43 protein-coding genes, 3 tRNA genes and 2 pseudogenes (1 of these 48 running past the window's edge) are annotated in these 57,671 nt (G+C 61.4%); 21 read left to right on the forward strand and 27 right to left on the reverse strand.

Going from position 1 to position 57,671, the window contains the following annotated elements; all coding sequences use genetic code 11:
* Positions 1–100: pseudogene (locus ACQ4WP_RS07495) on the reverse strand (IS481 family transposase); the annotation flags it as partial.
* A gap of 108 nt (positions 101–208) precedes the next feature.
* Between ACQ4WP_RS07495 and ACQ4WP_RS07500 the strand changes: the two are divergent.
* The gene (locus ACQ4WP_RS07500) at positions 209–1,138 is read left to right on the forward strand and encodes a toll/interleukin-1 receptor domain-containing protein (protein WP_436519391.1); all 930 of its coding nucleotides are present in this window, start codon (positions 209–211) and stop codon (positions 1,136–1,138) included.
* A 152-nt stretch (positions 1,139–1,290) separates the two neighbouring features.
* On the opposite strand, the gene purL is transcribed toward ACQ4WP_RS07500, so the two are convergent.
* Both purL and ACQ4WP_RS07510 read right to left on the reverse strand, forming a co-directional pair.
* Positions 1,291–5,340, reverse strand: a complete 4,050-nt coding sequence (gene purL, locus ACQ4WP_RS07505) for a phosphoribosylformylglycinamidine synthase (protein WP_436519392.1) — start codon at positions 5,338–5,340, stop codon at positions 1,291–1,293.
* A 193-nt stretch (positions 5,341–5,533) separates the two neighbouring features.
* On the reverse strand, positions 5,534–6,598 hold the full coding sequence (locus tag ACQ4WP_RS07510; protein ID WP_436519393.1) for a GGDEF domain-containing protein: 1,065 nt from the start codon (positions 6,596–6,598) through the stop codon (positions 5,534–5,536).
* A gap of 351 nt (positions 6,599–6,949) precedes the next feature.
* On the opposite strand from ACQ4WP_RS07510, the gene ACQ4WP_RS07515 reads away from it, so the two are divergent.
* The 3 genes from ACQ4WP_RS07515 (at position 6,950) to ACQ4WP_RS07525 (ending at position 10,195) form a co-directional block, all read left to right on the forward strand.
* Positions 6,950–8,575 (forward strand): response regulator, encoded by a 1,626-nt coding sequence (locus ACQ4WP_RS07515; RefSeq protein WP_436519394.1) that lies wholly within the window; start codon positions 6,950–6,952, stop codon positions 8,573–8,575.
* Between the two features lie 548 nt (positions 8,576–9,123).
* Entirely contained in the window at positions 9,124–9,660 is a 537-nt protein-coding gene (locus tag ACQ4WP_RS07520; RefSeq protein WP_436519633.1) for a GNAT family N-acetyltransferase, read from the forward strand.
* A 157-nt stretch (positions 9,661–9,817) separates the two neighbouring features.
* Positions 9,818–10,195 carry a hypothetical protein gene (locus ACQ4WP_RS07525; protein WP_436519395.1) on the forward strand — a complete coding sequence of 126 codons (378 nt, stop codon included), beginning with the start codon at positions 9,818–9,820 and terminating at the stop codon, positions 10,193–10,195.
* 262 nt (positions 10,196–10,457) lie between these two features.
* Here the strand turns inward: ACQ4WP_RS07525 and ACQ4WP_RS07530 are convergent, their stop codons facing one another.
* From ACQ4WP_RS07530 to ACQ4WP_RS07540, 3 genes are all read right to left on the reverse strand, one after another.
* The gene (locus tag ACQ4WP_RS07530; RefSeq protein ID WP_436519396.1) at positions 10,458–11,099 is read right to left on the reverse strand and encodes a TetR/AcrR family transcriptional regulator; all 642 of its coding nucleotides are present in this window, start codon (positions 11,097–11,099) and stop codon (positions 10,458–10,460) included.
* Positions 11,100–11,110: 11 nt separating this feature from the next.
* Positions 11,111–13,537, reverse strand: coding sequence for a membrane-bound PQQ-dependent dehydrogenase, glucose/quinate/shikimate family (locus ACQ4WP_RS07535; protein ID WP_436519397.1), 2,427 nt, complete (start codon positions 13,535–13,537; stop codon positions 11,111–11,113).
* Positions 13,538–13,845: 308 nt separating this feature from the next.
* A complete protein-coding gene (locus ACQ4WP_RS07540) occupies positions 13,846–14,892 on the reverse strand; it encodes an NAD(P)-dependent alcohol dehydrogenase (protein ID WP_436519398.1) in 1,047 nt (348 codons plus the stop codon).
* Between the two features lie 177 nt (positions 14,893–15,069).
* On the opposite strand from ACQ4WP_RS07540, the gene ACQ4WP_RS07545 reads away from it, so the two are divergent.
* Positions 15,070–16,023 (forward strand): AraC family transcriptional regulator, encoded by a 954-nt coding sequence (locus ACQ4WP_RS07545; protein WP_436519399.1) that lies wholly within the window; start codon positions 15,070–15,072, stop codon positions 16,021–16,023.
* On the opposite strand, the gene ACQ4WP_RS07550 is transcribed toward ACQ4WP_RS07545, so the two are convergent.
* On the reverse strand, positions 16,005–19,589 hold the full coding sequence (locus tag ACQ4WP_RS07550) for a hydantoinase B/oxoprolinase family protein (protein WP_436519400.1): 3,585 nt from the start codon (positions 19,587–19,589) through the stop codon (positions 16,005–16,007). The two genes, ACQ4WP_RS07545 and ACQ4WP_RS07550, sit on opposite strands and share 19 nt — an antisense overlap.
* Positions 19,590–19,721: 132 nt before the next feature.
* On the opposite strand from ACQ4WP_RS07550, the gene ACQ4WP_RS07555 reads away from it, so the two are divergent.
* On the forward strand, positions 19,722–21,263 hold the full coding sequence (locus ACQ4WP_RS07555) for an NAD(P)H-hydrate dehydratase (protein ID WP_436519401.1): 1,542 nt from the start codon (positions 19,722–19,724) through the stop codon (positions 21,261–21,263).
* Positions 21,264–21,271: 8 nt separating this feature from the next.
* Here ACQ4WP_RS07555 and ACQ4WP_RS07560 read toward each other — a convergent pair whose 3' ends face one another.
* Positions 21,272–22,024: an ABC transporter ATP-binding protein gene (locus ACQ4WP_RS07560; protein ID WP_436519402.1), complete on the reverse strand. Its 753-nt coding sequence runs from the start codon at positions 22,022–22,024 to the stop codon at positions 21,272–21,274.
* On the opposite strand from ACQ4WP_RS07560, the gene ACQ4WP_RS07565 reads away from it, so the two are divergent.
* Positions 22,023–22,712, forward strand: coding sequence for an arylesterase (locus tag ACQ4WP_RS07565; protein WP_436519403.1), 690 nt, complete (start codon positions 22,023–22,025; stop codon positions 22,710–22,712). The genes ACQ4WP_RS07560 and ACQ4WP_RS07565 overlap by 2 nt on opposite strands.
* Before the next feature lie 67 nt (positions 22,713–22,779).
* Here ACQ4WP_RS07565 and ACQ4WP_RS07570 read toward each other — a convergent pair whose 3' ends face one another.
* From ACQ4WP_RS07570 to ACQ4WP_RS07625, 12 genes and pseudogenes are all read right to left on the reverse strand, one after another.
* On the reverse strand, positions 22,780–24,705 hold the full coding sequence (locus ACQ4WP_RS07570) for a SurA N-terminal domain-containing protein (RefSeq protein WP_436519404.1): 1,926 nt from the start codon (positions 24,703–24,705) through the stop codon (positions 22,780–22,782).
* A gap of 422 nt (positions 24,706–25,127) precedes the next feature.
* Positions 25,128–25,204 (reverse strand) — tRNA-Asp (locus tag ACQ4WP_RS07575).
* Positions 25,205–25,221: 17 nt separating this feature from the next.
* A tRNA-Asp gene (locus ACQ4WP_RS07580) sits at positions 25,222–25,298 on the reverse strand.
* Positions 25,299–25,423: 125 nt separating this feature from the next.
* Complete coding sequence (locus tag ACQ4WP_RS07585) at positions 25,424–25,696, reverse strand: HU family DNA-binding protein (protein WP_010398442.1); 273 nt, start codon at positions 25,694–25,696, stop codon at positions 25,424–25,426.
* Positions 25,697–25,900: 204 nt separating this feature from the next.
* A complete protein-coding gene (lon, locus tag ACQ4WP_RS07590; RefSeq protein WP_436519405.1) occupies positions 25,901–28,312 on the reverse strand; it encodes an endopeptidase La in 2,412 nt (803 codons plus the stop codon).
* A 273-nt stretch (positions 28,313–28,585) separates the two neighbouring features.
* Positions 28,586–29,854: an ATP-dependent Clp protease ATP-binding subunit ClpX gene (gene clpX, locus ACQ4WP_RS07595; RefSeq protein WP_010398446.1), complete on the reverse strand. Its 1,269-nt coding sequence runs from the start codon at positions 29,852–29,854 to the stop codon at positions 28,586–28,588.
* A 199-nt stretch (positions 29,855–30,053) separates the two neighbouring features.
* On the reverse strand, positions 30,054–30,671 hold the full coding sequence (clpP, locus tag ACQ4WP_RS07600) for an ATP-dependent Clp endopeptidase proteolytic subunit ClpP (RefSeq protein ID WP_373629889.1): 618 nt from the start codon (positions 30,669–30,671) through the stop codon (positions 30,054–30,056).
* A 206-nt stretch (positions 30,672–30,877) separates the two neighbouring features.
* The gene (tig, locus tag ACQ4WP_RS07605) at positions 30,878–32,218 is read right to left on the reverse strand and encodes a trigger factor (RefSeq protein ID WP_436519406.1); all 1,341 of its coding nucleotides are present in this window, start codon (positions 32,216–32,218) and stop codon (positions 30,878–30,880) included.
* 715 nt (positions 32,219–32,933) lie between these two features.
* Positions 32,934–33,016: transfer RNA gene (locus ACQ4WP_RS07610), tRNA-Leu, on the reverse strand.
* 175 nt (positions 33,017–33,191) lie between these two features.
* Positions 33,192–33,374: pseudogene (locus ACQ4WP_RS07615) on the reverse strand (hypothetical protein); the annotation flags it as partial.
* A gap of 9 nt (positions 33,375–33,383) precedes the next feature.
* Complete coding sequence (locus ACQ4WP_RS07620; RefSeq protein WP_436519407.1) at positions 33,384–36,482, reverse strand: efflux RND transporter permease subunit; 3,099 nt, start codon at positions 36,480–36,482, stop codon at positions 33,384–33,386.
* Positions 36,479–37,642 (reverse strand): efflux RND transporter periplasmic adaptor subunit, encoded by a 1,164-nt coding sequence (locus tag ACQ4WP_RS07625; protein ID WP_436519408.1) that lies wholly within the window; start codon positions 37,640–37,642, stop codon positions 36,479–36,481. Before ACQ4WP_RS07625 ends, ACQ4WP_RS07620 begins: the two co-directional genes overlap by 4 nt.
* A gap of 292 nt (positions 37,643–37,934) precedes the next feature.
* Here ACQ4WP_RS07625 and hpnC point away from each other — a divergent pair, with 292 nt between their 5' ends.
* The 6 genes from hpnC to ACQ4WP_RS07655 all read left to right on the forward strand — a co-directional run bounded on the left by hpnC (position 37,935) and on the right by ACQ4WP_RS07655 (position 42,963).
* On the forward strand, positions 37,935–38,816 hold the full coding sequence (gene hpnC, locus ACQ4WP_RS07630) for a squalene synthase HpnC (RefSeq protein WP_436519409.1): 882 nt from the start codon (positions 37,935–37,937) through the stop codon (positions 38,814–38,816).
* A gap of 46 nt (positions 38,817–38,862) precedes the next feature.
* Positions 38,863–39,696, forward strand: a complete 834-nt coding sequence (hpnD, locus tag ACQ4WP_RS07635; protein ID WP_436519635.1) for a presqualene diphosphate synthase HpnD — start codon at positions 38,863–38,865, stop codon at positions 39,694–39,696.
* Positions 39,689–41,056 (forward strand): hydroxysqualene dehydroxylase HpnE, encoded by a 1,368-nt coding sequence (gene hpnE / locus ACQ4WP_RS07640; protein ID WP_436519410.1) that lies wholly within the window; start codon positions 39,689–39,691, stop codon positions 41,054–41,056. Before hpnD ends, hpnE begins: the two co-directional genes overlap by 8 nt.
* 130 nt (positions 41,057–41,186) lie before the next feature.
* Entirely contained in the window at positions 41,187–41,342 is a 156-nt protein-coding gene (locus ACQ4WP_RS07645) for a hypothetical protein (RefSeq protein ID WP_436519411.1), read from the forward strand.
* A 24-nt stretch (positions 41,343–41,366) separates the two neighbouring features.
* Positions 41,367–42,146 (forward strand): DUF1700 domain-containing protein, encoded by a 780-nt coding sequence (locus ACQ4WP_RS07650; RefSeq protein ID WP_436519412.1) that lies wholly within the window; start codon positions 41,367–41,369, stop codon positions 42,144–42,146.
* 10 nt (positions 42,147–42,156) lie between these two features.
* Positions 42,157–42,963, forward strand: coding sequence for a head GIN domain-containing protein (locus ACQ4WP_RS07655; protein WP_436519413.1), 807 nt, complete (start codon positions 42,157–42,159; stop codon positions 42,961–42,963).
* Positions 42,964–42,979: 16 nt separating this feature from the next.
* Here the strand turns inward: ACQ4WP_RS07655 and ACQ4WP_RS07660 are convergent, their stop codons facing one another.
* Positions 42,980–44,221 (reverse strand): TIGR03862 family flavoprotein, encoded by a 1,242-nt coding sequence (locus ACQ4WP_RS07660; RefSeq protein WP_436519414.1) that lies wholly within the window; start codon positions 44,219–44,221, stop codon positions 42,980–42,982.
* A 154-nt stretch (positions 44,222–44,375) separates the two neighbouring features.
* On the opposite strand from ACQ4WP_RS07660, the gene ACQ4WP_RS07665 reads away from it, so the two are divergent.
* Positions 44,376–44,618, forward strand: a complete 243-nt coding sequence (locus tag ACQ4WP_RS07665) for a hypothetical protein (protein ID WP_436519415.1) — start codon at positions 44,376–44,378, stop codon at positions 44,616–44,618.
* 48 nt (positions 44,619–44,666) lie between these two features.
* On the opposite strand, the gene moaD is transcribed toward ACQ4WP_RS07665, so the two are convergent.
* The 3 genes from moaD to thrC are packed head-to-tail and all read right to left on the reverse strand — an operon-like array spanning position 44,667 to position 47,687.
* Positions 44,667–44,924: a molybdopterin converting factor subunit 1 gene (gene moaD / locus ACQ4WP_RS07670; RefSeq protein ID WP_436519416.1), complete on the reverse strand. Its 258-nt coding sequence runs from the start codon at positions 44,922–44,924 to the stop codon at positions 44,667–44,669.
* A 10-nt stretch (positions 44,925–44,934) separates the two neighbouring features.
* Positions 44,935–46,161 carry a molybdopterin molybdotransferase MoeA gene (locus ACQ4WP_RS07675; protein WP_436519417.1) on the reverse strand — a complete coding sequence of 409 codons (1,227 nt, stop codon included), beginning with the start codon at positions 46,159–46,161 and terminating at the stop codon, positions 44,935–44,937.
* A gap of 29 nt (positions 46,162–46,190) precedes the next feature.
* On the reverse strand, positions 46,191–47,687 hold the full coding sequence (gene thrC / locus ACQ4WP_RS07680; RefSeq protein WP_436519418.1) for a threonine synthase: 1,497 nt from the start codon (positions 47,685–47,687) through the stop codon (positions 46,191–46,193).
* A gap of 287 nt (positions 47,688–47,974) precedes the next feature.
* Here thrC and ACQ4WP_RS07685 point away from each other — a divergent pair, with 287 nt between their 5' ends.
* The gene (locus ACQ4WP_RS07685) at positions 47,975–48,715 is read left to right on the forward strand and encodes an AAA family ATPase (protein ID WP_436519419.1); all 741 of its coding nucleotides are present in this window, start codon (positions 47,975–47,977) and stop codon (positions 48,713–48,715) included.
* A 59-nt stretch (positions 48,716–48,774) separates the two neighbouring features.
* On the opposite strand, the gene ACQ4WP_RS07690 is transcribed toward ACQ4WP_RS07685, so the two are convergent.
* Genes ACQ4WP_RS07690 through kbl form a run of 3 tightly spaced genes read right to left on the reverse strand, consistent with a single transcriptional unit; the run spans position 48,775 to position 52,433 of the window.
* Positions 48,775–50,175 (reverse strand): L-serine ammonia-lyase, encoded by a 1,401-nt coding sequence (locus ACQ4WP_RS07690; RefSeq protein ID WP_436519420.1) that lies wholly within the window; start codon positions 50,173–50,175, stop codon positions 48,775–48,777.
* 48 nt (positions 50,176–50,223) lie between these two features.
* Complete coding sequence (locus ACQ4WP_RS07695; RefSeq protein ID WP_436519421.1) at positions 50,224–51,189, reverse strand: NAD-dependent epimerase/dehydratase family protein; 966 nt, start codon at positions 51,187–51,189, stop codon at positions 50,224–50,226.
* 20 nt (positions 51,190–51,209) lie between these two features.
* Positions 51,210–52,433 (reverse strand): glycine C-acetyltransferase, encoded by a 1,224-nt coding sequence (gene kbl, locus ACQ4WP_RS07700; RefSeq protein ID WP_436519422.1) that lies wholly within the window; start codon positions 52,431–52,433, stop codon positions 51,210–51,212.
* A 220-nt stretch (positions 52,434–52,653) separates the two neighbouring features.
* On the opposite strand from kbl, the gene ACQ4WP_RS07705 reads away from it, so the two are divergent.
* The 6 genes from ACQ4WP_RS07705 to ACQ4WP_RS07730 form a co-directional block, all read left to right on the forward strand.
* Positions 52,654–53,229 carry a helix-turn-helix domain-containing protein gene (locus ACQ4WP_RS07705; protein WP_034751403.1) on the forward strand — a complete coding sequence of 192 codons (576 nt, stop codon included), beginning with the start codon at positions 52,654–52,656 and terminating at the stop codon, positions 53,227–53,229.
* Positions 53,230–53,401: 172 nt separating this feature from the next.
* Positions 53,402–54,328, forward strand: coding sequence for an STM4015 family protein (locus ACQ4WP_RS07710; RefSeq protein WP_436519423.1), 927 nt, complete (start codon positions 53,402–53,404; stop codon positions 54,326–54,328).
* Positions 54,329–54,343: 15 nt separating this feature from the next.
* Positions 54,344–55,432 (forward strand): STM4014 family protein, encoded by a 1,089-nt coding sequence (locus ACQ4WP_RS07715; protein WP_436519424.1) that lies wholly within the window; start codon positions 54,344–54,346, stop codon positions 55,430–55,432.
* Positions 55,425–56,273 (forward strand): STM4013/SEN3800 family hydrolase, encoded by an 849-nt coding sequence (locus ACQ4WP_RS07720; protein ID WP_436519425.1) that lies wholly within the window; start codon positions 55,425–55,427, stop codon positions 56,271–56,273. Before ACQ4WP_RS07715 ends, ACQ4WP_RS07720 begins: the two co-directional genes overlap by 8 nt.
* Entirely contained in the window at positions 56,270–57,649 is a 1,380-nt protein-coding gene (locus ACQ4WP_RS07725; protein ID WP_436519426.1) for an STM4012 family radical SAM protein, read from the forward strand. The genes ACQ4WP_RS07720 and ACQ4WP_RS07725 overlap by 4 nt, the downstream gene beginning before the upstream one ends.
* A protein-coding gene (locus ACQ4WP_RS07730; protein WP_436519427.1) for an STM4011 family radical SAM protein crosses the window boundary here: on the forward strand, positions 57,643–57,671 show its 5' portion. Its footprint extends 850 nt past the window's final position; the window shows 29 of its 879 coding nt (coding positions 1–29); the start codon lies at positions 57,643–57,645; its stop codon lies beyond the right edge, outside the window. The genes ACQ4WP_RS07725 and ACQ4WP_RS07730 overlap by 7 nt, the downstream gene beginning before the upstream one ends.

The raw sequence follows: 57,671 nt of genomic DNA on the forward strand, positions 1-57,671 counted from the left end.
TGTACAGCCTGGCCAGCTCGGCCTGGGACAAGGTGGAATTCTTGATTTCTTCCCGGATCAGGTGCGTGGTCCTGGCGCGGCTATGCAGGGCTTGAGTCATGAGATGGCGGCTGATTAAGGTTGTGCAACAGTGTACGCAAAACGTGTCTGGCTTTGAATAGCGGCCAGCTACGAAAGGGTACATAATCACACGACTCCAGACACTTACGTGTCCTCTGAAGATATTGACAAAGGCGCAAGATGGAGCACTGACATCGCTCAAGAACTAGAGGATTCTAGCTTCGGAATATTATGTGTAACCAAAGAGAATGTACATGCTCCTTGGTTAACGTTTGAAGCTGGTGCGCTATCAAAAACAATGGAAAAGGCTTCTGTCAGCCCTTTTTTATTCGACATAAAGCGGTCAGAAGTCAGCGGCCCGATTTTGCAATTCCAATCAACAATTTTCGAAAAAGAAGATATTAGAAAACTAATATCTTCTTTAAATAGAGCATGCGCTGCAGAAAATCTAAGCGAAGAAAGGTTAGAAAAAGCATTCTCCGTTTGGTATCCAACACTTGAGGAACAACTTAATTCCCTACACAAAAGCAACATAGAATCGTCATTCAATGAAGAGAAAGAAGAAATCATTGATACGACAGGGAAAATACTAGAAGAAATATTGGATTTAACAAGAAGCAATCAAAAACTCTTAAGAAATCCCGATGGAGAATTCACTAAGGAAGTGGAATCCATAAGAATGGCTGTAGAAAAAGTGGCGAAACGAATAGATTTTGATGGAGAACCTCGTAGAATAAGGAAAAATCGAAGATTTCATCCCATGCTCTTTGAGGAACTACTGAACAACAACCATTCATTCCTTGATAAATTTACTGGTTTTCAAATTGCAATAAGCTTATTGAAAGAGGATTTTCCTTGGCTTTATGATTCAGGAATGGAAACCGTAAAAAACCTTCGCATGCCAACCTTATCAAGAGACAAAAGAGAAAGAGCAATAGAAAAATTCTCACAGCTAGTCAGCTTCACCTTTGAAAATTCAATGATGAGAGATGTGTACTTTCCGGACAAGGATGTATGGATGATGGGCCGAGAACTCCCATACTTTTTACGTACATTAATTGAAAAAGATATTTACTAAAGAAGCAATACAAAAAATATACTTTTCTCAATAAATTCAATTAACTCATCGAATTGATCGATACTAAAAAGCCGCTGTCTCTCGACAGCGGCTTTCTCATCCCCCCCAGCAGCCGCGCCTTGAACTCCAGCGCTGCCCTGCAAGCGAACTAATTACCCCACAAACTTCCGAGCATTCCTGAACATGCGCATCCACGGCGAATCCTCGCCCCATGCTTCAGGATGGTAAGACTGCTGCACCGAACGGAAGACGCGTTCTGCATGCGGCATCAGCACCGTGAAGCGGCCGTCTGGCGTGGTCACGGAGGTGATGCCTTCCGGCGAGCCGTTCGGGTTGTATGGGTACGCTTCCGTTGCCGCGCCCTTGTTGTCGACGAAGCGCATGGCTTTGGTGACTTGGGTGATGTCGCCCGTTTGCGAGAAGTCGGCGTAGCCTTCGCCGTGGGCGATGGCGATGCCGGCCTGGGTGCCGGCCATGCCGTTGAAGAAGATCGACGGGGATGCCATCACTTCGACCATGGCAAAGCGGCCTTCGAATTTCTCCGACTTGTTGCGCGTGAACTTGGGCCAGGCGTGGGCGCCGGGGATGATGGATTTCAAATTGCTCATCATCTGGCAGCCGTTGCAGATACCCAGGCCGAAGCTGTCCGTGCGGTTGAAGAAGCGCGCGAACTGTTCCGCCAGGCTGGCGTTGAACAGGATGGTTTTCGCCCAGCCTTCGCCCGCGCCCAGCACGTCGCCGTACGAGAAGCCGCCCACAGCGATGACGCCCTGCAAGTCGTCCAGCTTGACTCTGCCCGCAATCAGGTCGCTCATGTGCACGTCGACAGCGGTGAAGCCTGCCTGGTGCATCACGTAAGCCGTCTCGATGTGCGAGTTGACGCCCTGCTCGCGCAGGATGGCGACGCGTGGACGCACGCCGGTGGCGATGAATGGCGCGGCGATGTTCTCGTTCTGGTCAAAGGTGACGATCGGCGACATGCCCGGGTCTTGCACATCCAGCAGGCGGTCGTATTCGGCGTCCGCGCAGGCCGGATTATCGCGCAAGCGGGCGATGCGCCAGCTCGTTTCGCTCCACAGGCGGTGCAGGGCTGCACGCGGCTGGGTGTAAATCAGCTTGGCGTCGCGCGTGAATTCGATCACGTCGCGGTCGTTCAATTTGCCGATGATATGGCTGCAGGCGCCCAGGTTGAAGGTGCGCAGCACGTCCATGACGAGCGACTTTTCTTCCGCGCGCACCTGGATGACGGCGCCCAGCTCTTCGCTGAACAAGGCGCGCAGGGTCAGTTCGTTGCGGCGTTCCGCCACCTGGCCCGTCCAGTTCTTGGCGTCGCCCCAGTCGCTCGAGTGCTCGCCTTCCATGGTCAGCATGTCCAGGTTGACGGACATGCCTGTGTGGCCGGCGAAGGCCATTTCCGTCAGGGTGGCGTACAGGCCGCCGTCCGAACGGTCATGGTAGGCCAGCAGCTTGTCGTCGCTGTTCAATTTCTGGATGGCGGCGAAGAAGCCTTTCAGGTCTTCCGCGCTGTCCACGTCCGGTGTTTCATTGCCCAGCTGGCCCATGACTTGCGCCAGGGCGGAAGCGCCCAGGCGGTTCTTGCCGCGGCCCAGGTCGATCAAGATGAGCGACGTGTCGCCCTTGTCCGTTTTCATTTGCGGCGTGAGCGACTTGCGCACGTCGGTGACTGGCGCGAACGAGGATACGATCAGCGAGACCGGCGACGTGACGGATTTCGCCGCGCCCGTGCTCTCGTCTTTCCACGTCGTGCGCATCGACAGCGAATCCTTGCCGACGGGGATGCTGATACCCAGAGCGGGGCACAGGTCCATGCCGATGGCTTTCACCGTGTCGTACAGGGCCGCGTCCTGGCCAGGCTGGCCGCAGGCGGCCATCCAGTTGGCGGACAGTTTGATGTCGGAAATGTCGGAAATCGCTGCGGCGGCGATGTTGGTGACGGCTTCGCCCACGGCCATGCGGCCCGAGGCGGCGGCATCGATGACGGCCAGCGGCGTGCGTTCGCCCATGGCCATCGCTTCGCCCAGATAACCTTCAAAGCTCATGGTGGTGACGGCGCAATCGGCCACCGGCACTTGCCATGGTCCCACCATCTGGTCGCGCACGGTCATGCCGCCCACGCTGCGGTCGCCGATGGTGATCAGGAAGGATTTGTCGGCCACGGTAGGCAGCAGCAGCACTTTTTGCGCCACGTCCACCAGGTCCATGCCCGTCAGGTCAATCGCCGGGAAATCGTTGGCCACGTGGACCACGTCGCGCTGCATCTTAGGCGGCTTGCCCAGCAAGACGTCCATCGGCATGTCGACCGGTTCGTTGCCCAGTTCCGGGTCGATCAGTTTCAGTTGACGCTCTTCAGTGGCCACGCCCACGGCGGCGAACAGGCAGCGTTCGCGTTCGCACATGGCTTTGAACAGGGGCAGGCTTTCCGGCGCGATGGCGAGAACGTAGCGTTCCTGCGACTCATTGCTCCAGATTTCCTTCGGCGCCATGCCCGATTCTTCCAGCGGGATCTTGCGCAGGTCGAAAATCGCACCGCGCTTGGCGTCGTTGGTGATTTCCGGGAAAGCGTTCGACAGGCCGCCCGCACCCACGTCGTGGATGGAGATGATCGGATTGTCCGCGCCCATTTGCCAGCAGGCGTTGATGACTTCCTGGGCGCGGCGTTCCATTTCCGGATTGCCGCGCTGGACGGAATCGAAGTCCAGGTCGGCCGTATTGCTGCCGGTGGTCATCGACGAGGCAGCGCTGCCGCCCATGCCGATGCGCATGCCCGGACCACCCAGCTGCACCAGCAGGCTGCCGACGGGGATGTCGTTCTTGTGCGTGTGCTGCGCCGAGATATTGCCGATGCCGCCAGCGATCATGATCGGCTTGTGGTAGCCAAACACGGCGTCAGGGGCGCCCGCTTCTTTCGCGCCGACGTTCTGCTCATACGTGCGGAAATAGCCGCCCAATACAGGACGGCCGAATTCGTTCGAGAACGCGGCGCCGCCCAATGGGCCTTCCATCATGATTTGCAATGGCGAAGCGATGCGTTCCGGCTTGCCGTATTGATCTGCATCAGTGCGCGATGCCAATGGCGCCGTCACGGAAGCGGCCGTTTCCCAGCTGCGCACGGCGTCTGGCAGGGACAGGTTCGATACCGTAAAACCCGTCAGGCCAGCTTTTGGCTTGGCGCCGCGACCGGTTGCGCCTTCGTCGCGGATCTCGCCGCCCGCGCCCGTGGAGGCGCCTGGGAATGGAGAAATCGCCGTCGGGTGGTTATGCGTTTCCACCTTCATCAGGGTGTGCGTCAGTTCCGTCGACGCCGCATATTCGTGGCTGGCACCGCGCGGGTAGAAGCGCGACACGGTGGCGCCTTCCATGATCGAGGAATTGTCGCTGTAGGCGACAACGGTGCCCTTCGGCTGCAGTTCGTGCGTGTTCTTGATCATGCCGAACAAGGACTTGGGCTGCGCCACGCCGTCGATGGTCCAGTCGGCGTTGAAGATCTTGTGGCGGCAATGCTCGCTGTTCGCCTGAGCGAACATCATCAGTTCCACGTCCGTCGGGTTGCGACCGGCCTTGGTGAAGGCGGCGTCCAGGTAGTCGATTTCGTCTTCCGACATCGCCAGGCCCAGTTCCGTGTTCGCCGTTTCCAGCGCGCGCTTGCCCTGCCCCAGCAAGTCGATCGATTCGAGCGGACGCGCTTCCAGGGTGCGGAACAAGTCCTTGGCGTCGTCTGCGCTGCGCAGCACGGATTCCGTCATGCGGTCGTGCAGCAGGTCGGCCACAGAGTTCAACTGCGACTCAGTCAATTTGCCGGCGCCGATGGCGCTGCCCAGGATGCCCGATTTCAGGTTGATGCGGAAAGCGATGCCGCGTTCGACGCGCTTGATGTGCGCCATGCCGCAGTTGTGCGCGATGTCGGTGGCTTTCGAGGCCCACGGCGAAATCGTGCCGAAACGGGGGATGACGAAGAATTCTTCGGCAACGCCTTCCGTATTGTCAGCGTGGGCCGGCTCGCCGTACGTCAGCAAGGCGCCAAGGCGCGTGCTGTCGTCGTTGGTGAGAGGCGCGCTGGCATCGATGAAATGGACATAACGTGCTTGTACGGCAACAATCGCAGGCGAGACGGCTTGCATTTGGCTTAACAGACGGTGGCTACGGAAATGGGACAGGGCATTGGAACCCGGCAGTATCAACATGATTGGAAGGTGGTTGATGCAGCGTGGCTGCGGGTTAAAGGTAGGTATGACAATATCTTTCGTACGGCAAATTTCCTTTGCGCGCATTATACCCGTTTTACCCCTGCCTTATGACCGGAACTTGGGGCTTTGCCACCCTTTTGCCCCGCAAAGCGGCAGTTTTTGACACGGCAACAACACCCTCAGGCAAGCATCAAGCGATCACATAGCGGTTCTTGCCTTGCCGCTTGGCCAGGTACAGCGCCTCGTCGGCCAGCCGGTAGCTGTGGCCCAGCTCCTTGCCCCGGTCAAGCTCTGCCACGCCCACGCTGATCGAAACAAACTGTGCGGCATGGAAAGCCTGGCTGACAGCCTCGACCAGGGCGCCGGCAAAGGCGCGCGCGTCCTCGTGGTCACCCGCATAGACGACGCCGAATTCCTCGCCGCCCAGGCGTCCGCACAAATGGCCTTGCGCCTTGTCCGCAATGATGGCGGCCGTGCGCATCAGTACCTCGTCGCCCGCATCGTGGCCCTGCTGGTCGTTGATGATCTTGAAATCGTCGATATCGATCATCAGGAAATGCAGCATGCCGCCGTGGGCCGCGCCATGCATCTGCTGCGCGCGCTGCGTGAACATGCGGCGGTTATTCAGACCCGTCAGGCTGTCCTGGAAGGCCAGCCGCGTCAATTCCACCTTGGAGTGATAGTTTCGCAAACGCAATAAGCTGAAGCTGACATTCAGCGCCAGCCCGAACAGTACGCTGACGGCAATCATCAATGGCGCCCAGGACTGGTCGGGCAAACCCGCGTTCACGGGATACAGGCCGTGACCCACGTTCCACCACACGCCCGCCACCACAGCAAGGTAGCTGAGACCGCCATTGAAGATGGAGGCAATCGCCAGGGTCATGAAGACGCCCACGGGCAAGACCCAGAAGCTGGCGTGCTGGACGGCGTCGGCCATGGTGCGCAGGCCGAAGGTCAGGGCCAGCACGGCGCAGGCACCGGTAATGGTCAGCACCGGCAAGGTGGTGCAGCGGTAGCGCACCACCAGGCTCGTCAACATGCCCAGCAGCGCCAGCACGGCGTGCGCCAGGTTCGGATGATAGGGATCTGGCATCAGCAGCCAGGTCATGCTGTAGGCAATGATGCCCAGCAGCTGCGTGACCATGCCGACCCGGTGCAGCTCCGCAAAATAGGTATGCTGCTGTTCGCTGTTGCCGCCAAATGCAAGGGGAACGGCAACGCGCCGCAAGGTAGACAGATCAGGTACGCGCATGACGGGTATCGACACCAGAGAGGGATAAAGCGCCCGGTAAAGCCTTGCGCATGCCTTGCCGCGACATGGCGCGGCATGCAACAAGTGTTGCATTTTTAAAATACTATCACGCTAGTCAAGAAATGGTCAAAAAAACAGGTGCCGGCACCGCCGCAAGGGGCCGGCGTGGCATGAAATACAACGTTGGACGGCGCCGGGCGTCCTTGCCCTCGCGCAGCGCGCCCGATTGCATGCATTTTGCTGGCAGTGTCGGGCGGCTTTGCAGTATGCTGATAAAAAACAATACTGCCAGGCAGATACCTATAAGAAGAGTTCCCGCAAATGACCGAACAGATGAACGAGAGCTGAACCATGCCAGAAACTAGCGACTTATCTGTCCTGATCGTCGACCCGAACCCCAGCATGCGGGGCAATCTGCACAATATGCTGAACCAGGCGGCCATCACCAAGGTGGAATATGCCGTCAATTCCGGCACGGCCATCCGCTTGCTGACGAAGAAACCGTTCGACATCATCCTGTGCGAATACGATCTTGGTAGTGGCACGGACGGCCAGGATGGCCAGCAATTGCTGGAAGACTTGCGCCATCACAAGCTGATCGGCCTGTGGACGATCTTCATCATGCTGACCTCCGAAGCCATCCACAGCAAGGTGATCAGCGCGGCCGAACTGACGCCGTCCGACTACATATTAAAACCGTTCACAGTCGACGTGCTGAGCGGACGCATCGCGCGCGCCATCGAGCGGCGCGCCATTTTCCTGCCCACCTATCAGCTGATCGACAAGTGCGACTTGCGCGAAGCCGTGAAAAGCTGCCGCGCGGCCGAACTGCAGCACCCGCGCCTGGCGGCCGATTTCAGCCGCCTGCGCGCCGAGCTGCACATCGCCCTCGATGAATGGAAGGAAGCGGAACAGCTGTACGCCGACATGCTGGCCTTGCGGCCCATGGCCTGGGCCCATCTGGGCCTGGCGCGCACGCTGTTCGAACAGCAGCGCCATGAAGATGCGCAGGAGGCGCTGCTGGAACTGGTGGAGACCTATCCCCGCTTCATGGCCGCCTACGACCTGCTGGCGCAAAACCATGAAGCCATGGGCCAGCAGATGCAGGCGAAGAAAATCCTCGAAGACGCGGTGGCCATCTCGCCGCACATGGTGCGCCGCTTGCGCCACCTGGGCGGCATCGCGTTTGACACGGGCGATATCGGCGCGGCCGAACGGGCCTACAAGCAGGTAGTCACGAAAGCGAAGTACTCCGAATTCCGCGACCCGGAAGACCACGTCAACCTGGTGAAAACGCTGGTCAAGAAGGGCGATGGGCCGCAAGCCAGCGGCGTGCTGCGCGACATGGAGCGCTCGCTGCGGGGCGGCGCCAATGTGGAAGCGTGCCGCGCCATCTCGGCCGCCATGCTGCATGAACTGTCGGGCAATGACATCGCCGCCGCCAGCGAACTGCAGCTGGCCGCCGCCGCCCTGGACACGGCGCGCGGTCTGTCGACGCAACTGAAGGTGGGCCTCGTGCAAAGCTGCCTGAAAAACAATCTGGAACAGGCCGCCTCCGACGTCATGATGAAACTCGTCAACGAAGCCGACAGCGACGTGACGATGGAAGCAGCCGTGGACGTGTTTGAAAAAGCTGGCCGCCATGATCTGGCGCAAGGCATGGGCCAGCAGATCAGCAACCAGGTGCAGGAACTGATGCAGGATGCGGCCAGCAAGTCGGAAAGCGGAGAGCTCAAGGGTGCCGTCTTCGTGCTGCGCCAAGCCCTGCGCAAGACCCCGGGCAACCTGCCCGTGCTGTTCGCCTCCGTCGATGCCATTTTGCGCCAGCTCAATATGCTGGGCTGGGAAGCCCCGCTGGCCGAACAGGCGCAGCACCAGATGCAAGTGATCCGCAAGATCGACCCCAAGCATCCGAAGCTGGAGTCGCTCAAGCAGCAATACGCTGCCACGCAGCACAAATACGGTATTGCTACCTGACTCCTGCCTGCCCCCTCGGCTGGCGGGGCGGACTTCGGCGTTTTCCCTTGTGACATTCGGAGAGTATTGTTGTCGAAAATTGTTGTATTGTGGGCAATAACAACAATCCTTCATTTCCTGCCAAGTGACCAAACGAACAATTGTTCCATTAGCGATCTTGATTGCTACCTTTATCGTTATTTATACCCAATTGACGATTTTTGTCGTTCCACCTATTGGGAAACTGCCTACCGGGATGACGATTGTTTTTCCTCGTCTCAGCGAGACCAACTTCCTCGACAGTCCCGATGCAATGTGTGAACGTAATACGGGTCAGATCAGCTTGCGATGCCGTGGAACCACTCTCGGCGCCGTCGCGACGAAAGCCAGGATAGTCGCGCGAATGCCTTACAGCGTGACGCTTTATCGCATTGCTACCCGTGGGAATAACTCCGCCAAGTAAGCTAGTCATTGCAGGCGGTGCGGGCTGACTTCGGCCAGGAGCAGACGTTCACTACTACGATCGCTGATCCATAAATTAAGAAAAAAGCAAGGCCCTATTCATGGTTATGTTGCTTCCAGAACGATTGCAAACACTCAGATTGACGTTACGGAAACCCCGTAAAGCCGATGCAATGCACATTTTTGATGCCTACGCCCAAGACATCGAGGTGGCTCAATATATGGTCTGGCGTCCCCATCAGTTCGTCGGTGAAACAAACGATTTCATTTTGTACTGTATTCAGGAATGGGCTAGCGGCCGTAGCCGGCCTTATGTTTTGGTCCATACCGAAAACGACGATATTCCCATTGGCATGTTGGAAGCACGCATCTTTTCAAACACTATCGACCTTGGGTATGTACTGCAGAGATCAAGTTGGGGGGCTGGCCTCATGTCGGAGGCTATCGACGCCGTTAGCAACGCAGCCTTGGCACTACCTGAATGCTTTCGGGTGCAGGCCACTTGTGATACAGAGAATCATGCGTCTGCACGTACATTGCAAAAATGTGGATTCGCCAGGGAGGGCCAGCTTGAGCGACATACTATACTGCCCAACCTTGGTGCCGAGCCGCGACCATCCCTGATGTATGCACGCTGTCGATAGCACCATATGGTGCGTGCGATACACATGCTGGCGCATTTCCCCGAAACCGTTTTTCCGAGACATCTGCTTCGGCGCGAAAACTACCGGCGACGGCAGCCGGCCAAAAGCCGTCAGTCGCCGATGACCATTACGACAGTCGATGAGTAGAGTCAGCCAAATGAAACAAGTTCATGAGATAGATATGGAAGCTTTATACGGACTGATTGTGAGTGCCTTTGCCAAGTTCTTAGCTGCGGATTTATCAGTCGGTCGTGCTCGGTATGGCCTGTTCGGAACTTGGGTCGTCACTGAAGGCGACGTACCCGTACCAAACTCCGAGTCACAGCTAGATCGAGCGCTTGCGTCTCGCGACGCCTGGTCAAGAAGGGTTGCGAATTTTTCGAACCCGTACTCTGACCTTGTGAATCTTTATGAATCCGGCGCGAGCTTGGGGCGTTGGGAAAATAATATTCTCGACATTTATGGACCTACCGGCGAAAAGGTGTGGGGCGTTCCACTAAGCTCGCTGATCGAGTCCGCACACAATTTGCGCTAGAGGTGGGTAAACGCATTGCCGAACCAATACGACCCCGCAAAAACGAGTCCATCCAACCCGGCAATGACCGCTTGGGCGCGCAAGCGGACGGACACAACGGTCAGCGACAGGATGGTGAGCTGAACTGATGCCATGGCTAAAGCAATGCTGCCTGGTGGGCTCCGCTTCCTTTTCGCTGTTCACCTTCAGCACATCGTCGCCGAAAGGCGCTCGGCCACGTTTCAGTGACGTACGTTGAAAGCTTGCCAGCCGCTCCTGGGGCTTAATCCGCCCTGCGCGCCACCCTCGCCACCACCAGTTCAATCAACTCCGCAATCAATGGCCGGAAGGTGGCGGCGCTGCCGCCCTGCCCCAGCATGACGGTGCGCGTGGTCAGGTGCGAGAACACGGCGTCGAACAGGATCTGCGGCAGGTTGGAAAACGAGCTATCGGGCGCGATGCGGCCCTGGGTGCGCTGCTGCTCCAGCAGGCGCAGGATCAGCGCATGCCACACTTGCGGGCCATGTTCGTACCACGTGAGACCCACGGCCGGCACGGCGGCCGCGCCCGTGACGACGAGACGGTAGAAATCCACGTGGCGGGGGCTGGTGACGACGGCCACCAGTTCATCGAGAATCAGCTGCAAGCCCTGTTCCAGGCCCGCTTGCGAAGTATCGAGCTGGCGCAGCGCGATGATGAAGTCGGCGCACAGGTATTCGACCACCGCTACCAGCAGCTCCTGCTTGCTGCCGAAGTAGCGGTAGGCAGTGGCTTTCGAGCCGCCTGCCTCGGCTACGATGGCGTCCATGCTGACGCCATCGTAGCCGGAGGCAAGGAATAGATCCGCTGCCGCCACCAGCAGCTTGCGGCGCCGCTCCTCGCTTCGGGTACTCGGAGAAGCTGGAACGGTGCGCAACTGGGGCATGAAGCAAACTCTTACTGTGTCTTGGGAAGCGCGTATGCTATCACGTAATCCCCCCGGTCCGGACTCTGGCGGGCGCCGCCCGCCACCACCACGACGTACTGGCGGCCCGACTTGGGCGACACATACGTCATGGGCGTGCCTTGCGAACCGACGGGCATGCGCGCCTTCCACACTTCACGGCCGGTGGCGATATCCATGGCGCGCAGATAGTAATCCTGCGTACCCGCATAAAATACCAGGCCCGACGCCGTGCTCATGCCGCCGCCCAGGGTCGGCATGCCCAGCGGAATGGGCAACCGCGCGCGCACGCCGTTGATGACGGCGTCCTGCACCGTGCCGGCAGGACGCTCCCACACTTTCGTTCGCGTTTTCAGGTCGATGGCGGCAAACACGCCCCACGGCGGGCTTTGGCAGGGAATGCCCAGCGGTGAATTGAAGGCCTTGTGGTTGATGACGAACGGCGTGCCATCCATCGGATAGGTGCTGCCCACGCCGTGGCCCGACGTCAGCTTGGCAACGTCCACCGTCTCACGCGGCACCAGCTTGACCACTTGCGGCATGCGGATGTCGTTGACGAACATATAGCCATTGCTTTCATCGACGGCCGCGCCGCCCCAGTTGAAGCCGCCGTAGTAGCCCGGATAGATCAGCGTCTCTTTTGTGCTTGGCGCCGTGAACTCGCCCTGGTAATTGAGCTTGCGGAAGCTGATGCGGCAAGCCAGCTGGTCGAAGAAGGTGGCGCCCCACATGTCGCGTTCCGTCAGGGTCTCCGCACCCAAGGCCGGCATGCCGGTGGAATATGGCTGCGTCTTCGACACCCAGTCGCCGGCCGCGTGCTCTTGCGGCACGGGTTTTTCCACCACGTCGGCAATGGGTTTTCCCGTGCGGCGGTCCAGCATGAAGATCTGGCCACGCTTGGTCAGCTGCACCAGCGCAGGGATCTTGCCGCCCTTGCCGTCCGGGACGTCATACAGGACCGGCTGCGCGGCCACGTCGTAATCCCAGATATCGTGGTGGACGGTTTGATACGTCCAGCGCTCGCGGCCCGTGGCCATGTCGAGGGCGACGATGGCCGACGCATATTTTTCTGTCAGCGGCGGACGCTTGCCGCCCCAGAAGTCGGGTTGCTCGTTCCCCGTCGGCAGGTACACCAGACCCAGCTCATCGTCGAACGCGGGCGTAGACCACATGTTCGGTGTACTGCGCGTGTAGGTCTGCCCTTCCGGCGGCAGCCTGGTGATGGCCGGATTGCCCAGGTCCCAGGCCCACACCAGTTCCCCCGTGTCGGCGCTGTAGGCGCGCACGACGCCAGATGGTTCATCGGTGGAGCGGCCGTCAAACACCCAGCCACCGAGGATGATCAGGTTGCGCGCCACCGTGGGCGCCGACGTGTAGGCGTAGTACGGTACGTTCATCTTGACCTTGCCCAGGCCGACGGTCAGGTCGACGGAGCCCTTGTCGCCAAAACCCTCGCACTGCTTGCCCGTCTGCGCGTCGATCTCGATCAGGCGCGCATCCATGGTCACTTGCACGATGCGTTTGGCGCACACGCCCGCCACCGGTGCGCTGGCCGCCTGCATGCCCTCAAAACGGAACGGCTTTGTCACCTTGGCCGGTTCGTAGTAGCCTACGCCGCGGCAGCGGTTCCATGTCTTCGTGCTGGCCGGCTTGGGATCGAAGCTCCAGCGCTCTTTGCCCGTGTCCGCGTCCAGCGCGATGACCTTGCTGGTCGGCGTGCACGTATAGATGGTGTCGCCGATCTGCAGCGGCGTGTTCTGCGATTCGGACGCGCCTTCGGCCACCTCGCCCGTGCGGTAGCTCCACGCCATTTGCAACTGGTCGACATTGGCCTTGTCGATTTGCGTGTACGGCGCAAAGCGCGTGCCTTTCGGCCCATAGCCATAATGCGCCCAGTTGGCGCTGCCGTCATTAATGGCCGTCACCGCATCCTGCTGCGGCTGCACCATGGCGTCCGTCACGCCATGCGGCTTGAACATGGCAGCGAAACCGGCTACCAGCACGACGGCAAACAGGGCGGCGAAACCGCGCGACTGGCCACTGTGACCACGGCCTGCCAGCAACGGATGCAGCAAGGCGGCCACCAGGCCGATAACGAGGAACGGCGCCAGGCGCGGCACCATGGGCCAGAAGGCGAAGCCGATTTCCCACACGGCCCAGATCACGGTAGCGAGAACCAGCACGGCGATAATGGCGCTGGCCAGTGGTTTGCGGCGCAGATACAGCACGCCGGACAATATCAGGCCGAGACCGGCCAGCAGGTAGTACCAGGAACCGCCAAGGGTAACCAGTTCGATGCCGCCCGCCGCCAGGGCGAGGCCGGAAAATCCGAGGAAAATGCCAAAAACCGTCAGGGCAAGCCGCTGGCCCCTGAAGACCGCCGGGATCGCCGCCGCTCCATTCTTAGTTGAAGTGTCCATTTTTTATCCATGACGCCTCCCCTGCCCAGGCCAACACGCCGGGGATGGCTGATTTTTTAAATCTACGTATTGAAACTGTACTGTACGGTTTCATTTTATGCCGATTTTTGACGTAAGGAAAGAAAAATTGATAAAAGAGCTTGATTTTTGGTGGGGATGGAGAAAGTTCGGCGAACCGAATCCGGTCCTGGCTCTTCTGGTAGCGTTCCTGGAACGCCCGAAAACGCCCAGGGCTAGGCGCCCCGCCGAAGACAGTACGAATAGTACGGCGAGGCGGAGCAACAACGCCCTGGGCGTTTTCTCGGGTGTTACAAAGAGGCCATATCGATGACGAAGCGATAGCGTACATCGCTTTTGACGACGCGTTCAAACGCCTCATTGATGTCCTGGATGCGGATGATTTCGATGTCGGACACGATATTGTGCTTGCCGCAGAAATCCAGCATTTCCTGGGTTTCCTTGATCGAGCCGATCATGGAGCCGGACAGGCTGCGGCGCGCGCCCACCAGGCCGAAGGCGCTGATCGGCGGCACGGCGCCGTCGGGGATGCCGACGATGACCATGCTGCCATCAACCTTCAGCAGGTTGATGTACTGGTTCCAGTCGATGGACGCGCCCACGGTGCAGATGATCAGGTCAAAGGTGCCGGCCAGTTTGCTGAAGGTTTCCGCGTCGTTGGTGGCATGGTAATGGTCGGCGCCCAGGCGCAGCCCGTCCTCGCGCTTCGACAGGGTCTGGCTCAGCACCGTCACTTCGGCGCCCATGGCGTGGGCAATCTTGACGCCCATGTGGCCCAGGCCACCCATGCCCAGGATGGCGACTTGCTTGCCAGGGCCGGCCTTCCAGTGGTTCAGCGGCGAATACAGGGTGATGCCGGCGCACAGCAGCGGCGCGGCGGCGTCCAGCGGCAGGTTGTCGGGAATCGACAGCACATAGCCTTCCTTGACGACGATGCTGTCCGAGTAGCCGCCCTGCGTGGCCGTCTTGCCATCCGCTTCGACGCCGTTGTAGGTCTGGATCAGACCTGGCATGTACTGTTCCAGGTCCACGTTGCGCGTCTTGCAGGTGGTGCAGGAATCGACGAAGCAGCCCACGCCCACATGGTCGCCCACCTTGAACTTGGTAACTCCAGCGCCGACGGCCGTGACGACGCCGGCGATTTCATGGCCGGGCACCATGGGGAAGGCGGCGCCGCCCCATTCGTCGCGCGCCTGGTGGATGTCGGAATGGCACACGCCACAGTATTTGATCGAGATGGCCACGTCGTCTTCGCGCGGGGCGCGGCGCTCGAACGTAAACGGTTGCAGTGCGGAGGTAGGGCCCAGTGCGGCGTAGCCTTTGGCGATGGTGGTCATGAAAACTCCTGTATCTATAGGTGTGTGACGAGGGGGACGCGTGCCGTGCATGCGATTGCACAAGTGTGCCTGAGAAGCCCGCCCGCTGTTACCGCGATCCTGCAAGACCTTTGCACGATCCTCCAAATCTGCGTAAGATCAAGCCCTGCCCTTCCTCGCCTGACACATACTCGCCCCATGTCCACACAGATCCTCCCGCAAGATGAAATCGCCACCCTGATCAGCCGCCACGCGCCGCGCAATGGCGACTACACGACTGCCATCGGCAACCTCACCTTCCACCGCCAGTCTTCAGTCACCGAATCGCTGTTTCATGCGGCGCGCCCCAGCGTGGCCATCATCGCGCAAGGAGCGAAGGACGTCACTCTGGGCAGCGAAACCTTCCATTACAGCCGCATGCAGTATCTACTGACCTCCGTCGACCTGCCGGTGCAGGTGTGCGTGGCCGAAGCGAGCGTGGACAAGCCGCACCTGTGCGTGGTGCTGGGCATCGACATCGCCGATGTGGCGGCGCTGCTCGATAGCGAAAGTGTCGGCGAAAGCGCGGCGCAGCAGAAAATCCTCCCCGCCACGCGCGGCATTTCCGTCAGCGACGTGTCGGACGAGCTGCTCGACGCCATGCTGCGCCTCGTGCGCCTGCTCGACAAACCGGGGGAAATCGCCACGCTGGCGCCCTTGATCCGCCGCGAGCTGACCTACCGCCTGCTGAACGGCCCCGTCGGCGCGCGCCTGCGCCACATGGCGCTGGCCAGCAGCCAGTCGCACCAGGTGGGGCAAGCGATCGACTGGATCAAGCACAATTATTGCGAGCCGCTGCGTATCGAGCAGCTGGCCGGCATGGCGAACATGAGCATGTCGTCGCTGCACCACCACTTCAAGGCGATTACCGCCATGACGCCGTTGCAGTACCAGAAGCTGCTGCGCCTGCAGGAAGCGCGGCGATTGATGCTGGTCGAGCAAATCGACGCGGGCACGGCCGGCTACCGCGTGGGCTACGCCAGCGAATCGCAGTTCAGCCGCGAATACAGCCGCCAGTTCGGCCGCGCGCCCATGCGCGACGTGGGCCAGGTGCGCGCGCAGCTCAGCGGCGCCAGTGCCAGTGCTGACATGGTCTATTCCATCTTGCCGTAACCGCCACCGCCCGGCGTCTCGATTACGAACACGTCGCCCGCCTGCATGCCTGTCTTGCCGATATGCGCCAGGTGCTCCACCGTGCCGTCAGCCCGCTCCACGTAATTGCGCCCCAGCGCGCCCGCCTCGCCGCCGTCCATGCCGAACGGCGCAACAATCCGGTTGTTCGACAGGATCGCCGCCGTCATCGCTTCCAAAAAGCGCACCCGGCGCACGCCGCCATTGCCGCCGTGCCAGCGCCCTGCCCCACCCGAACCGGCGCGGATGCTGTAGCTGTCGAGGCGCACGGGGAAACGCCACTCGAGGATTTCCGGGTCCGTCAGGCGCGAATTGGTCATGTTCGTCTGCACCACGTCCGTGCCGTTAAAACCGGGGCCGGCGCCAGAGCCGCCTGATATCGTCTCGTAATACTGGTATTTGGCGCTGCCGAACGTGAAATTGTTCATCGTCCCCTGCGAGGCAGCCATCGCCCCCAGCGCGCCATACAAGGCGTTGGTGATGCAGGTCGAGGTTTCTACATTGCCCGAGACGACGGAGGCAGGGTATTGCGGGTTGAGCATGGAGCCGCACGGGATGATCACGGTCAAAGGCTTCAGGCAGCCCGCGTTGAGCGGAATATCGTCGTCGACCAGGGTGCGGAACACGTACAGCACGGCCGCCATGCAGACGGCGGACGGCGCATTGAAATTGTTCGGCAGTTGGCTTGAGGTCCCCGTAAAGTCGATGGTGGCGCTGCGTGCAACCACGTCGACCTTGATCGCCACCTTGATTTGCGCGCCGTTGTCCAGGTCCAGCACGTAGCTGCCATCCTTCAGGGTGGTGATGACCCTGCGCACGGCTTCTTCGGCGTTGTCCTGCACGTGGCCCATGTAAGCTTGCACGGCGGGCAAGCCGAAATGCGCGACCATGTTATGCAATTCTTCGCCCCCCTTCTGGTTGGCCGCTACCTGGGCGCGCAGGTCGGCCAGGTTTTGCCGCGGATTGCGGGCCGGGTAGCTGGCGCCCGCCAGCAGGGCCAGGGTCTCGTCTTCCGCCAGCCTTCCCGTGGCGCCGTCGACCAGCTTGAAATTGTCGATCAACACACCCTCTTCCTCGATGCGGGTGGAGTCGGGTGGCATGGAACCGGGCGTGGTGCCGCCGATGTCCGCATGGTGGCCACGCGAGCCGACATAGAACAGGATGGCGTCGCCCGCTTCGTCAAACACAGGCGAGATCACCGTCACGTCGGGCAAGTGCGTGCCGCCGTGATAGGGGTCGTTCAGCATGTAGACGTCGCCCGGCCGCATGGCGCCCGCATTGCGCGTCATGACGGTGCGGATGCTCTCGCCCATGGAGCCCAGGTGCACGGGCATGTGCGGCGCATTCGCGATCAACTGGCCTTGCGCATCGAAGATGGCGCAGCTGAAGTCGAGCCGCTCCTTGATGTTGACGGAATGGGCCGTATTTTGCAGCCGCAGTCCCATTTGTTCGGCTATCGACATGAACAGGTTATTGAAAATTTCCAGCATCACGGGGTCGGCTTGAGTCGCTGTTGGCAAACCCTTGGCGCGCCGCTCGGGCAAGGCGGCGACCCTGCGCAAGATCAAATGGCCATGCGCCGTGACGTCGGCGCGCCAGCCCGGTTCGATCACGGTGGTGGCATTGGCGTCGCTGACGATGGCCGGGCCGTCTATCGTATCGCCGGGGCGCAGGCTGTCCGCCCCATACAGGCCGCTGTCGCACCACGCACCGGCGCAATACATGGCCACCGTCTGCAGGGGCGCCAGCGCGCCTGCGCGCGCCGCATAGGCCGGCGCAGCCACTTGCGGCGCATCGGACGCGCCGATGGCTTCCACGGAAATGGCTTCGACGATCAAGGCGCGCGCCGGCATCAAAAAGGAAAAGCGTTTTTTATATGCTGCCTCAAACTGCGCCTGCATGCTCGTTACCGTATCGAACAGCACGACGAGGGCCGAATCCGTGCCCTCATAGCGCAGGTGCACGCGCGACACCAGCGCGATGCGTTCCCCTTCCACTCCCTGGCGCAGCAAGTCGCCCCGCGCCAGCTCGCCCAGCGCCGCGAAATCACGCGCCAGATTTACGCCCAGTGCCGCCTCGATGGCCTGTTCGCGCATGGCGCTCTGGTCGGCCAGGCCCATGCCGTAGGCCGACATCACGCCCGCCAGGCTGTGGATGAACACCGTGCGCATGCCCAGCGCATCGGCCACCAGGCAGGCGTGCTGGCCGCCCGCACCGCCAAAGCTGGTCAGGGTGTATTCCGTGACGTCGTGGCCGCGCTGCACGGAAATCTGCTTGATGGCGTTGGCCATATTGCCCACGGCGATGGCGATATAGCCTTCGGCCACCTCTTCCGGAGTGGAGTTCACGGTGCGCGCCAGCGCCGCGAACTGGGCGCGCACGGTGGCCACGTCCAGCGCTTCGTTGGCGTCGGGGCCAAAGACGCGGGGGAAGAAGGCCGGCTGCAGCTTGCCCAGCATGACGTTGCAGTCGGTGACGGCCAGCGGGCCGCCGCGCCGGTAGCTGGCGGGGCCGGGATTGGCGCCCGCGCTGTCCGGCCCCACCTTGTAGCGGGCGCCGTCGAAGTGCAGAATGGAGCCGCCGCCGGCCGCCACCGTGTGGATGCTCATCATGGGCGCGCGCACGCGCACGCCGGCGATCTGCGTCTCGAACACGCGCTCGAATTGGCCCGCGTAATGCGACACGTCCGTCGAGGTGCCGCCCATGTCGAAGCCGATGACTTTATCGAAACCGGCCAGCGCGCTGGCGCGCACCATGCCGACGATGCCGCCGGCGGGACCGGATAAAATGCTGTCCTTGCCCTGGAAGGCGCGCGCATCCGTCAAGCCGCCGTTCGACTGCATGAATTGCAGGTGCACGCCGGACAGCTCGGCCGCCAACTGGTCGACGTAGCGGCGCAAAATCGGTGACAGATAGGCATCGACCACCGTGGTGTCGCCACGCGCCACCAGTTTCATCATGGGGCTGACCTCGTGCGAGACGGACACTTGGGTAAATCCCGCCTCGCGCGCCAGCTGCGCCACCCGCGCCTCGTGCGCGCGGTAGCGGTAGCCGTGCATCAGCACGATGGCGATAGCGCGCACGCCGCGCGCATAGACCTGTTCCAGCGCGGCGCGCGCGGCGGCTTCATCGAGCGGGCTCACGACGTCACCATGGGCGCCCACTCTTTCATCGATCTCGATCACATCGCCGTACAGCAGTTCCGGCAAGATGATCTGGCGCGCGAACAGCTGCGGGCGGTTCTGGTAGGCGATGCGCAAGGCGTCGCGAAAACCACGCGTGATGGCCAGCACGGTGGGCTCGCCCTTGCGTTCGAGCAGCGCATTGGTCGCGACCGTCGTACCCATCTTGATGGCACCCACCAGTTCGACGGGCAGCAGCGCGCCAGGCGCAAGGCCCATCAGCTGGCGCATGCCCGCCAGCGCCGCATCGCGGTACTGGCCCGGGTTTTCCGACAGCAGCTTGTGCGTGGCCAGGCTGCCGTCTGGACGGCGCGCCACGATATCCGTAAAGGTGCCGCCCCGGTCGATCCAGAATTGCCAGTCCATCGTCCTGCCCCCGTACTTATGTGAGATGGCTATTGTAGCCGCCAAACAGGGGCGCGTTTCAGGCGTGCGCACCTTGCCTTTCACCCGGTTCGGCCTTATGTTAAAGGCATGCTGACTAACGGAACACGCTCCATGCCCCTGATCGACTCTGCAACACCGCTGTACGCCATCGCCGAACTGCGCGCCATCGAACAAGCCGCCATGCGCGACCTGCCGCAAGGGCTGCTGATGCAGCGCGCGGGCCAGGCCGCCGCCAGTGCCGCCCTGAAGCTGCTGCACCCCACGGAAGACGGCGACGCGGGCCACCGGCGCGTACTGGTGCTGGCCGGCCCTGGCGACAACGGCGGCGATGCGCTGGAAGCAGCCGCGCACCTGGCCGGCAGCGGCACCGAGGTGCTCGTATGGCTGGCGCCCGAGGCGCAAGCCACGTCGCCCGAACGCGAACAGGCCCTGAGCCGCGCCCGCAACAGCGCCGCCCGTTTCATGGACGCGACGACCTCCATGGCCTCGGCCGCAGTGGGCGCGGCACCATGGCACCTCGTCATCGATGGCCTGTTCGGCATCGGCGCGTCGCGCCCGCTGGACGGTGAATGCCGTGAAATGGCGCAGCTGGTCAACAACCTCGATTGCACAGTGCTGGCGCTCGACGTGCCCAGCGGCCTGCATGCGGACACGGGCGCCATCGACGGCGTCGCCATCCGCGCCACGCATACGCTCACCTTCATCGGCGACAAGCCGGGCCTGCACACGGCAAATGGCCGCGACCATGCGGGTGCAGTGGAAGTGGCGGCGCTGGCCATCGCCCCTTCCCTGCTACCGCCAGCCAGGGCCCAGCTGGGCGGCCTGCACCTGTTCGCCCGCCAGCTGCAAGCACGACGCCAGAACACACACAAGGGCAGCTACGGCAGCGTCGCCATCATCGGCGGTGCGCAAGGCATGGCGGGCGCGCCCATCCTGGCGGCGCGCACGGCCCTGCATGCGGGCGCGGGACGAGTGTATATCGCGTTTCCCGATGCGCCGCCCGCGTTTGACAGCGGCCAGCCGGAACTGATGTGCCGCCGCGCGCAGGACGTGGATTTCTCTGGCCTGAACCTGGCCGCGCTGGTGGCCGGTCCCGGCCTCGGCAACGACGTCGATACGGTGGAGCTGCTGCAGCGGACGTTTGAGAGCGACAGCCCGCTGCTGCTGGACGCCGATGCCCTGAACCTGATGGCGGCCGAGCCGGAACTGCAGTCGGCGCTGGCCACGCGTGCGGGCGCGGGGGCGACGATCTTGACGCCCCATCCTCTGGAAGCGGCACGCCTGCTCGACCTGACGGTGACCGAAGTACAGGCCGACCGCCTGGGCGCGGCGCGCCAGCTGGCCACGCAGCTGGGCGTCATCGTGGTATTAAAAGGTTCCGGCACGGTGATCGCCGCGCCAGATGGCCAGGTCGTCATCAACAACACGGGCGGCCCCGCGCTGGCGACGGCCGGCACGGGCGACGTGCTGTCCGGCCTGTGCGGCAGCCTGCTGGCGCAGGGCTGGCCGGAATGGGAAGCGGCCATCGGCGCCGTCTGGCTGCACGGCGCGGCGGCCGATGCGCTGGTGGCCTCGGGCGAAGGTCCCATTGGCTTGACGGCGGGGGAATTAATCCCGGCCATCCGCAAGCTGATCAATGCCTTGTCGGCGTAATCACTGCGCTAGATCAAACGTCCAGCGGAGATCGTGATGGTGCGCCCGCAACGGGCCGCGATCGAACTGTCGTGCGTGACCAGCACCAGGGTCGACCCGCGTTCGCGGTTCAGCTCGAACATCAGCTGGATCACGGCCTCCCCGGTGGCGGCGTCCAGGCTGCCCGTCGGCTCGTCGGCGAACAGCAGCGGCGGCTCCGTCACGAACGCGCGCGCCAGGGCCACGCGCTGCTGCTCGCCGCCGGATAGGTATTTCGGATAGTGTTTCAGACGGCTGCCCAGCTTGACTCTGCCCAGCATGGCTTGCGCCTTCTCTTTCGCGTCCGGGTCGCCACGCAATTCCAGTGGCAGCATGACGTTTTCCAGTGCCGTCAGATGCGTCAGCAGCTGGAACGACTGGAACACGAAACCCAGCTTTTCCTTGCGGAAACCGGCGCGGCCGTCTTCGTCGAGGGCGAAGATATCGGTGCCGTCGAGGATGACCTTGCCCTCGCTGGGCGTGTCCAGGCCGGCCAGCAAGCCCAGCAAAGTCGACTTGCCGGAACCGGAGGCGCCGACGATGGCCAACGTCTCGGCCGTTTGCACGGTAAAATCGACTTGATGCAGGATGGTCAGCTCACCATCGGCATCGGGTACGCGCTTGGCCAGCTGGACCACTTCGATGGCCGGCTGGGCATTTTGGCTGTTGGGTGCGGCGGGCCGCTGGGCCGCTAATTCTGACGGAAGAAAACTGGTGGAAGTCGCTTTAGGGAATTCGGGCATGCTGATCTATCTTAAAAAATTTCGTGAACAAATAAGTGTCAAGGGCAGCAGCCGCATGCGGCGGCGCACGCTATCCTTGCTTCCTGCGGCAGCCCTGCTGCTGGTATCCGGCATGGCGAACGCCTATTCTGCACCAAAAACGCTGCTGGTGCTCGGCGACAGTCTCTCGGCCGAGTATGGGCTGGCACGGGGCACGGGCTGGGTGGCGCTGCTGGAACAGCGTCTGGCAGCGCAAAAGAACGAGACGCGCATCGTCAACGCCAGCATCAGCGGCGAGACCACCAGCGGCGGCCGCGCGCGCCTGCCCGCCCTGCTGGCGAAGCACCAGCCCGACGTCGTGCTGATCGAACTGGGCGCCAACGACGGTTTGCGCGGCTTGCCCGTGGCGGCCGCCGAAGCGAATCTGCGCGCCATGGGCGACGCGGCCAGGAAATCGGGTGCACAAGTGGTGCTGGTGGGCATGCGCATGCCGCCCAACTATGGCCGCGCCTACGGCGAGCAGTTTTATGGCGTATACGGCAAGCTGGCCAAGGAATGGAAGGCGCCGCTGGTGCCCTTCATGTTCGAAGGCATCGCCGACCAGCCGCAGCTGTTCCAGGCCGACCGCATGCATCCGAATGCGTTAGCCCATCCCACCATCCTGAAAAACATCTGGCCGCAACTGGCGCCGTTGCTGAAAGCCAAGTAAGCCTGCACATGCTGCAGACAAAAAAATAGCCGCTCTGGGAGCGGCTATTTTTATGAGCTAAAACTGATTATGGTGCTTCCGGCGCTGCGGCGACTGGGGCGGTGACCGGTTTGACGATCTTCACCTTGGCCTTGGATTTCAGGTACTCGACGTAATCGAACATTTCCTGCTGTGCCAGGATGCCGCTGATCTGGTCTTTCTCTTGCTGGCGGCGCGCTGCGTCCACCTCCGCCGGCTGCTGCACCTTGGCGATACGGTAGATGCCGTAGCCCAGGGCTGGCAGGTCCACACCTACATAGGCCGGCAGCTTGCTCGTGTCGGCTTTCATGACTTGCGCGATGGCGGCACGGTTGATGCCGTCGAGCTTGCTGCGCGAGACCCATTGTGCTGCGCCGAAACCGCTCGCATCACCCGAGGCCTTCAAGGCGGCCAGCTTGGTTTCGCCCGCTTTCTTGGCCAGCTTTTCCGCTTCTTCCAGGGTCACGCGCTGACGGATCATCGCTTCGACTTCGGCCAGCGGACGCTTCGAGGCTGGCTTGAATTCCACCACGCGGCCGGCGATCAGCACGTTCGGCGCAACGGTCACGGCTTCCGTGTTGCGCTTGTCCTTCAAGGAATCGTTCGAGAAGATGGCGGTCAGGAACTTGGCATTGTTGAACGGTGCCTTGCCCAATGCTGGCGACGGCGTGCGCGACAGGTTGGCGACGCTTTCCACTTTCAGCTTCAGCTTGTCAGCCACCGGTTTCAGGCTGTCCGATTGCTCGTAGACTGTGTTGGTGAACGTTTCAGCCATTTCCGAGTATTTCTTGGCAGCAAATTGCTTGCGCAGGTCGGCCGTGATTTCGCCGCGCACTTCATCAAGCGCCTTGACGTGCTGCGGCTTGAGCGAGGTGACGGTCAGAATGTGATAGCCAAAATCGGAAGCGACGACATCGCTGATTTCGCCTTGCTTGAGCTTGCTTACCGCGCTCAGCAATGGCGTAGGCAAGCCATCCTTGCCGATCACGCCCAGGTCGCCGCCCTGTTCCGCGGAGGCCGGGTCTTCCGACTTGGCCTTGGCCACGGCGGCAAAGCTGGCAGGCGTCTTGCGCACGTCAGCCAGGATGGCTTCAGCCTTGGCCTTGGCGGCTGCCTTGTCGGCGGCCGAGGCGTCTTTCTTGACGGCCACCAGGATGTGGCTGGCCTGGCGCGCTTCTTCCGTCGTGTAGGCTTTCTGGTTCTTCGCGTAGTAGCCGGTCACGTCGGCGTCGCTGACGTCGACTTGCTCGCCGGCAGCGCTGTCGTCCAGCACGACGTATTCGATCTTGGCTTGTTCCGGGATCTCGAAGAACTTGCCGTTCTTGTCATAGAAAGCCTTGATCATGGCGTCCGTCACTTTAACTTCCGGCACGTACTGGGCGATCGGCAACAGCAGTTCCTGTACTTCACGCTCTTCCGAGGTGATGTCGGACAGGCGCTTGGAGACGCTGCTCGGTGCGAAGGCGGTGCCTTGCACGGCGCCGGCCAGTTGCTGCAGGGCCATATCGCTGCGGCGGCGCGCATCGTACATCTGCGGCGTCATGCCTTGCGCGGCCAGCATGGACTTGTAGCGTTCCAGGTCGAATTTACCGTCTGGCAAGGTCAAGCCCGGGATTTCCAGCACTTCCTTTTGCAGCACGGCATCGCTGATGACCAGGTGGCTACGGCCCACTTCGGCGGCCACGGCGCGCTCGGCGATCAGGTTGTCGAGGATGCTCTGGCGCGCTTCCGGCGTATCAAACATTTTCTGGTCGAACTGCTCGCCCATCATCTGGCGGTAGCGGTCGATCTGCTGGCGTTGCGCTTCTTCATATTGCTGCTGCGTGACCACCTGGTCGCCGACCTTGGCGATGGTGTTCGCGCCGTCGCCGAAGCTTTGGTAGCCGCTGATACCGACCAGTGCAAAAGACGGGACGATGACCAGCATCAAGAGAAACTGCATCAAGCGTCGATGGGTACGAATAAATTCAAACATGGTCAGCCAATTCGGGATGAGTGGATCACTATAAAAAAAGGCGAACATGCGTTCGCCTTGATTTCTGCGGCGGAATGGACGGGACATATGTCCACTTCCCCTTTAGATTCAACAACTTGGCGCTGGAACTAAAGCAGGATTCTGACGCCCAAGCCATTATCTCCTGATTCTACAATGCCCATAGCGCTATAGCAAGAGTAAATCAGGGCACGCGCCCTGCCCCGGTGCCGCGCGCCGCGCCGCCATGCCGGCAGAGCGCCAGCCTCGACATTAAACCCGGTGAAGCTTAAAGCGGATTTAAATGGCCCTGCGTTTGATTCAAAACGGCAGGCGGGAATTTCAAAATGGAAGCGCGTAGAGATAATCGGGCGCATAAAAGAAAAACCCGCGCTACTTATTCAGCAGCGCGGGTTTCTATATTCTGGCGGAGCGGACGGGACTCGAACCCGCGACCCCCGACGTGACAGGCCGGTATTCTAACCAACTGAACTACCACTCCTTAAGAGCGTATTTTTTTGGCGGAGCGGACGGGACTCGAACCCGCGACCTCCGACGTGACAGGCCGGCATTCTAACCAACTGAACTACCACTCCGAAAAATACACAGTACCACTTGCATTTGCATCCAGGGTTGCGATTCGAAGAACTTCAACCCTGAAATCGCGGCACCCGGGGGCGCCGCCAAATGTTTCCGGTGATTGTCACCTCACCGAAGTCCGTTAGTTTACAGCATCCTTCAAAGCTTTACCAGCTTTAAATTTTGGAACTTTTGCAGCTTCGATCGTGATCGCTTCTTTGGTACGCGGATTGCGGCCGGTACGCTCAGCGCGTTCGCTGACCGAGAAAGTGCCAAAACCGACCAGCGTCACGCTGTCGTTGTTTTTCAAAGTTTCCGTCACGCCGCCGATAACAGCGTCGAGTGCGCGCGCAGCGGCGGCTTTGGAAATGTCAGCTTTTTCAGCAATGTGGTCGATCAATTCAGTCTTGTTCACTAGCATCCCCAATTACAAAGGTATAAAACGTTTACCGTATCGTTGCGGTACTTTTGGCACCACAGCTGTCCGGCGAAAAAAATGTGCAGGCGTATTAAACAAGCCACACTGTATATGTGTCAAGCGCTTTGGGGGCGCAATTCACGTTTCAATATAAAACAAGCGCTCTAAAAGCGCTTGTTTGGGGAAAACAGGGGTAAAACGTTAGTGTTTTACTACCTCGCCAGCCGCGTCAGGCTTGGCCGCGGCGGCCGTGACAGCCTCCACAGCAGCGACTTCCGCCAACGGTTCAGGCATGCGCTCGAGGGCGATTTCCAGCACTTTGTCGATCCAGCGCACGGGCACGATCTCCAGCTTGTTCTTGACGTTGTCCGGAATTTCGGCCAAGTCCTTCACATTTTGCTCTGGAATCAGAACCGTCTTGATGCCGCCGCGATGGGCCGCCAGCAGCTTTTCTTTCAGGCCGCCAATCGGCAACACTTCGCCGCGCAAGGTGATCTCGCCCGTCATCGCCACGTCGGCACGCACGGGGATGCCCGTGAAGACCGACACCATCGCCACCGTCATGGCCGCGCCAGCCGAAGGACCGTCCTTCGGTGTCGCGCCTTCCGGCACGTGGATGTGGATATCGCTCTTCTCGAACACGTCCGCCTTGATGCCCAGGCGCTGGGCCCGGCTGCGCACCACCGTGCGGGCTGCCTCGATCGACTCCTTCATGACGTCGCCCAGGGTACCCGTGCGGATGATGCCGCCCTTGCCCGGCATCGACACGGCTTCGATGGTCAGCAGATCGCCGCCCACTTCCGTCCATGCCAGACCGACCACCTGGCCCACCTGGTTTTCTTTCTCTGCGACACCGAAATCATAGCGGCGCACGCCGAGGAACTTATCCAGGTTCTTCGAGTTGACGATGACTTTCTTGTCGGATTTCTTCAGCAGCAGCATCTTGACCACCTTGCGGCAGATCTTCGACACTTCACGCTCGAGCGAACGCACACCGGCTTCCCGCGTGTAGTAGCGGATGATGTCGCGCAAGGCCGATTCGGCAACCGAGATTTCCTCTTCCTTCAAGCCATTGTTCTTGATCTGCTTCGGCAGCAGGTAACGCTGCGCGATGCTGGTCTTTTCATCTTCCGTGTAGCCGGACAGACGGATCACTTCCATGCGGTCAAGCAAGGCTGGGGGAATGTTGTACGAGTTCGACGTGGCCACGAACATCACGTCGGACAAGTCGAAATCGACTTCGATGTAATGGTCGGAGAACGTGTGGTTCTGTTCCGGGTCCAGCACTTCCAGCAGGGCCGACGAAGGATCGCCACGGAAATCGGCGCCCATCTTGTCGACTTCGTCGAGCAGGAACAGCGGATTGCGCACGCCGACTTTCGCCAGCGATTGCAGAATCTTGCCCGGCATCGAGCCGATGTAGGTACGGCGGTGGCCGCGGATCTCGGCTTCGTCGCGCACGCCGCCCAGGGCCATGCGCACGAACTTGCGGTTCGTCGCGCGGGCGATGGACTGGCCCAGCGAGGTCTTGCCCACGCCCGGAGGACCGACGAAGCACAAGATAGGCGCTTTCAGCTTGTCTACGCGCTGTTGCACTGCGAGGTATTCCAGGATGCGTTCCTTGACCTTGTCGAGGCCGTAGTGGTCGCCCTCGAGCACTTTTTCCGCGTTCGCCAGGTCGTTATTGACCTTGGATTTCTTTTTCCAAGGCAAGTTGACCAGGGTGTCGATGTAATTGCGCACGACGGTGGCTTCGGCCGACATCGGCGACATCAGCTTGAGCTTCTTCAACTCGTTGGTGGCCTTGTCGAGCGCTTCCTTCGGCATCTTGGCCGAAGCGACTTTCTTCTCCAGCTCGTCGAGGTCGGCACCATCTTCGCCCTCGCCCAGTTCTTTCTGGATCGCCTTGACTTGCTCGTTCAGGTAGTACTCGCGCTGCGACTTTTCCATCTGGCGCTTGACGCGGCCACGGATGCGCTTTTCCACTTGCAGGATGTCGAGCTCGCCTTCGAGCTGGCCCAGCAGGTGTTCGAGGCGCTTGGCCACGCTGAAAATTTCCAGGATGACTTGTTTTTGCTCAAGCTTCAGGGGCAGATGCGCAGCCACCGTGTCGGCCAGGCGGCCGGCATCGTCGATGCCCGACAGCGATGCCAGAATTTCCGGTGGAATCTTTTTATTCAGTTTGACGTACTGGTCGAACTGCTGCACGATCGCGCGGCGCATGGCTTCGACTTCCGACTCGTCGCCCGGCTCGGACTCGAGCGGCGTCAGGTCGGCGATGAAGTGCGTCGGCGAATCGCTGATGTGGTTGATACGGGCACGCTGCGCGCCTTCGACCAGCACCTTGACGGTGCCATCGGGCAGCTTCAGCATTTGCAAAATATTGGCGACACAGCCAATTTCATAGATATCCGAAGGAGACGGCTCGTCCTTCGCGGCTGCTTTTTGAGCGGCAAGCATGATGCTCTTGCCCTGCTCCATCGCAGCTTCCAGCGCCTTGATCGACTTTGGACGGCCAACGAACAGCGGTATCACCATATGCGGGAAAACGACGACATCCCGCAACGGCAATAACGGCAGTTGAGTTTGCTCAGTTAATTTGGAAGTTGTCATGGCGTACCTTATAGAAAGCGTGTTTACGATGTTGGCGCTCGCTGCCAAAACACAAGACCGGCGAGAATAAATAATTCTGTGAAACAAACATGAAGTCTATTTCGCAAAACACACCCGCATGACTGTAACAAATGCAGTTTTAACAGTAAAAAAGCCACGCGCAGCTAAGCGCCGCGAGTGGCTTTACGATTGAAGCCTGCACTCATTGATTTAAATTGTACTGCCATGCATTAAGGAATCAAAACCCTTTTTATGCATTTGTCTCGGCAGTTTTCAATTTTCTCCGGAGGCCTTGGCAGTCTCTTGATAAATCAACAAAGGTTTGGCACCACTGGTGATGGTATTTTCGTCGATGACGACTTTCACCACATTTTGTTCGCTCGGCAGTTCGTACATGACGTCCAGCAAAGCATGTTCCAGGATGGAACGCAGGCCACGGGCACCGGTCTTGCGCGCCAGCGCCTTCTTGGCGATCGCATGCAGGGCGGCCGGACGAATCTCCAGTTCCGCGCCTTCCATCTCGAGCAGCTTCGAATACTGCTTGATCAGCGCATTCTTCGGCTCGACCAGGATCTGGATCAGCGCCTCTTCCGTCAATTCCGCCAGGGTGGCGATGACGGGCAGACGGCCCACCAGTTCCGGGATCAGGCCAAACTTGACCAGATCTTCCGGTTCCGCTTGCAGCATCAGTTCGCTGGCCGAGCTTTGCGACTTGCTGCGCACCGTGGCCGAGAAGCCGATGCCGCTCTTTTCGGAACGGTTGGCGATCACTTTCGACAGGCCATCGAAGGCGCCGCCGCAGATGAACATGATGTTGGTCGTGTCGATCTGCACGAAATCCTGGTTCGGATGCTTGCGCCCGCCTTGTGGCGGCACGGAAGCCATCGTGCCTTCGATGAGTTTCAGCAAGGCTTGCTGCACGCCCTCGCCCGACACGTCGCGCGTGATGGACGGATTGTCGGACTTGCGCGAAATCTTGTCGATCTCATCGATGTAGACGATGCCGCGCTGGGCTTTCTCGACGTCATAGTTGCAGCTTTGCAGCAGCTTCTGGATGATGTTTTCCACGTCTTCACCCACGTAACCGGCTTCGGTCAAGGTGGTGGCGTCGGCGATCACGAACGGCACGTTGAGCATGCGCGCCAGGGTCTGTGCCAGCAGGGTCTTGCCCGAGCCGGTAGGACCGACCAGCAAGATGTTGCTCTTGGCCAGTTCGATGTCGTCTTTTTTGCCCAGGTGCTTGAGGCGCTTGTAATGGTTGTACACCGCCACCGACAGGATGCGCTTGGCCGTCTGCTGGCCGATCACGTACTGATCGAGCAAGGCGGCAATTTCTTGCGGCGTCGGCAGGTCGGATTTGGTACCGGTCACCGTCTCGATGCTCGACGTTTCATCACGGATGATGTCGTTGCACAGGTCGATGCACTCGTCGCAAATGAACACGGACGGGCCGGCGATGAGTTTCTTCACCTCGTGCTGGCTTTTGCCGCAGAACGAGCAATACAGTAATTTTTCGCCGCTAGAGGATTTTTTGTCTGACATAAGGCATTTTGGTTGGAACTGCATTAACAATATTGCAAAATCGCAAGCCGGAGTGCGGTAGTTGCCCGAAAGACAGCCACCGATGGCGCAAGTCAACAACCTGCACAAGCTCCATGCTACCCGAAATAAAAGCGAAACGCCCGAACGTTTGATCGCCCGGGCGTTAACTTACGTACTTAGCAATACCGGTAGGGACTCATCAAGCGCGGCTGGTCAACACTTTGTCGATCAAACCATACTCAACGGCCTCGTCGGCGGACATGAAACGGTCGCGGTCGGTGTCCTTGGCGATCTGTTCGATCGACTGGCCCGTGCGCTCGGCCATGATGCCGTTCAAGCGGGTGCGCAGGTAAAGGATTTCCCTTGCCTGGATCTCGATGTCGGACGCCATGCCTTGCGAACCACCGGACGGCTGGTGAATCATGATGCGCGAGTTTGGCAGCGAGAAACGCTTGCCCTTGGCGCCAGCGGCCAGCAAGAAAGCGCCCATCGAGGCAGCCATGCCCGTGCACAGGGTCGAGACATCGGGCTTGATGAACTGCATGGTGTCGTAGATGGCCATGCCGGCCGAAACCGAACCACCTGGCGAGTTGATGTAGAGCGAGATTTCCTTTTCCGGATTTTCGCTTTCCAGGAACAGCAGCTGGGCGACAACCAGGTTGGCCATCTGGTCATTGACCGGGCCGACCATGAAAATCAAGCGTTCCTTCAGCAGGCGCGAGTAAATATCATACGAGCGCTCGCCGCGACCGCTTTGTTCCACCACCATCGGCACCAGGCCGAGCATCTCTGTGTCCAGCGCTGGATTACGGTTCATACCTGTCATTTCATTTCCTTGTGAAGCAGTTAGGGGACGCTACCACCACCTTGGGACACCAAACAAACCTACTGCGCGTCGCGATTTGCGGCCTCCGATGCTCACTGTGCATTCGCACAGCTCCGCTTCTCAGCCACAACTCCCATCCGCTCGCTACGGTTTTGTTAGGTGTCAAAGGCAATAATGGCACCCCAATACCAACTGGTTTACGCTTGTGCGTTGCTTCCCATCAGTTCGTCGAAAGCAACTGCTTTCGTCGTGACTTTCGACAGGCCCAACACGTAAGTGACGACGTTTTCTTCCAATACAAGGGCTTCGATCTCACCCAGACGACGACGGTCGCTGTAGTAGTACTTCAGCACTTCGCGTGGATCTTCGTAGCTTTGGGCGAAATCTTCGATTTGCGCCTTGACTTGCTCAGGCGTTGCCTGCAGCTTGTTGTCGCCCACCAGTTGCGACAGGATCAGGCCCAGGCGTACGCGACGCTCGGCTTTTTCTGCGAACAGTTCTGCTGGGAAAGGCACGTCCTTGACGTTCATGCCGCGCTGCGCCATGTCCTGGCGGGTCATTTCGGCCAGGCGCTCGGAATCCTGCGCGATCAGCGTTTTTGGCACTTCCAGTTCGGCAACTTTGATCAGCGCGTCCATGACGGCTTCCTTGTTGCGTGCTTTCACGCGGCCAGCGACTTCACGTTGCAGGTTGACTTTGATGTCTTCGCGCATTTTGGCCAGGTCGCCATCGGCAACGCCCAAGGACTTTGCGAATTCGGCATCGACTTCCGGCAGGTGCGCCCACTCCAGCTTTTGCAGGGTGATGGTGAACGAAGCGGTTTTGCCGGCCACGTCCTTGCCATGGTAGTCCTCTGGGAACGACAATGGGAAAGTCTTGGACTCGCCCACTTTCAGGCCCAGGGTCGCTGCTTCGAATTCTGGCAGCATGCGGCCTTCGCCCAGCACGAAAGCGTAGCCTTCAGCTTTGCCGCCTGGGAATTCAACGCCGTCGATAGAGCCGACGAAATCGACCGTCACGCGGTCGCCATTGGCAGCGATCGGCTCACCGCCGTCGCCGTGTTCGCCAGCTTCGCCCTTGGTGTGGAAGTGCACGCGCTGCTTGCGCAGGATGTCGATGGTCTTGTCGATTTCGGCTTCCGACACGTCGGCTTGCACAGTTTCGATTTCAACGGCCGTCAAGTCGCCGATGGCGACTTCCGGATACACTTCGAAGGTTGCATCGAAAGCCAGCTGGCCTTCGGCTGCTTCTTCTTTCGGCACGATGTCCGGGAAACCGGCCACGCGCAGATTGTTTTCGTTGGCGGCGTCGTTGAACGCGCGGCCGACTTTGTCATTCAGCACTTCGGATTCAATTTGGTAGCCGTATTGTGCTGCGACCATTTTCAACGGCACTTTGCCCGGACGGAAGCCCGGTGCCTTAGCCGTACGGGCTTGCACTTTCAGGCGCTTCTCAACTTCCGTGCGGACGTCCGTCAGCGGGAAGGAGATCGTGATACGACGTTCGAGTTTGCCCAAGGTTTCGACTGCAGTTGCCATGTAAAAAATCGTCCAAAAAATAAACACTGTTGGTGCGAGAAAAGAAGACCCGACCCCTTGCGCCATCACTGGCGGCAAGACATGGGTCCAGCTTCACTCGCTCGCATATTCATCTGTAAAAGTACTGAAAAACAGGACGATGGACCTGGTCTACCCGGCTGAGGGAAAACCCGCACCAGGCACCAAACAATCCGCCGCTTCCAGTACTGCGACAGGGCTCCGAGCGTCCAGCCTTGCTTCCAAGTAAATGCAAGGCCGGCCATCATTCGGTAAAGCGTGGCATTATAACAAAGGACTTCGGGAAAGTGGCTGGCTTTGCAGCCCGGCCACAGAGGATACCAGCGGCGGCGAACGAGTCGCTACAGCCTGGATGGCCCTGTCTTTACTCTTGCCCCGGCATTCTTTATTTCGCCAGAGACAGGCTTTCCAGCCTGCTTCGTTCATTAGTATATGCGAACTGTCGCCCCGTCCGAAACAAAGAAATGCGCTCTTGGCGAAGTTTTCGGGCAAAAAACCTTTGATTTACCTCAATTTGGCCATTTTTCAGGAAAATCTGCGCCCGGGCCCGGCCCTGCCGTCCGATCTCTGGTGAAAAATAGCGCAAACAAAGGCATCCCGAATGACGGAAATACAGGAAAGACAACAGAAAAACGCCTGCAACGAGGCTGAAGAACAACTTGATGGTGCTGCACCTCCGGGCTGGAACAACCCGGATTGGTGCGGATGGGGAGACTCGAACTCCCAAGCCGAAGCACTGGCTTCTAAGACCAGCGTGTCTACCAATTCCACCACATCCGCATTTTGTACGCAGCTTGTACATACCACTTGACTGCCGCACCTGATTTTAACAACTCGGGAGCGATCTGGCTACCTTGGACTGATCGAGCAAGCCCTCGGTAAAGCAAAGGCGGCATTTTACTGGATTTCCCAGAGGAATGCCGCCTTTTTTATGACTGCACCTTGGCGCAGGCTCCTAGCCTTCTTTTGCGATCACCGGCTCCGGCTTCTTGACCTGGAACCAGGCCGCATACAGGGCTGGCAGGAACAGCAAGGTCAGGGCAGTCGCCAGGATCAGGCCGCCCATGATGGCGACCGCCCTGCGTGCCCCCCCCCAGAACACGGAGTGCGACAGCGGGATCATGGTCAGCGCGGAGGAATTCCTTCCTTAGCTCCCTCCTTTGTCCAGCACCACCGGCTTCTTGACCCGGAACCAGGCCGCATACAGGGCAGGCAGGAACAGCAGGGTCAAGGCAGTCGCCAGGATCAGGCCGCCCATGATGGCCACGGCCATCGGCCCCCAGAACACGGAGCGCGACAGGGGAATCATGGCCAGCGCGGCGGCGGCAGCCGTCAGCACGATGGGGCGGCAGCGGCGCACGGCCGAGTCGATGATGGCGTCCCACGGCGCCGATCCATCGCTGATGTCTTGCTCGATCTGGTCGACGAGGATCACCGAGTTGCGGATGATCATGCCGAACAGCGCGATGACGCCCAGGTTGGCCACGAAGCCGAGCGGGCGATGCAGCAGCAGCAAGGCAAAGGCGGCGCCCGCCACGCCCAGCGGCCCCGTCAGGAACACCAGCAGGGAGCGCGAGAAACTGTGCAACTGCAGCATCAGCAAGGTGAAGATGATGAAGATGGCCAGCGGCAAGTTGGTCGCGATCGAGGCTTCCGCCTCGCCGCTGTCGGCCGCCACGCCTTTCACGGTGATGCGGTAGCCGGCCGGCAACTTGGCCCGCAAGGCATCGAGCTGCGGCGCCAGCTGCGTCGACACGGTGGCGCCCTGGATGCCATCGATCACGTCCGATTGCACGGTAATGGCCCATTCCCGCTTGTCACGCCAGACCACGCCCGGTTCCCACACGAAATGCACGCGGGCCAGTTGCGAGATGGGCACGGACTTGCCCGTTGCCGTCGGGATATTCGTGTCATTCAACACGGAAATCGTCGCCCGTTCGGCCAAAGGTTGGCGCACCTGGATATCGATCAGCTTGTTGTCTTCGCGGAACTGGCCGATGACCGTGCCCGACAGAATCGTATTGGCCGCCTGCATCACCGTTTTCGAGGTGACGCCCAGCGCGCGCATCTTGTCCTGGTCCAGGTCCAGGCGCAACACCTTCACCGATTCATTCCAGTTGTCGTTGACACCCAGGGTGTTCGGATTGGCGCGCATGATATCCTTGACCTGGTCGGCAATGGCCCGCACACCGGCCACTTCCGGCCCCGTAACACGGAATTGCACGGGATACGGCACGGGCGGCCCGTTCGGCAACAGTTTTACCCTGCCCCGCACTTCCGGGAAATCCTTCTTGAAGACATCGATGATCTTCTGGCGCAGTTGCTCGCGGTCCGCCAGGCTCTTCGGCAGGATCACCACTTGCGACACATTGGTCTGCGGGAAGATCTGGTCCAGCGGCAGGTAAAAACGGGGGCTGCCCGTACCCACATAGCTGGTCACGCTATCCACGCCGTCAAGCTTGCCCACAAAGGCTTCGAACTTCTTCACCTGCTTTTCATTCGCGGCAAAGGTCGTGCCCTCGGGCGACCACAGCTCCACCATCAATTCCGGACGGCTGGAATCAGGAAAGAATTGCTTCTCGATAAAGTTAAAGCCATAAATGCCCAGCGCAAAGATGGCCAGGGTGGCCGCGATCGTCGTCTTGCGCCATTCCACGCACCAGGTGACGGCGCGGCGGAAGCGGCGGAAATTCGGCGTATCGAACAATTCATGGTCGTTATGCGCGTGCGGTTTCACTTTCAGCAAGACGTAGCCGATGTAGGGCGTGAAGACGACGGCCACCACCCACGAAATGATCAGGGCCAGCGCATTCACGGAGAACAAGGAGAACGTGTATTCGCCGGCGGCCGACTTGGCCAGGCCGATGGGCAGGAAACCCGCCACCGTGATCAGGGTGCCAGTCAGCATGGGCATGGCCGTCGACGTGTAGGCGAAGGTGGCCGCATCGAAACGCGACATGCCCTCTTCCATCTTGCGCACCATCATCTCGACGGCGATGATGGCGTCATCGACCAGCAAACCCAGCGCGATGATCAGGGCGCCCAGCGAGATCTTGTGCAAGTCGATGTCCAGCAGGCGCATGCACAGGAAGGTGACGGCCAGCACCAGGGGGATGGTCAGCGCCACCACCAGGCCGGGCCGCACGTCGATGCGCAGCGGTTTCGTGTGCAAGCCCAGCGCGACGAAGCTGACGGCCAGCACGATCAAGATGGCTTCGATCAGCGTGTGCACGAATTCGCCCACGGAAGCGGACACGGCTTCCGGCTGGTTCGATACGCGCTGCAACTCTATACCCACCGGCAATTCGCTCTTCATGCGCGTCACCGTCGCTTGCAAGGCCTTGCCCATGTCGATGATGTTGCCGCCCTTTTCCATCGACACGCCCAGGCCGATCACTTCCTTGCCATTGAAACGCATCTTGTCCTTGGGCGGATCGACGAATTCACGTTTCACGGTGGCAAAGTCACCGAGGCGGAAGGTCGTGCCGTTGGCGCGCAGCTCCAGGTTTTCCAGGTCCGTGACGGTCACCATGGCGCCCGTCACGCGTACTTGCAGGTTATCCGTGGGCGTCACCAGCACGCCTGTGGCGTTGATGCTGTTCTGTGCAGACAGTTGCTGCACGATGGCATCAAAAGGAATGCCCAACTGGGCAAATTTCTTGTGCGAAAAGATGATATTGATCTTTTCGTCTTGCACGCCGAACAGTTCCACCTTCGATACCTGCCCCACGGCCAGCAGTTCCTGGCGCACCTTGTCCGCGTAATCCTTCATTTCCGCATAGGTGAAACCATCGCCGGACAGGGCGAAGATGGAGCCGTACGTGTCGCCGAACTCGTCGTTGAAGAACGGGCCCACCACGCCGGCCGGCAAGGTGCCCTGGATGTCGCCGATCTTCTTGCGCACCTGGTACCAGGCAGCCGCCGTTTCCTTGGGCGGCGCCGATTCGCGCAATTCCAGCAAAATCAAGGTTTCTCCGGGCTTCGAATAGCTGGTGATCTCGTCGATGTACGGCGTTTCCTGCAGCTTCTTTTCCAGCTTGTCCGTCACCTGCTCGGCCATCTGCAGCGCCGTGGCGCCCGGCCAGTACGCTTGCAAGACCATGGCGCGGAAGGTAAACGGGGGATCTTCATCCTGGCCCAGGCTGGCATAGCTGAGCATGCCGCCGATCAGCAGCACGGCCATCAGGTAGCGCGTCAGCGGGATGTGTTCGAGGGCCCAGCGCGACAGATTGAAACCGCCCTTCATTTGGCCGCACCCACGCTGACGGCGGCAGCGGCAACATCAGCCTTGCTGGCCAGTTCGGCGCCGAGGATGGACACTTTCTGGCCCGGCTTGAGCAGATTGACGCCGGCCGTGACCACCGTCTGCCCCGCTTTCACGCCCGAGGTCAGCAGCAACTCATTGCCCGCCACGCCGCCCACCGTTACCGGCACCAGCTTCACGGCGCCGTTTTCCACCACCCACACGGAGCTTTGCGATTTCTCGTTGAACAGGGCCGTCAGCGGCACCTTGATCTGCGGCGTGGCCGTCTGCGAGGCAAACTGCACCACGGCCGTCATGCCCAGGCGCGCCTGCGGCGCGTCCGGGATGCTGACCTTGGCCAGGTAGGTGCGCGTGGCGGCATCGGCCACGGGCGACACTTCACGTATCTTGCCCGGCAAGCCCTGCTTCGGGTCGGCCCACAGGCGCACCACCACATCCTTGACGCCGCGCAAGGTTTCGACCTTGTCTTCGGGAATGCCGATCACGACTTCCTTCTCGCCGCTCCTGGCCACTTGCACCACGGGCGTGCCAGGCGCCACCACCTGCCCTACTTCGGCCTCGATGCGCGTGACGACGCCATCGACGTCGGCCAGCAGGCTGGCATAGCCGGACTGGTTCGCCTGGCCCCGGTACAGGGCCTGGGCCGCTTCCACATTCGCTTGCGCCGCCTTGTAAGTGGCGTCCTTGCCATCGAGCACGGCCTGGCTGACGAAATTTTTCTCGCGCAAATCCTGGTAGCGCTTCAGTTCGGCGCGCGCCAGGTCGCGGCTCGTTTCCGCGCTGACCAGCGAGGCCTTGGCCTGCGCCTGCGACAGCTGCAAGTCGACAGGATCGAGCTGCATCAGCACTTGCCCTTTTTTCACACTGGCGCCCACATCGACCCTGCGCGCGACGATCTTGCCGCCCACGCGGAAACCCAGCTGCGACACCACGCGGGGCACGACCTCGCCCGCCAGCTCGGCACTCACGTCAACATTACTGCTAGACAACACCATCGCGCGCACGGGGCGCACGTCTTCCACTTTGACGGCAGGCTTGGAACAGGCCGCCAGGGTCAGCGCCAGGGCAGCGGCGGCGATCAGCCGCAGTGCGGGCAGTGCGGGTGCGCCGGTCTCGCGGCGCAGGGTTTTCAGGGCAAACAAGGTATTTTCCTTTACTATGCGGGCTGTTAGATTTTTACGTGAGGAAACTTTTCGCTTGCCAAGTGATGCTAGCCAAACTTTTTCGCACACGATATCCTTAAATTTGTGACAATATCAGCTTGATCATGACAGGGAGTGACTTCCCCTAATGACTTTCTGGTTATTAATTATAATCGTGCGCAAAAGTTTTTAGTGACTATTGCGTCATTAATCTTGAGACATACAACGTTCGGCAATCCTCCTGCGCTGGCAGGGTTCCGGACAAAACTGCAAGACTAAAGAAGCGTGTTCAATGCCTGTAGACCATTACGAAAATTTTCCTGTTGCATCATTCCTGCTGCCGCGCCGCCTGGTGCCCGCCGTCGAAGCCATCTATGCCTTCGCCCGCAGCGCCGACGACCTGGCCGATGAAGGCGACGCCACGCCGGCCGAACGCCTGGCCGCCCTGCAGACCTATGAAGAGGCGCTGGGCCGCATAGCCCGCCACGAAGGCCATGCTGGCCTGAACGCCGCCATGTTCGAACGCCTGGCCGCCGTCATCGCCAAATTCCAGCTGCCGCTCAAGCCGTTTTACGATCTGTTGTCGGCCTTCAAGCAGGATGTGCAAACGACGCGCTATGCCAGCTACGACGACGTGCTCGATTACTGTGCCCGCTCCGCCAACCCCGTGGGGCTGCTGATGCTGCACCTGTACGGTGCGGCCGATGAACAGAATGTACGCGATTCCGATGCGATATGTTCAGCTTTGCAACTAATTAATTTCCTGCAAGACGTCGCCATCGACCAGCAAAAAGAGCGTATCTACCTGCCGATGGAAGACCTGAGCCGCTTTGCCGTCTCCGCTGCAGCCTTCGAGCGGCCCGAAGCGCATGGCAAGTGGAGCGCCCTGATGCGCTTCGAAGTGGCCCGCACACGCGCCCTGATGTTGTCGGGCGCGCCGCTGGCCCTGCGCCTGCGCGGGCGCATTGGCTGGGAACTGCGCCTGGTGGTGCAAGGGGGCTTGCGCATCCTCGAAGCCATCGAAGCCGTCAATTACGACGTCTTCCGGCGCCGCCCCAAGCTGGAGAAACGCGACTGGCTGATCATTTTCTGGCGCGCCCTGCGCATGTCGCGCAAAAGCCTGCATCAAGAGACACAAGTAAAAACGGCTTTTCCCCCGTCGCCCACTCTGTAAGACGATAGAATAGCGGCTTCGATCTGCAACCCTTGCTCTTTTGACTATGTCTCCCGACGAATACTGCCAACAAAAGGCCGCCCAGAGCGGCTCCAGCTTCTACTACAGCTTCCTGTTCCTGCCTGCCGAACGCCGCAAGGCCATCACGGCCTTGTACGCCTTCTGCCGCGAAGTCGATGACACGGTCGATGAATGCACGGACGAAGCCGTGGCACGCACCAAGCTGGTCTGGTGGCGCAAGGAAGTCAAGGCCATGTACGAGGGCAACCCCACGCATCCCGTGATGCGCGCGCTGCAGCCGCACCTGGCGATCTACAAGCTGGAAGAAAAGCATTTGCAGGCCATCATCGACGGCATGGAAATGGACTTGAACCAGACCCGCTACCTCGATTACCAGGCCATGAGCCGCTATTGCTGGCACGTGGCCAGCGTGGTGGGTATCTTGTCGGCCAGCATCTTTGGCGCGACGCGCCCGGAAACCCTGCTGTACGCGGAAAAACTGGGCCATGCCTTCCAGCTGACCAACATCATCCGCGATGTGGGCGAAGATGCGCGCAAGGGGCGCATCTACCTGCCGATCAGCGAATTGCAGCAATTCAATGTGACGGCGGCCGACCTGCTGAACGCGCGCCACAGCGAAAATTTCGAAAACCTCATGCGTTTCCAGGTGGCACGCGCGCAAAAGGCGTACGACGAAGCCTTCGCGCTCTTGCCAGCCGAGGATCGCCGCGCCCAGCGCCCGGGCTTGATCATGGCCGCCATCTACCGCACGGTGCTCAATGAAGTCGAGCGCGACGGCTACCACGTGTTGAAACAGCGCATTTCGCTCACGCCGATCCGCAAACTGTGGCTGGCCTGGAAGACCTGGGTTCGTGGCTGAGAGTAACGTGAAGCAACGCTACGCCGTCATCGGCGCCGGCTGGGCTGGCTGCGCGGCGGCCATGGAACTGGCACGCGCCGGCCATGCCGTCACCCTCTTCGAGGCGGCGCGCACTCTGGGCGGGCGCGCACGCCGGGTCGAACGCGAAAATACTGTGCTCGACAACGGCCAGCACATCTTGCTGGGCGCCTACACGGAAACCTTGCGCCTGATCAAGCTCTCGGGACAAGACCCCAGCGAACTGATCCTCACCCTGCCCCTGCAGATGCGCTATCCGGCCAACTCAGGTGGCATGGATTTCGTCGCGCCGCGCCTGCCCGCGCCGCTGCACCTGGCATGGGCCCTGCTGCGCGCCAAAGGATTATTGCGCGCCGACAAGCTGGCCCTGATGCGTTTTTCCACCGCCATGCGATGGATGGGCTGGCAACTGTACAACGATTGCACGGTCAGCGAATTGCTGCAGCGCTTAGACCAGACGGACCGCTTGAGCCGGCTGATGTGGCACCCGCTGTGCCTGGCCGCGCTGAATACCCCGCCCGAGCGGGCCTCGGCGCGCGTCTTCATCAACGTGCTGCGCGACAGCCTGGGGGCATCGCGCCGCCGCGCCTCCGACATGCTGATCCCGAAAGTGGATCTGACCAGCCTCTTGCCCGATGCGGCCGCCCGCTACCTCACCCAGCATGGCGGCGCGGTACGCACGGGCGCCAAGGTTGCCGCCTTGCAAGCTTTGCCCGATGGCCGCTGGCGGCTTGATGACGGGGAAAGCTTTGACGGCGTGATCGTGGCCACCTCGTCCGTGCAGGCGGCAAGCCTGCTGCAAGGCTTGCAGGATACGCGCCTCGATGACGTCATTAACTGCATGCAAGCTTTCACGCCGGAAGCCATCAGCACCTGCTATTTGCAATACGACGCTTCGGTGCGCCTGGACTTGCCGTTCTATGCCCTCGTCGATACGCCGGAGCAGCGGCACTGGGGCCAGTTCGTCTTCGACCGGGGCCAGCTCGACAGCAACCAGGCGGGCTTGCTGGCCGTCGTCATCAGCGCCTCCGGCCCTGCCGCCGAGCAAGGCCACGCACCGCTGGCGCTAGCCATCGCCGCCCAGTTGGCGCAGGTGCTGCAGCGTCCGGAACTGGCGCAGCCCGCCTGGACCCAGCTGATCACGGAAAAACGCGCTACCTTTGCCTGCACGCCGGACCTGGCGCGCCCCGGCAACGCCAGCGGCGTGCCGGGCCTGCTGCTGGCGGGCGACTATACGGCCAATGCTGACCGCACGCAGGACTATCCGGCCACCATCGAGGCGGCCGTGCGCAGCGGCGTGGCGGCGGCCAGGATCGTCACCACGGGCAAGGTGGCAAAGTAGACTTGACGGTGCATCCTGCCCTGGTGTCGCTCGCCCCCGCGAAATTGCATTCTGTCGCACCGCGCTGGTGCAGCTGCGTGCGCTTGGGTACAGTCTGATCATCGACAACGGCCATGCCACGGGGAATACCATGCACACCACCTTGCACTTGAAAAACAGCTTGAAAGCCCTGGCGCTGCTGGCTTGTGTGGCGCTGGCCACCCTGATCGTCATTCACGTGCAGCAGGTGCCACAGGCGCCATTGCTGCTGAGCCAGGCAAGCATGCTGCTGCCGGCACTGGGCTAAGCGACGCGCAGGAACAGGAAGAATATGATGAGCAAACAAGATTATCTCGACGCGCTGCGGCGCGCGCTGGCAGGCTTGCCACCGGACTTGGTGGCCAAGACCCTCGACTATTACGAACAGACTTTCATCGAAGGCGCGGCGGCCGGTCGCAGCGAACACGAGATCGCCGACGACCTGGGCGAGCCGAAAAAAATCGCCCTGACCTTGCGCAGCAGCACCCACCGCCAGGCCTTCGAACACAAGAAAACCCCCGTCAACCTGCTGCGCCTGCTCGTCTCGCTGGTGGGCCTGACCATCTTCAACCTGTTCATGGTCGTGCCTGCTGCCGTCTACGCGGCCCTGCTGGCCGCCCTGTATGCCGTCGGCCTGAGCTTTTACCTGGCCGGCATCGCCATCACGGCCAGCGGCTTGTCCGGCGCCAACGAACTGGTGCTCGATGGCCCGCTGCGCCACGTCTTCGTCCAGGACGATGAGGGCGGCGAGCGGCGCGAGACGCGCATCACCATCGGCGACACGGGCATCGAAGTCGATCACCTGCCCGGCCCCGTCAAGGCTGAGTCCGAACCCGAGGCGCCGGGCGCGTCGTCGCGCATGATGGAGCGGGCCGAAGCGCTGGCCGGTGGCGGCATCCGCATTTCCACCGACATGGACCGCGATGCGCGCACCACGCAAACCGTCTTCGGCGTGGGCATACTGCTCGGCGGCATCGCCATCTTCCTGCTCAGTCTGGTGGTCACGCGCTATACCTTGATCGGCATCAAGCGCTACATCGCCATGAATGTCTCCCTGCTCAAAGGTCACTAGAAAGGCTGCCATGAAACGCTTGCTCAAAGTTGGCCTGTCCATGCTCCTGCTGGCACTGGTCCTGATCGCCATGTCGTATGCGGCGTTGCGCGCCAAGGGGATCAGCAATCCCAGCAGCGCTGCCGGTCGCGCCGTGCGCAGCGAAACGCGCCCGATTTCCGCCGATATCACCAGCATCGACCTGGCCGGCCCCATCGACCTGGTGCTGCGCCGCGGCGCCACGCCATCGCTGAAGGTCAGCGGCGAGCAGCGTTTGCTGTCGAACGTCGCGACCACCGCCGATGGCACGACCCTGCATATCGGCCCGAAAGGCATGCTCTTCCACCATCGCCAGCCGCTGCAGGTGGAACTGGTGCTGCCAGCCCTCGTGCGCATGGAAGTGCACGGCAATGGCGACAGCAAGATCACGGGATTTTCCGGCGACAGTTTCATCCTGGAATTGACGGGTTCGGGCGATGTCAGCTTCACGGGACGCTACAAGCAGGTGTCGGCCACCGTCAACGGCAGTGGTGACCTCGACATCAACGGCGGCAACAGCGACAGCGTGGTGCTGGAAATGGTGGGTTCGGGGCGTATCGCCGCCAGCGGCAACACGAAATTCCTGCGCGCCGACCTGAGCGGCTCAGGCGACATCGATGCCGAGCACCTGGCGGCCGACAAGGCCAGCGTCAGCCTGCAAGGCTCGGGCCAGAGCACCGTCTTCGTGCGCGATGCCGCCAACCTGACCTTGCGCGGCAGCGGCGACATCCACGTGCACGGCAACCCGCGCCAGCGCGATGCGCAAAAGAGTGGTTCAGGCGACATCATCTGGCATTAATGACGATGCCAGTTCTTTAACGGTTCTCTTCCAGCCACGCCACCGCCTGCTCGCCGGCCGCCTTGCCTTGTGCCAGGCAGGCCGTCAGCAGGTAGCCGCCTGTGGGCGCTTCCCAATCCAGCATTTCCCCCGCCAGGAACACGCCCGGCATGGCGCGCAGCATGCTGCCGTCGATGCCGTCGAAGGCCACGCCGCCGGCGCTGCTGATGGCTTCATCGATGGGGCGCGGGCACTGCAGGGTCACGGGCAGCAGCTTGATTGCCCGCGCCAATTTGGCTTCTTCGGCAAAGTCGGCCGCGCTCAGGCATTCGCGCAGCAAGCCCGATTTCACGCCCTTGATGCCCAGCCGGCTTTGCAGATGGCTGGACATGGAACGGGCGCCACGCGGGCGCGTCACTTCCTCGAACACGCGTTCATGACTGTGGTCGGGCGCCAGGTCGAGCCAAATGGTGGTGCTACCCTCGGCGGCGATCTGCTCGCGCAGCGCGGCCGACAACGCATAAATCAGGCTGCCTTCGACGCCACCCGCCGTGATGACGAACTGCCCCTGGCGCTTGATCATGCAGCCGTCGATGTCGCGCGCCGTGATGGCCACCGTCGTCAGCGGTTCACCCGCATGGCGGCTGCTGAAATGCGCGCTCCAGTCCACGTCGAAGCCGCAATTGGCCGGCGCCAAAGGCGCCACGGCCACGCCGCGTTCCTGCAGCAGCGGCACCCAGGCGCCGTCCGACCCCAGCCGCGCCCAACTGCCGCCGCCCAGGGCCAGGATCACGGCGTCGAATGCGCGCAGGCGTTCGCCGTCCGGCGTGGCAAAGGCCAGCTGACCATCGCGCCAGCCCGTCCAGCGGTGGCGCATGTGAAATTGCACGCCCGCTTCGCGCAGGCGGTGCAGCCAGGCGCGCAGCAGCGGCGCGGCCTTCATGTCAGTCGGGAAGACGCGGTTCGAGGAGCCGACAAAGGTATCCACGCCCAGGCTGCTCACCCAGTCGCGCACTTTTTGCGGGCCGAACTGGTCCAGCGCCGGCTTGATCCAGCGCGCCGGTCTGCCGTAGCGCGAAACGAAGGAATAGTAGTCTTCCGCGTGCGTGATGTTCATGCCGCCGCGCCCCGCCAGCAGGAATTTGCGGCCGACGGAAGGCATGGCGTCAAACAGTTCCACCTTGGCCCCCTGGTCGGTAGCCGCCTGGGCGGCCATCAGACCGGCAGGGCCGCCACCGATGACGGCGATGTGAAAGGGAGGAAGGCTGGAATGGGTCATGGCAAGCTGGAAGACGGTGAAAACCCCGGCATTTTAGTCGAGATAAAGCCCGGAGATGGCAAGAATGCCGAAAAATGATGCATACTGCGTTGATATGCTGCAGCGATCAGCAGCTAGCCTTTACGAGACAACGAGACGACAAGAGGAGAAACACATGGGCGCAGGATTCTGGATTTCCCGCTATTTGCTGGCCAGCTCGATTTTATTCATCATCCTGACGGTGGTCGAGTACAGCAAGGGTACCACCAGCCAGGCCGACATCCTCAGCGCCCTGGCCTGGTCGCTGGTGGCATCTGCCATCTTCATCGGCTCGAAGTACTGGCGCTACCGCAAAGCCATCGCCTGCGCCACGTGCAGCGATACCACGCCCAGCAAGCCGAAAACCAAGTCATCATGAAAAAATGGCCACTTCGATGAAGTGGCCGGTTCATTTGGACAAGCGGGATCAGCCGCCCGTCACGGGCGGAAAGAATGCCACTTCATCGCCGTCCGCAATCACCGTATCGGCATCGCACATCACCTGCTTGTGCGCCATGCGCAGCGCGCGGCCCTGCGCCAGCGCATATTCCCAGTTGCCGCCGCGGGCGATCAGGTAGGCACGCACCTCGCCCACCGTCAGCAGCGGCTCGGCTACTTCCAGCACTTCCTGGGCCGTGCCCACCAGCTCGCGCACGCTGGCGAAAAAACGCAGATTGATCTTCATCAAGGCTTCCTTAGTACAGCAATTCGTTAAACGGGATAAAACGCAGCATGTCGCCACGCGCGATCGACAGCCCCGGCGGGCAATCGATCAAGCCGTCGCCCCACACGGTGGACGTCAGCACGCCCGAACTCTGGTTGGCGAACAGTTCCAGTTCGCCCTCGTCATTGACCTTGGCGCGTAAAAACTCGTTGCGCTTGTCCGCCTTCAGGCGTTCGAAATTGGCCGGCAGCTTGTAGCTGCGCGGCGCCAGATTGCCCGCCACGCCTTGCAGGCGCAAAATGAACGGGCGCACGAACAGTAAAAAAGTGACAAAGCTGGAGACGGGATTGCCAGGCAAGCCGACAAAAAACGCGTCCTGCACTTCGCCAAACGCCAGCGGTTTGCCCGGCTTGACGGCGATCTGCCACATGTTCAGGCGCCCTTCCGCTTCCACGGCCGGCTTGATATGGTCTTCCTCGCCCACGGACACGCCGCCCGAGGTGATGATCAAATCATTGCCCTGGGCCGCCTGGCGCAGCACGGCGCGCGTGGCCTCCAGGCTGTCTGGCACGATGCCCAGGTCCGTGATCTCGCAGCCGAGGTTTTCCAGCAAGCCGCGCAGGGTAAAACGGTTCGAGTTGTAGACGGCGCCCGGCGCCAAAGGTTCACCGGGCATGGCCAGCTCGTCGCCCGTGAAAAACACGGCCACGCGCAGCTTGCGCAGCACCGGTACTTGCGCCAGGCCCACCGAGGCGGCCAGGCCCATTTCCTGGCTGCGCAAGCGCCTGCCCGCACCCAGGATCACGCCACCGGCGCGGATATCCTCGCCCTGGCGGCGCACCCATTCGCCCGCCTGCGGCACGTGATTCACCGTCACCACGCCATCGGCCACCGTGCATTGCTCTTGCATCACCACGCAATCGGCGCCCTCCGGCAGCAACGCGCCGGTAAAGATGCGCGCCGCCGTCCCCGGCTGCAGGGGCTGGCCCACGTGGCCGGCCGCGATGCGCTGCGACACGGGCAAGCTGGCCGCGCCGCTGGCGCAATCCTGCGCGCGCACGGCGTAACCATCCATCTGCGTATTGTCGCGCTCGGGCACGTTCAGGGTCGACGTCTGCGCCGTGGCCAGCACGCGGCCGTTGGCGCGCATGGTGTCAATGTGCTCCACCTCGGCCACCGGGCGCGCCGCGCCCAGCATGAAGGCTTGCGCCTCGGCCACCGACAGCATGGGTTTGCGTTGTGCGGTCGGATCGTTCATCACAGGCTCGCTCATCACAGGCTCGCTCATCACAAGCCCGTATTTGCGGCGATGTACGCCTTCATCTTTTCCACGTCGGCATCCATCACGACGAACTTTTGCGGCAAGTCTTCGATGTTCTCGAAGCCCTTTGGCCGTTCCGCGTCCACGCCCAGCGCTTCGAGGATAGTTTCGTTGAACTTGGCCGCCAGCGCCGTTTCCAGCACGATCATCGGCACGTTCGCTTCCATGTGCTCGCGCGCCACCTTGATGCCGTCGGCCGTGTGCGTGTCGATGGTGATGCCGTAGTCGTCGGCCACGTCGCGGATGGTGTCGAGGCGATCCTGGTGCGTGGACTTGCCCGACTTGAAGCCATATTTGGCCACCAGCTTGAACTCGTCGCCATCGCTGCCAGGCTTGCCGGACAGGTCGAAGCCGCCGTGCGTTTCCACTTTGGTAAACAGCGCGCGCACACGCTCGCTGTCGCGGCCCACCAGATCATAGACGAAGCGCTCGAAATTCGACGCTTTCGAGATATCCATCGACGGGCTGCTGGTGTGGTAGGTTTCGGCCGACTTGCGCACGCGGTAGACGCCCGTGCGGAAGAATTCGTCGAGTACGTCGTTTTCATTCGTCGCTGCCACCAGTTTCGAGATGGGCAAGCCCATCATGCGGGCGATATGGCCGGCGCAGATATTGCCAAAGTTGCCCGACGGCACCGTGAACGACACTTTTTGCTCATTGCTGGTGGTGGCCGCCAGGTAGCCGCGGAAGTAGTATACGACTTGCGCCACGACACGCGCCCAATTAATGGAATTGACGGTGCCGATCTTCTGCTTTGCCTTGAACGGCAAATCGTTCGACACGGCCTTCACCATGTCCTGGCAATCGTCGAACACGCCTTCGACGGCGATGTTGACAATGTTCGGGTCTTGCAGGCTGAACATCTGCGCCGTCTGGAAGGCGCTCATTTTCTTGTGCGGCGAGAGCATGAAGACGCGGATGCCCTTCTTGCCGCGCATCGCGTATTCGGCCGCGCTGCCCGTGTCGCCCGACGTGGCGCCGAAGATATTGAGTTCGGCGCCCGTCTTGGCCAGGGTGTATTCAAACAGGTTGCCCAGCAACTGCATGGCCATGTCCTTGAAGGCCAGGGTCGGGCCGTTCGACAGCGCCTGCAGCATCAGGGTGGTCTGGCCGCCCTTGACGACGTTTTCTTCGAGCACGCGCAGCGGCGTGATGTCGGCCGCGTTTTCGCCGGCGCGGGCGTTCTTGTAGACTGCCTTGGTATAGGTTTTCGCCGTCAGTGCCTTCAGGTCCGCGGCCGGGATGTCGGTGGCGAACTTCTTCAGGATTTCGAATGCCAGGTCGGCATACGACAATGCGCGCCAGGCGTTGAGCTCGGCACCAGTGACTTGCGGGTAGTGTTCTGGGAGATACAGTCCGCCATCGGGGGCCAGGCCGCCCAGGAGGATGTCGGAGAATTGCTGCAAAGAAGACTGTTGCGACTGCGATGGCGCTGTATCAGCGCGGGTAGACACGTAGTGCATAAATTTGAAGAGTCCAGTTGAGCTGAGTGCGGTTGATCATGAATGGCAGCGGATATTATAGTGCCAGCCGCTCGCCAAGGCGAATCACATGCGTACGCAGCCGGCCTGGCCCCCGCGCCTGTTGTCAAACAGCAGCGCCCGGTAGAGCTGAAAGCATTGCACTTTGGAAATTTTTTATGGCGAGATCAACACCCCGCATAAAGATGCACCCGCATACTGGCGCGTGCGCCTGATTTGCGCCACACTGGTACTTGTCGGCCGAATTGCGGCCATTCATGGAACCGGCCATGTCGCTGAGTAAAAAACCGTATCTGCAAAGCGCTGCGCTGCGCCCTGACGCCGTCGTCGACCTGGACCACTATCCGTTCACCATCCCCGCCATCCGCGACTTCGTGCAGATGGACTTCCACCGCGACGTGACGTTTTTCGTGGGCGAAAATGGCAGCGGCAAGTCGACCATGCTCGAAGCGCTGGCCGTGGGACTGGGCTTCGGCAAGGATGGCGGCACGCGCAACGTACGCATCGCCCTGCCATCGGACGAGGAATCGGGCTTGCACGCGCATCTGCGCCTGAGCAAGAGCTACAAGAAACCCGATGACAGTTATTTTTTGCGCGCCGAGAGCTTTTTCAACGTCGCCACCTACATGGACGACATGCCCGAGTACCTGGGCAGCTACGGCGGCAAGTCGCTGCACGCGCAATCGCACGGCGAAGCGTTCATGGCGACCCTGATCAACAAGCTACGGGGCAAAGGCTTATATCTGCTGGACGAGCCCGAGGCAGCGCTGTCGCCCAGCCGCCAGCTGGCCGCGCTATCGGTGATCCACCAGTTGGTGCAGGACGACTCGCAGCTGATCATCGCCACCCACTCGCCCATCCTGCTGGCCTACCCGAACGCGAAAATCCTGATGTTTACGGGCGGCGGCATCCACGAAGTGGCGTACGAAGACACGGAACACTACGCCGTGACGCGCGATTTTTTGAATAACTACCCGAGAAGGCTGGAGCAGCTGTTTGAGGAGGAGTGAGGGTGCAATAAGACGCAGCGGAAATCTGGGGTCAGACCCGGCAGGTCTGACCCCGGCACTTAGCAAGCGGCGTGGTTGACGGTGATCACGTGCACGGCCAGTCCGCCCAACGACGTTTCCTTGTACTTGTCCTGCATGTCCGCGCCCGTCTGGCGCATGGTTTCGATGACTTCGTCGAGGCTGACGAAATGCGTGCCGTCGCCCTTCAGCGCCAGCGAGGCGGCCGTGATGGCTTTCACGGCGCCCATGCCATTGCGCTCGATGCACGGGATCTGCACCAGGCCGCCGATGGGGTCGCACGTCATGCCCAGGTGGTGCTCGATGCCGATTTCGGCCGCGTTCTCGATCTGTTCATTCGTGCCGCCCAGGGCCGCCACCAGGCCGGCCGCCGCCATGGCGCAGGCCACGCCCACTTCGCCCTGGCAACCCACTTCGGCGCCCGAGATCGAGGCATTGCGTTTGCACAACATGCCGATGGCGGCGGCCGTCAGCATGAAGCGGCGCACGCCGCCGACGGGGTCGCTGGGGCGGCAATCCTGCGCGTAGTAGCGCAGCACGGCCGGGATGATGCCGGCGGCGCCGTTGGTCGGCGCCGTCACCACGCGCCCGCCAGCCGCGTTTTCTTCGTTGACGGCCATCGCGTAAAGGCTGACTAGGTGCACGGCGTCATGCGGCAAGTCGTTGGCGCGGTTGTCGGACGCCTTTGCCTCCTGCGCCAGACGCCATAATTTGGCGGCGCGGCGCTTCACGTTCAAGCCGCCCGGCAGGTTGCCCGTCGTTTCCAGGCCGTGCGCGATGCAGTCGCGCATGACGTGCCAGATGCGGTCCAGTCCTTCATTGAGTTCGCTATCGCTGCGCTTGACGCATTCGTTCGCGCGCAGCATTTCCGGGATCGACAGGCCGCTTTCCACGCCATGCGCCAGCAACTGTTCCATGGTGTCGAAGGGGAAGACGACGCGCGCGCTGGCGGCCGATTCCACCTCGGCTTCGGCCTGGGCCTCGCCCGCTTCGCGGATAAAACCGCCGCCGATCGAGTAGTACACCTTGTCGACACGGCTGCCGTCCGCCAGTTTCAGGGTAAAGCGCATGCCGTTCGGGTGCTCGGGCAAGGATTCGCTCTTGTGCCAGATCAAGCCCATGGCGGCCGTGAATGGCACCACCTGCGTGCCCAGCAACGCGATCTCGCCGGCTGCCTCGACGGCAGCCAGCTTGCTGTCGACGGCATCGGGCACCACGTCTTGCGGCGTTTCGCCCATCAAGCCAAGAATGACGGCCTTGTCCGTGGCATGGCCCACGCCCGTCAGCGCCAGCGAACCATACAGGGCCGCCTCGACGCCCACTACCTGGTCCAGCGGACCGTATTCGACCAGAAAACGCCGCGCCGCTGCCATCGGCCCCACGGTATGGGAACTCGACGGCCCGATGCCGATTTTAAACAGGTCAAATACGCTCATGTCCATATAGTGTCTCTTTATATTAGTATGTTTTTATGAAAGCGGGTTCGTACTTCAGGCAGCCTGCGCAGCCTGCCCCGCATCGACATTGGCCAGCATGTCGGTGACCATCTGCTCGACGCCGATCTGCGCCTTCCAGCCCCAGTCCGCACTGGCCTTGCTGTCGTCCAGGCTTTGCGGCCAGCTGTCGGCGATGGCCTGGCGGCTGTCCGGCTTATAGCTGATCTTGAAGTCCGGCACCATGTGCACGATGGCTTTGGCCAGCTGCTCCGGGTTGAACGACACGCCCGCCACGTTGTAGGATGAACGGATCTTGATCTGCGACACAGGCGCGTCCATCAGTTCGATGGTGGCGCGGATCGCGTCGGGCATGTAAATCATCGGCAAGGTGGTGTTCGCATCGAGGAAGCAATCATAGCGTTCGCCGCGCAAGGCCGCATGGAAGATGGCGATGGCGTAATCGGTGGTGCCGCCGCCCGGAGGCGATTTATAGCTGATGATGCCCGGGTAGCGGATGCTGCGCACGTCCACGCCATACTTGTTGAAGTAATACTCGCACAGGCGCTCGCCGGCCAGCTTGCTGATGCCGTACATCGACGTCGGGTCCATCACCGTCATTTGCGGCGTGTTTACCTGCGGCGTGTTCGGGCCGAAGGCGGCGATCGACGATGGCCAGAAGATGCGCAAAGGTTTACCTGTTTCGCCCCGCTCGCGCGCCAGTTCCAGGATATTCAGCAAGCCGTCCATGTTCAGGCTCCACGCCTTCAAGGGCGCCGCCTCGCCCGTGGCCGACAACATGGCCGCCAGTTGGTACACCTGGGTGATGTTTTCATCGGCGATGATTGTCGCCAGGCCGTCCTTGTCCAGCACATTCAATTGCGCGTAACGCTTGGCCTGGTACAGATTATTCGTGCCGATGTCGCTGGCGATGACGTTGTCCGCGCCGTGCTGCTGTGCGAGCGCGCCCACCAACTCACTACCGATTTGGCCGTTTGCGCCGATGACTAAGATGCGTTCCATGCTATTTTCCTGAATTCTTGTTAATTAGTAGTGGTAGTGGTCAGCAGACCGAGTTCCTTGCCTGCCTGCTCGAAGGCAGCCAGCACTTGCACCAGCTGTTCGCGCGTATGCGCGGCCGACAGCTGTACGCGGACACGCGCCTGGCCCATCGGCACGACCGGGTAGAAGAAGCCCGTCACCAGCACGCCCAGTTCATACAGGCGGGCGGCGAATTGTTGCGCCACTGGGGCGTCGAACAGCATCACGGGAACGACCGGATGCGTGCCCGGCTTGATGGTAAAGCCGATGCGCTCGATCTCGCTGCGGAAGAACGCCGTGTTTTCGTGCAGGCGATCGCGCAGTTCCGTCGACTTGGCCAGGCGGGCCAAAACCGACAGCGAAGCGCCGGCAATCGATGGCGCCAAAGTATTCGAAAACAGGTAAGGTCTCGATTTCTGGCGCAGCGTGTCGATGACTTCCTTGCGTGCCGAGGTAAAGCCGCCCATGGCGCCGCCCAGGGCTTTGCCCAGGGTGCCGGTAATGATGTCGATGCGGCCCATCACATTGTGGTGTTCGTGCGTGCCGCGGCCCGTCGCGCCCATGAAGCCGGAAGCGTGACATTCGTCGATCATCACCAGCGCGTCATACTTGTCGGCCAGGTCGCAGATCTTGTCCAGTTGCGCTATCGTGCCATCCATCGAGAACACGCCGTCCGTGACGATGACCTTGTGGCGCTTGCCGGCGGCAATCGCCGCCTGCAGCTGCACTTCCAGGTCGGTCATGTCGTTGTGCGCATAGCGGTAGCGGCCAGCCTTGCACAGGCGGATGCCGTCGATGATGGAAGCGTGGTTCAGCGCGTCCGAGATGATGGCGTCGTTTTCATCGAACAGGGGCTCGAACACGCCGCCGTTGGCGTCGAATGCGGCCGCGTACAGAATCGTATCTTCGGTACCGAGGAAGCTGGAAATGGCCTGTTCCAGTTCCTTGTGCACGGTTTGCGTGCCGCAGATGAAGCGCACGGACGACAGGCCGTAGCCGTATTTTTGCGTGGCGGCAATAGACGCTTCCTGCGTCTGCAGGTCGCCGGACAGGCCCAGGTAGTTATTCGCACACATATTGATCAGGGTACGGCCATCGTCGCACACCACTTCGGCGCCCTGGCGCGAGGCGATCACGCGCTCGGGCTTGTACAAGCCCTGCTGGCGCAGTTGATCGAGATTCTGTTGCAGACCGCTGAAAAAGGTGTTCTTCGCTTGCTCGCTCATGATGATCCTTGTGTGTCCCTGTTGTATGGATGGTATCCGGGTAACCTCAGCCTCCATAGGGGGAGCGGCCGCTTGACCGGTGCGCGCAGTATGCTGTACCGTGAAGCGCTGTTTGAAGTCTACACGTTTCCGTGTTTTTCCTCAAAATCCACTATTTCGAACTGAAATTCAATATAGTGGATATTACCCAAGCCTTTTGAACTTTGCAAGCCACCTGCCGATGAAAACCAGCGTTTCGACCAATTCCCCCCCAGAAGTGGGTGCCACCCTGCAACGGCTGCGCCTGGCGCGTGGCTTGACACTGGAGGATTTGTCGCGCATCGCGGGCGTCTCAAAGTCCATGTTGTCGCAAATCGAGCGCGAAAAAGCCAATCCCACGATCGCCATCACGTGGCGCCTGGCCAACGCCCTGGGCGTGCAGATCGGCGAATTGCTGTCCAGCGCGGAAAAAGCCGTGGAAACCATCCGCATCACGGACGCCCATGAAACCCCCACCCTGCCCGGCGACCACGCGGGCTACGTGCTGCGCATCCTGGGGCCGATGGAACTGGCGGGCAAATACGAATGGTATGAAGTGACCCTGGCGCCGGGCGGCGAACTGGCATCGCAGCCGCACGACCCGGGTACCACCGAGCATTTGACGGTGATCCATGGCAACCTGGAGCTGGAAGTGGGTACAGCGAAGAAAAAGGTCAAGAATGGCGGCACGGCACGCTATCCGGCGGACCAGCCGCATACCATCCGCAATCTGGGCAAGACCGAGGGCAAGGCACTGCTGGTGGTGATTCATCGATAAGCGCCGCCAGCAGTGCGCAATATGCATAAATGTCTATGCTAAGATTTTAGAATAGACAAGATTTCCAGGCCTGGATGTCTTCGCAGAGCGTCGCGGCACATCCCGGCTCGTCCCAACTCCGCCACACTGCGCGCGGCATCCAGGCATCCACTGTTTTTACGAAGCCCACGCGATGACCATTTCCGACAGCACCACCACCTTCCACAACAAGCAAGTCGTCGAGTACGACCCGGACTTGCCCTTCGATGCGTCACCCGATATCGTCTACCGTTTGTCGCTCGAGTACGACGACAAGCGCAAGATGGATGAACTGATCGCCGGCTTCCTCGCCAAGACCGACAGAAATGCACTCGAAGCGCTGATCATCGGCATGTGGGGCGACCCGTACGAATCGGGCGCCGACGAAGTGATCGCTGCGCTGATCGCCCAGGCACCGCAGCTGCCCAACTTGCGCGCCCTGTTCATCGGCGACATGACGTACGAGGAATGCGAAATCTCATGGATCGTGCAAGGCAGCTACAAGCCCCTGCTGGACGCCTTCCCGCAGTTGCAGGAATTGCGCATCCGCGGCGGCAATGAACTCGTCATCGAACCGTTCGCGCACCAGCACCTGCGTCGGTTCACCATCGAAGCGGGCGGCCTCGATCAAAAGATCGCCGAAGCGCTGGCGCAATCGAGCATGCCTCAGCTGGAACACCTGGAACTGTGGCTGGGCACGGACGAGTACGGTTTTTCCGGCGACGTGGCGCTGTACCGCAAGGTGCTGGCGCAGCTGACCGTGCCCACCCTGCGCTACCTGGGCTTGCGCGACGCGCAAATCGCCGACGACCTGGCCGTGTGGCTGGCGGCAGAACCGCTGGTGGCGCAGCTCGACACGCTGGACCTGTCGCTGGGCACCATCGGCGACCTGGGCGCCGTGGCCGTGCTCAATCACACGCAGCTGGGCAAGTTGAAGCGCCTGGACCTGTCGCACCACTACATTTCCGAGGAAAACCAGGCGAAACTGAAGGCGCTGCCCTTCGAAGTGGTACTGGACGACCCGCAGGAAGAGGACGAAGACGACGGCGAAAGCTACCGCTACGTGGCCGTGGGCGAATAAGCGGAGCTGTATCCATTGCCCACACACCTTACCCTGCTGGCAACGCAGGGCAGCAAGCGCGTGCGCCTGATGCAGGCGGCGCGCGCGCAACTGCGCCTGCCGCCCGCGCAAGTGCTGGAGTGGCGCGACTGGCTGGCGCAGCCGGCGCGACTGGAGGAGGCATTGCGCCAACACTGCCTGTTGAAGATCGAACCGCCCGGCGACGATCCTGCCGCCCATTTGCAATTGCTGCAGGCGGGCTGCCGGCTGCTGGACCGTCCGCTGGTCGATGCGCCCGCGCATGGCGAACTGCTGGCCATGGATGCCTGGTTTGCCGGTTTTGCCGCCGCCATGGTCTCCCTGGCGGCGCAACTGGCCGAGCTGCCGCAGGCGCGCGTGGTCAATGCGCCGGCCGAAATCAGCCTCATGACGGACAAGCTGGCGTGCCAGCGCCACCTGGCCGCGCACGGCGTACCCATACCTGCCTTGCTGGGGACCGTGGAGAGCTACGACCATTTGCAGTCGCTGCTGCATGAGCATGACCTCGACCGCGTGTATCTGAAACCGCGCTACGGCTCGTCCGCGTCCGGCGTCGTCGCCTACCGGCACAACAGGACGGGCCGCCAGCAAGCCACCACCTCGGCCAACTTGTCGCGGGCGGACGGCCAGACACGTTTGTTCAATGTCAAGCGCATGGCGCGCTACGAGGCAGCGGCCGACATCGCGGCCCTCGTCGACGCGCTGGCCGCGCAGGAACTGTACGCGGAAGCGTGGCTGGACAAGCCGCGCTGCGGCGACAGCCATTACGATCTGCGCGTGGTGACCGTGGCGGGCCGGCCCGCGCACCGGGTGGCGCGCATCGGCGACCAGATGATGACCAATCTGCACCTCGACAACCGGCGCGGCGACGCGGCCGGCCTTTTGAACGAAGCCGATCTGGCGGCGCTGGAAGCCGCCAGCGCCCTGGCCGCGCGCGCCTTCCCGGCCAGCCACGTAACGGGCTATGACCTCGTGGTGCGCCACAGCCAGGCCCGCGTGCTGGAAGCGAATGCCTTCGGCGACCTGCTGCCAGGACTGCTGTGGCAAGGCGCAGACACTTACGCAGCCCAACTGACATATGTTTAAAGACACACCGGCCATCCCCGACATGCACGCCATCGTGGGCAGCCACGACATCGTCTTCATCACGCTCGACACCCTGCGCTTTGACGTGGCGCAAGCGCTGTATGAGGCGGACGAATTGCCCGTGCTGGGGCGCTTCTTGCCGCCCGGTGGCTGGGAACGGCGCCACTCGCCCGCCACGTTCACCTATGCGGCGCACCAAGCCTTCTTCGCTGGCTTTTTGCCCACGCCGGCCGCGCCGGGACGCCATCCGCGCCTGTTCGCCAGCGCTTTTGCGGGCAGCGAAACCACCTCGCCGCGCACGTTTGCGTTCGAGGAAGCGGACCTTCCTGCGGCGCTGGCCGCGCGCGGCTACCGCACTGTCTGCATCGGCGGCGTGGGCTTCTTCAACAAGCAGACCGCCCTGGGCACGGTGCTGCCGTCGCTGTTCCAGGAAAGCCACTGGAGCGCGGGCATGGGCGTGGCAAGCCGCCATTCGACGCAAAAACAGGTGGCGCTGGCCATCGAACGCCTGGCGGACGGCGCACAACGCACCTTTTTATTCATCAACGTGGCCGCCCTGCACACGCCGAACCGCGCCTACCTGCCCGGCTGCCGCGCCGACTGCCTGGAAAGCCAGGCGGCGGCCCTGCGCTATGTGGATGGCGCGCTGGCACCCCTGTTTGCCGCCTGCGCCGAGCGCGCGCCCACCTTTGCCATCGTCTGCTCGGACCACGGCAGCGCGTATGGCGAAGACGGCTACCGGGGCCACAGGGTGGCCCATGACAGCGTGTGGAACGTGCCGTATGCGCACTTTTTCATCACCCCCGATACCGATACACCTCCCAAGGAATCCCCACCGTGAACCCAGCCGAACAAGCTGCCACCCTGACGCAGCGCATGCGCCACACGCCCTACCAGGCGTATTCGTATTCCTATCCGCACAAGGCAGCCTACCGCGCCTTGCCGCAGGCGGCGCCGCTGGCCCCCCTGTGGGCGCAGCAGGACCGCTCCGCCCTCTTCGCCTACATCCACATCCCGTTTTGCGAGATGCGCTGCGGCTTTTGCAACCTGTTCGCCATGGCCCGTCCCGGCGCTGACATGGTCGAGCGCTATGTGCAGCAAGTGCTGGTGCAGATGCGCGCCCTGGCCGGCGCGCTGGGCGAACGGCGCTTCGCCCGCTTCGCGCTGGGGGGCGGCACGCCCACCTACCTGTCGCCCGCGCAGCTCGACACCCTGCTGTGCGGCGCGCGCGACATCCTCGGCATCGACCTACAGCACACGCCGGCCGGCATCGAAGCGTCGCCCGAAACCATCACGGCTGAGCGCCTGGCGGTCTGTCGCGCGCACGGCATCGACCGGGTCAGCCTGGGCATCCAGAGCTTTGCCGCCGGCGAGATGCGCGCGCTGGCCCGCCCCCAGCAAAACGCCACCGTCCATCACGCCATCGGTCTGATACGCGCGGCCGGCTTCCCCACCTTGAACCTGGACCTGATCTACGGCATCGCCGGGCAAACCGTCGCCAGCCTGTTGGCCTCCATCGACAGCGCACTGGCCTTCGCGCCCGAGGAAATCTATCTGTATCCGCTCTACGTGCGCGAACAGACGGGTCTCGGCAAGGTGGCCCGCCGCCAGGGCGCGCCATCGCTCAACCCCATCATGCTGGCGCAGGGCGGCGACAGCCGTTTGGCCCTGTACGCGGCTGCGCGCGACCATTTGCGCGCGCAAGGCTACGAGCAGGTGTCGATGCGCATGTTCCGCGCCCCCCATGCGCCGGAACAGAATGGGCCTTCGTACTGCTGCCAGAATGACGGCATGGTGGGCCTGGGTGCGGGTGCCCGCTCCTACACTTCGCGCCTGCATTACTCGAGCGAATACGCGGTGGCGCGCACGGACACCATCAACATCATCGAACAGTATCTCGCGCTCGATGAAGCGCGCTTTGCACAGGCCGAACATGGTTATGTACTCGACGATGCAGAACAGCGCCGCCGCTACGTGATCCAGTCGCTGCTGACCGAACCGGGTCTTGACCGCGACGCCTACGCGGTGCGCTTCGGCACGCGCTGCGAAGAAGACTTGCCGCAGCTGGCCGAACTGCACGCGCTGGAATTGGCAGAGGAAGATGGCACGCTGCTGCGCCTGAACGACCGGGGCTACAGCTACGCCGACACCATCGGCCCGTGGCTGGCCTCGAACACGGTGCGTGCGCTGATGGCCGCAGGCGGCCAGGCGTGCTGACAACACAGCCAGGCACTTTGGC

The sequence above is a fragment of the Janthinobacterium lyxosi genome (genome assembly GCF_051380665.1).
Classification (GTDB): Bacteria; Pseudomonadota; Gammaproteobacteria; order Burkholderiales; family Burkholderiaceae_D; genus Janthinobacterium.

Excerpts from the sequence above, each read along its gene's own strand:
- ACQ4WP_RS07520 (WP_436519633.1), top strand. The coding sequence starts at position 9,124 with ATGTTGCTTCCAGAACGATTGCAAACACTCAGATTGACGTTACGGAAA.
- ACQ4WP_RS07665 (WP_436519415.1), top strand. The coding sequence starts at position 44,376 with ATGGGCGCAGGATTCTGGATTTCCCGCTATTTGCTGGCCAGCTCGATT.
- ACQ4WP_RS07570 (WP_436519404.1), bottom strand. The coding sequence starts at position 24,705 with ATGTTTGAATTTATTCGTACCCATCGACGCTTGATGCAGTTTCTCTTG.
- ACQ4WP_RS07620 (WP_436519407.1), bottom strand. The coding sequence starts at position 36,482 with ATGAAGGGCGGTTTCAATCTGTCGCGCTGGGCCCTCGAACACATCCCG.
- ACQ4WP_RS07560 (WP_436519402.1), bottom strand. The coding sequence starts at position 22,024 with ATGCCCGAATTCCCTAAAGCGACTTCCACCAGTTTTCTTCCGTCAGAA.
- ACQ4WP_RS07510 (WP_436519393.1), bottom strand. The coding sequence starts at position 6,598 with ATGCGCGTACCTGATCTGTCTACCTTGCGGCGCGTTGCCGTTCCCCTT.
- ACQ4WP_RS07535 (WP_436519397.1), bottom strand. The coding sequence starts at position 13,537 with ATGGACACTTCAACTAAGAATGGAGCGGCGGCGATCCCGGCGGTCTTC.
- thrC (WP_436519418.1), bottom strand. The coding sequence starts at position 47,687 with ATGCACTACGTGTCTACCCGCGCTGATACAGCGCCATCGCAGTCGCAA.
- ACQ4WP_RS07695 (WP_436519421.1), bottom strand. The coding sequence starts at position 51,189 with ATGGAACGCATCTTAGTCATCGGCGCAAACGGCCAAATCGGTAGTGAG.
- ACQ4WP_RS07525 (WP_436519395.1), top strand. The coding sequence starts at position 9,818 with ATGAAACAAGTTCATGAGATAGATATGGAAGCTTTATACGGACTGATT.
- hpnD (WP_436519635.1), top strand. The coding sequence starts at position 38,863 with ATGTCTCCCGACGAATACTGCCAACAAAAGGCCGCCCAGAGCGGCTCC.
- ACQ4WP_RS07550 (WP_436519400.1), bottom strand. The coding sequence starts at position 19,589 with ATGGACTGGCAATTCTGGATCGACCGGGGCGGCACCTTTACGGATATC.
- ACQ4WP_RS07675 (WP_436519417.1), bottom strand. The coding sequence starts at position 46,161 with ATGAACGATCCGACCGCACAACGCAAACCCATGCTGTCGGTGGCCGAG.
- tig (WP_436519406.1), bottom strand. The coding sequence starts at position 32,218 with ATGGCAACTGCAGTCGAAACCTTGGGCAAACTCGAACGTCGTATCACG.
- ACQ4WP_RS07685 (WP_436519419.1), top strand. The coding sequence starts at position 47,975 with ATGTCGCTGAGTAAAAAACCGTATCTGCAAAGCGCTGCGCTGCGCCCT.
- ACQ4WP_RS07650 (WP_436519412.1), top strand. The coding sequence starts at position 41,367 with ATGATGAGCAAACAAGATTATCTCGACGCGCTGCGGCGCGCGCTGGCA.
- ACQ4WP_RS07515 (WP_436519394.1), top strand. The coding sequence starts at position 6,950 with ATGCCAGAAACTAGCGACTTATCTGTCCTGATCGTCGACCCGAACCCC.
- ACQ4WP_RS07655 (WP_436519413.1), top strand. The coding sequence starts at position 42,157 with ATGAAACGCTTGCTCAAAGTTGGCCTGTCCATGCTCCTGCTGGCACTG.
- purL (WP_436519392.1), bottom strand. The coding sequence starts at position 5,340 with ATGTTGATACTGCCGGGTTCCAATGCCCTGTCCCATTTCCGTAGCCAC.
- ACQ4WP_RS07555 (WP_436519401.1), top strand. The coding sequence starts at position 19,722 with ATGCCCCTGATCGACTCTGCAACACCGCTGTACGCCATCGCCGAACTG.
- ACQ4WP_RS07530 (WP_436519396.1), bottom strand. The coding sequence starts at position 11,099 with ATGCCCCAGTTGCGCACCGTTCCAGCTTCTCCGAGTACCCGAAGCGAG.
- ACQ4WP_RS07705 (WP_034751403.1), top strand. The coding sequence starts at position 52,654 with ATGAAAACCAGCGTTTCGACCAATTCCCCCCCAGAAGTGGGTGCCACC.
- hpnC (WP_436519409.1), top strand. The coding sequence starts at position 37,935 with ATGCCTGTAGACCATTACGAAAATTTTCCTGTTGCATCATTCCTGCTG.
- ACQ4WP_RS07720 (WP_436519425.1), top strand. The coding sequence starts at position 55,425 with ATGTTTAAAGACACACCGGCCATCCCCGACATGCACGCCATCGTGGGC.
- lon (WP_436519405.1), bottom strand. The coding sequence starts at position 28,312 with ATGACAACTTCCAAATTAACTGAGCAAACTCAACTGCCGTTATTGCCG.
- ACQ4WP_RS07565 (WP_436519403.1), top strand. The coding sequence starts at position 22,023 with ATGCTGATCTATCTTAAAAAATTTCGTGAACAAATAAGTGTCAAGGGC.
- ACQ4WP_RS07540 (WP_436519398.1), bottom strand. The coding sequence starts at position 14,892 with ATGACCACCATCGCCAAAGGCTACGCCGCACTGGGCCCTACCTCCGCA.
- ACQ4WP_RS07690 (WP_436519420.1), bottom strand. The coding sequence starts at position 50,175 with ATGGACATGAGCGTATTTGACCTGTTTAAAATCGGCATCGGGCCGTCG.
- ACQ4WP_RS07710 (WP_436519423.1), top strand. The coding sequence starts at position 53,402 with ATGACCATTTCCGACAGCACCACCACCTTCCACAACAAGCAAGTCGTC.
- ACQ4WP_RS07660 (WP_436519414.1), bottom strand. The coding sequence starts at position 44,221 with ATGACCCATTCCAGCCTTCCTCCCTTTCACATCGCCGTCATCGGTGGC.
- moaD (WP_436519416.1), bottom strand. The coding sequence starts at position 44,924 with ATGAAGATCAATCTGCGTTTTTTCGCCAGCGTGCGCGAGCTGGTGGGC.
- clpP (WP_373629889.1), bottom strand. The coding sequence starts at position 30,671 with ATGAACCGTAATCCAGCGCTGGACACAGAGATGCTCGGCCTGGTGCCG.
- ACQ4WP_RS07545 (WP_436519399.1), top strand. The coding sequence starts at position 15,070 with ATGTCCACACAGATCCTCCCGCAAGATGAAATCGCCACCCTGATCAGC.
- ACQ4WP_RS07645 (WP_436519411.1), top strand. The coding sequence starts at position 41,187 with ATGCACACCACCTTGCACTTGAAAAACAGCTTGAAAGCCCTGGCGCTG.
- clpX (WP_010398446.1), bottom strand. The coding sequence starts at position 29,854 with ATGTCAGACAAAAAATCCTCTAGCGGCGAAAAATTACTGTATTGCTCG.
- kbl (WP_436519422.1), bottom strand. The coding sequence starts at position 52,433 with ATGAGCGAGCAAGCGAAGAACACCTTTTTCAGCGGTCTGCAACAGAAT.